This window comes from Rhizobium sp. 62_C5_N11_2, from assembly GCF_051811185.1.
In the GTDB taxonomy this organism is placed as follows: Bacteria; Pseudomonadota; Alphaproteobacteria; order Rhizobiales; family Rhizobiaceae; genus Rhizobium; species Rhizobium leguminosarum.
Genome location: NZ_JBPWPW010000001.1, coordinates 2513301 through 2567968 on the forward strand (window position 1 = coordinate 2513301; position 54668 = coordinate 2567968).

A 54668-nucleotide genomic window follows, 5' to 3' on the forward strand; every position below is an offset into this window, starting at 1 on the left:
TATCCATCAGAGCAAGCCTCGCATGAAATGCGGGGCTTTTTTGATGGCCGAAAGCCCGTTGCACGGCTTCCAATCGCCAGTGGGGCGTGTTTGTCTGCGCGAGTGGGGGCGCACACTTGGTTAGGCGACGCGAACCTAGGTGCTAGATGACGTCTGGAGAAACAGCAAAGTCCGCCGGCCGCGTCGTCCTGCTGCAGCCGGATCTGGAAAACCTGTCGGGTTTCGAAGCGGCGCTTGCCGCCGGCTGGTCTCCCGATCCGCGCCGCGCGGGCAATGAGGCCCATGTTCACGGCGAGCTTCAGCGGCTGCGCCAGAACAGATTAGGGTTTCTCCACGATCTCATTCCTGATGGTAGACAGCGGGCTGGATTCGGATCGCCGCCTCTCACCACCCGTCTGTTCTGGATCTGGGACGGAGAATTCTGCGGCAGCATCAGCCTCCGCTTTCAAGCGGGCACCGAGGAGCTGCCGCCCGAGGTGTCTGGCCATGTGGGATATTCCGTCGTACCGTGGAAACAGCGCAATGGCCACGCGACCACCGCGCTGAGCCTTCTGATGGCTGTGGCATCGAAGGAAGGCCTCGACCGCCTGGTCGTCCTCTGCAACGAGGACAACGACGCCTCGCGGCGGGTGATCGAGCGCAATGGCGGCGAATTGTTCATGCGCGGCCCGCATCCCTCCGACAGGCCCGATCAGATCAAACTGTATTTCTGGCTGAGGCCCGGAACCGCCAGCTGAAATGAAGCGCGACGGAATTCCAGACGGACGGAGCACAGGCCTTGCCCGCCTTTGCTCCGTCCGTCCCGTCAGCCTGGGGCGGGCTGAGTGCTGGTCGCGGGGGCAGTCGGCGCCGCCGCACATCGTCTCTCAATAGGTCGCGGCCGGTTTCGGCTTCTTCTCGGTCCATTGCGGCGGCGCGCCGTATTTGGCAGCCACAGCCCCCATCAGTCCGGGCGGTCGGCCGAAGGCGTCGCAGGCGGCGTATTTCGGTTTTCCGCCGAGCCACGATTTCATCCGCTGCCCCGATGGCAGCGAGATATCCAATCCCTTCGGCTCCTTGCCTTTGATCAGCATGCGGGAAAACTCGCTGCTGAATTTCGAAGCCAGGCTATAGGCGTCGCCGACTTCGGAAACGCGGGGGTTGTTCTGCAGCGAGTTTGCCCCGCGCGACCAGACGATGGCCGCCCGCTGCACGCCACCGCTGTCGACGGCTTCCGCCTCGACCGCCAGTCCGCCCAGGCCGGCCGGCAGCCGCGGCACGCCGACCGGCAGCACGAAACCGGTACCGACGGTCACGACGGTCGAAACACCGGCCATCGCCTTGTTGGTCGGCACGATGTCGGTGACGACCGAGCGGATTGTCAGGTCCGCCGGCTGGCCGGCTGAGACCAGCTGATATTTGTCGCTGAGCGAAATGCAGAGCGCCCGGTCCAGCGCGTTCGCCACCATCACGCGGTCGGCGTCCGATTTGACGCGGGTCGCGGCGTTGAAGGCGAAGGTCGTCGGCACGATACTCACCGTCTTTGCCGGGCTAAGGCGCGTCCCATCGACATAGACGCGCGATTTCGACAGCTTGCCCTTCGGCGCGCCGAGATTGCCATAGGAAGAAAGCGTGCCGGCCTCCTTCAGTGGCACCGAGCTGCAACCGGCCGCGGCCATGGCGAGCGCCAAGGGCAGTGCGAGACACAAGCCTCTCGACGCCAATGGGAAGGAAAATGGGAATGGATTGCTGCGCACGCTGTCTGGCCTCCGTCGCCGATAGCGCATAACCCCTAAAATCGAAATCGATTTTCGGAAGGGATCATGCGCAGTTTAAAGTGCTAGAGCGTCCTAGCGCGTCTTGTCGGACGCGCGGCGCTCTAGTGTCGGGCGAAAGTGGCGGTCGACAATTGCCGCAACATTACAGATCGCTTCCTAGAGCCTTTCCTGATCAGAACCAAGGTGGATTCTACTCAAGCAGGCCTGACCTATGCGAGTTCGATCGTCACCCGCGTTCCGGCAGCACTGCTCTCGATGCTGACCTCGCCGCCATGGTTTGCGGCGACCTGTTTGACGAGGCTGAGGCCGAGACCGGCGCCCCTGCTTTTCGGGGTGACGCGATAGAAGGGCTCGAACACCAGCTCTCGATGTTCGGCCGGAATACCCGGCCCTTCGTCGGCGACACTGATCCGGCCGCCGCCGGAAGGCGAGCGTGATACCGAAACCGTGATCATCCCCCTGTTGCCGCCGTGGTCGATGGCGTTGCGCACCAAGTTGCTCATCGCCCGCGGCAGGGCGGAAGGGCTGCCCCGGCGTTCAAGGCTCTCCGCCTCGCATAGAAATGAGATTTGATAGCCGTCGGCAATCGCCAGCGGCGCGAGATCGGCAACGACCGTTCGGGCGACTTCGACGAGATCGATCGTTTCGTGCAGATCGATCGCCTGATTGTTACGCTCGAAATCGAGCAGTTGTTCGGCAGTCTCGGCGAGGCGCGCGACGTCATCGAGCAATCGCCTGCGGTCCTGGCCCTCGGGTGTTCCGTCGATCCGCGTCTGCATGATCGCGATCGGCGTCCTGAGTTCATGCGCGGCATCGATAAGGAAGTGTTGCCGTTTGCGGAATTCATTTTCCAGCCGGTCAAGCGCCTCGTTGAAGGCAATCACCAGCGGGGCCACCTCCTTGGGGATGCCGTCCAGAGGCAGGCGTGCATCGTAGCGGCGAGGTTCGATCTCCGATGCCTTGCGGGCAACCTCGCTGACACTGGCCAGGGCACGCCTGACAATTCGCGGAACGGCAAGAAAAACCGCCGGCAAGGCGACGGTGAGCAGCGAGACATAGATCGGATAGACGGCGCCCATAAGGACAAGAACGGGCCAACCCTTGTCGGCGACGCCGCCAAACAGAACTCGGAGCTCGCCTATGGCAGTCTCCACGTTTTCAACGGACGCGATCTCGTTGGTGCCGACCGATCCCCTGATGTCTGCGCCCTGGAACAAATGGGTGAGATGCGCAAGTTCACTATAGGCTGCAGGAATGGCGCCATAGGATACCGAAGAACCGTTCGTCGTGGCGGCGACATACCAAAGCCCGTCATACTGCTCCTTGAGCGACGCCAGCTCTGGCGTATCTCGTATTTCAAGCTGGCCCTGCGCATCGAGCGCGACGGACCGGGCCAGTACCGCGGTGACATGATCCTCCAGCGCGACGTTGGGAGAAAGGATCGTCGCACCATAAACACAGAGACCGAAGATCACCGCCGCCACCACGGCGACGAATACAATGCTGAGTTGCCAGCTCAGCCGCCACCAAAGCGACGGATTGGTGTATTGCGCCTTGGTCATCATTCTTCCTTCATGAGGTAACCGACGCCGCGAATATTATGGATCGCGACGCCGGCGCCGGCATCGATCAGCCGCTTGCGCAGCCGCGATATATGCGCGTCGAGCGCGTTCGACTGGATTTCCTCTTCGTAGTTGTAGACAGCCGCTTCCAGCGTCGAGCGCAGCACGGTCTTCTCCTTGCGCCTTGCGAGGGCCGCCAGCACCAGAAGTTCGCGCCGGGGCAGGTCCAGCGGCACGGCATCGACGGTGACGCTCAGATGCAGCGGGTCGATCACCATCCGTCCGGCAGTGATCTTGAGTTCGGCCAGTTCAGGCGATCGCCGCAGCACGGCTCTCAACCGCGCCATCAGCTCCTCGACCAGGAACGGCTTGCCGAGATAGTCGTCGGCCCCGAGGTCGAGGCCTTCAATCCGCTCCTTCGGTTCGTTGCGCGCCGTCAGCACGATGATCGGCGTATCCTTGCCCGTCCGCCTGAGTTCCGGAATGAAGCTCAGCCCCTCCCCGTCAGGCAGGCGCCGGTCAAGCAGGATCGCATCGTAGAGGTTCTGCCGCGTCAACTCGACGGCGTCTGCCAGATGCATCGTGTGGTCGGTGACGATCCCATGTTTGCCGAGCGCGGCCGACAGCGCCTCGGCCAGTTCCCTCTCATCCTCTATCAGCAGTATCCGCATCGCCCGTCCATTGTCTCGCTCTCCCCCTCTGTCCGCCACAAGGGTTGCGGCAGCATTGCGGAGCTTGCAAGGCAGCCGGTCATGCTGCTGCAATTGTTGAGGTCCAGCACAAAGAATATTCGCGGCAGCTGGAGATCAAGATGATCCGACCTATCCTTCGTCTCCTGACGAGACACTTCCTCTCCGCCTTCATCCTCGCCGCACTGCTCGCAGCCCCACTCGTCATTCTGCACACGCTTCACGACAAATCGGCGTTCGAGAGCGGCCTTCTGATGGAGGTTCGATGATGGAGAGGCGAGCCTCAGGCAGTCTCGGCGTCTGCCCTGCAATAGGCCGAGAATGCGTGAAGATAGGCCTGCACCCTGGAACGGTTCTCCGCTGTCTCGATGCTTCGAAGCACCTCGGCTGGATCCAGTTTCATCAAAGGGAGCCGGAGGAAGATATCCTCCGCGAAACGGTCGGTGATGGTCGCAAGAACGGTGCGAAGACCTGCCAGCATGTCATCACCTCGATGCGAGGCGTGCAGCAAGGCGATCGGCTTATGAACGATCTCATCTCCCGATACGAGCCAGTCGATCGCATTCTTGAGGCCGCCGGGTATGGATCGCACATATTCCGGGCTGGCAATGATCACCCCGTCGCTCTTGGCGATCACATCTATGAAATCCCGCACCGCCTCCGGTAGAGATTCTCCCTCGAGGTCAGGCGAGAATACCGGCAACCGTCCGACGCCATCGAAGATCGAAACCTCGATATCACTGGGCGCTATGGCACGGATCGCCCGCAGCATAGCCGTATTGGTGGAATTGAGCCGGGCGCTGCCGGATATTGCGAGAATCCTCATGATCCTAACAGGAATCGATTGATCATGGCTGTCAACGCAAAAGGCCAGGTTCGATTGAGTAACGCCAAAAAAGCGACTTTTGCTTGAACTGGCCGAACCCCGCGTTAGCTTGGATGCTGCTGCCGAATCGGCTGGAATTACCCTCGAGGAAATACACATGACGGCTTTGATCGAGGCACGGGGCGTCAGCAAACGCTTCCGGCAGCACAAGCGATTTCCGGGCTTGCTGGGCGCGCTGAAAACGTTGGTGACCAACGAATATACGGAAGTCCTGGCCGTTTCCGACATCGGTTTCGACATCGCGGCGGGCGAAGCCGTTGGCTATCTCGGCCCCAATGGCGCTGGCAAATCCACGATGATCAAGATGATGACCGGCATCCTGGTCCCGAGCGCCGGCGCGCTCTCGGTGCTCGGCCGGACGCCACATCTCAGGCGGATGGACAATGCGCGCGAGATCGGCGTTGTCTTCGGCCAACGCAGCCAGCTGTGGTGGGACCTGCCGTTGGTCGACAGTTTTACCTTGCACCAGCGCATCTATGATATCCCCGTCGCGCGTTATGCGGATAATCTCCGGCGATTCAGCGAATTGCTGGATTTGACGCCCTTTCTCGACCGCGCGGTGCGCCAGCTCAGCCTCGGTCAGCGCATGCGCGCCGAGATCGTGATGTCACTGCTGCACGACCCCAAGATCCTCTTTCTGGACGAACCGACCATCGGTCTTGATGTGGTCGCCAAGGATGCGGTTCGGCGCTTTCTCGCCGAAATCAACCGCGAGCGCGGCGTCACCATCATTCTCACCACCCATGATCTGCAGGACATCGAGACCATCTGCCCGCGGCTGATCATGGTCGATCACAGCAGGCTCATCTTCGACGGCGAGTTGAAGAGCCTGCGCGCGGCATTGGGCTCTGCCCGGCGGCTGACACTCGAATTTGCCAGTGACCCTGGACCGCTCCCATTGCGCACAGCGGCCCTCGTCAGCGACGAGGGCTTGCGCAAGAACTATCTCATCGAGCGTGAAGACATCTCGCTGGTCGCAATCCTGTCGGAGGTCGGTAGCGGGCGCGACCTCAAGGACGTGGCGCTGCACGAGCCCGACATCGAAGAGGTCATCCGCACCTTCTACCAGCGCCGCAACGCCGACCAGCGTAGCAATGCCAAGGCCCGGGCATCATGAGCGCCTATTTCGCCTTCGCGCGCAGTTCCTTCCATTCGCAACTCGCCTACCGCAACGAAGTATGGGCCAATATCTTCGGCAAACTCGTGCAGGTCTTTGCGCGTGTCGCTATCTGGCAGGCGGCCTATGCCGGCGTCGGCGCAATCGTGGTCGACGGGGTCTCCCTGCAGCAGATGGTGACCTATGCCCTGCTCGGCGGCGCCGTGATGGGTGCAACCCGCCCCGAAAGGATCATTGGCGAGATCGGCCGGTCGCTCAAAACAGGCGATGTCGCGGTCTGGCTGCTCAAGCCCCTATCCTATCCGCTCTATCTCTTCGCCAACGAATGCGGCAGCTTTGGTTATCGCCTGATGACCCAGGTCATTCCGACCGTCGCCTTCACCGCGTTGTTTTACGGCATGCTGCCGCCGGCAAGCCTGTTCGATGGCCTGATGTTCATCGCCTTCTGGGCGCTATCCTTTACGCTGCTGTTCCTGATGTCGGCGCTCTTCGGCCTCGTCGCCTTCTGGCTGATGACGAGCTTCTCGCTGGACTGGATCCTGGGCGCCCTTCTACAATTGTTCTCGGGCCTGCTGATACCGTTCTGGTTCTTCCCCGAGCCGCTGGCTACGATTGCCCGCCACCTGCCCTTCGCCTGGGTGGTCTATTATCCCAATGCCGTCTATCTCGGCAGGCTTTCTACCGCCGATGTCTGGCTCCATCTCGGCCTGGGCCTTGCCTGGGCCGCATTGTTCCTTGCCGGCGTCCTCTGGCTGTGGCGCCGGGCCTCCGGCCGCATTACCGTGCAGGGAGGTTGATCGTGCTCATTCATCACCTGCGCGTCCTTCCGCTGCTGGTCCGGATGCATGTCCGCTCCCAGATGGAATATCGCGGCGCCTTCTGGCTCGACCGTCTTGCACAGATCCTTTCCTATGGCAGCGTCTTCGCCACCATAGGCATCCTGCTCGCCCGCTTCGACACGCTCGGCGGTTGGACCTGGCCGGAGCTTGCCCTGCTCTTTAGTTTCCAGCTGCTGGCTTATTCGCTCGGCGCCGCGATGAGTTTCGTGCAATTGCGCGATCTCGAAGAACTGGTGCGGCTCGGCACTTTCGACACGCTGTTGGTCAAGCCTTTCAGCCCCTGGGCCTATCTGGTCTTTTCCGGCCTCAATATCGGCTATACCGGCCACGTCATCCTCGCTGTGGTGCTGATGGGCTGGGCGGTCCTGTCCGTCGACTTCGCCTGGTCGGTCTGGTCCGTGTCGTTCCTCGTTGCTGTGCTCATCAGCGCAACGCTGCTGACCGCTGCCCTTATTACCATGATCGGCGCCACGGCGCTGATCTGGGTACGCTCCAACCACCTGTTCTCGATCTTCTTCGGCTTTTGGGAATTGACGCGCTACCCGCTCAACATTTTCCCCGGCGGCATACAAACCATCCTCATAACCGCGGTTCCGCTCGCCCTGACCAGTTCCGTCCCTGTCGGCGCCCTGCTCGGCAAGCCGATCCCGATCCTCGGGAATTGGGCTGGGCCTGCATCTCTTGTGGCCGGCCCGATCTGGGTGCTGATATCAATCGCTCATTGGCGCTACGCCACCGGCAAATACCAGGGTGCCGGAGGCTGATCGGGCTGACTGCTTTCCTGTATATTCAGGATGCCTGCGACAACGATCGCGCGCGAACCTCTAGGAATGCCGCCGTCAGCTTCGCCAGCACGGGCGAGGTGCATGTTCCGTTGGCGCCGCCGATCGGATCGACGATGTGGATCTGCCTGAGATCGTCCATGAACTCGTCCCAGAGCGGCGGCCCGCCTTCTTCGAGAAGCTGCGCGCGGATGCTCAGTTCCTCGCTCACAGGTAGATGGCGCCGCCCCCAAGCGCCGATCATGGCGAAGACGGGAACGAGCTGAATCGCCGGCTCCAGGAGGCTGTAGATCGCTTTCTGACTGTGGCTCGGATCGTCCCGCTTGCTGATGAACCCTAGCGAAAGCAGACGCTTCAGCCTGGCGGCGAGAATGTTGGAGGCGATCCCCTCCTCCGAATGAGTCAGAAGATCGCGGAAATGGCGGCGATTGCCAAACATGATGTCCCTGATGATGATGAGGCTCCACCGGTCGCCCAGCACTTCCATCGTCAGGTTGATCGGGCAACCCGACCGCAGTTCGATATCCACGATATTCTCCTATTACAAACTGGTTGCAATATAGGATCACTTATGCGACAACGCAACCAGTTTCAAATTGCAATCATATGGAGGAGAGCATGCCCAAGGTTCGTGTCGCAGCATTTTCCCTTTCCGTAGATGGTTTCGGCGCCGGGCCGGAGCAAAGCATGAGCGATCCGCTGGGCAAGCGGGGGACGGAGATGTTCGAATGGTTTTTCCGCACCCGCACCTTTCGCGCCATGATCGGAAAGGACGGCGGTTCCGAAGGCGTTGACGAGGATTATGCGGCTCGCGGCATGGCCAATTTCGGCGCCTTCATTCTCGGGCGCAACATGTTCGGCCCCATCCGCGGCGAGTGGCCGGATGACGCCTGGAAAGGCTGGTGGGGACCGAACCCGCCCTATCACGCGCCGACCTATATCCTGTCGCATTATCCCCGCGAACCGATCGTCATGGAGGGCGGCACGACGTTTCACTTCGTCACCGGCGGCATCGAGGAAGCGCTTGACAAGGCGGTTGCTGCGGCCGGCGACAAGGACGTGAAAATCGGTGGCGGCGTCAGCACCGTCCGCCAATATCTGCAGGCTGGCCTGATCGACGAATTGCATTTCGCCATCTCGCCGGTCGTCCTCGGCAAGGGCGAAGCGATGTTCACGGGCATCGACCTACCGGCCCTCGGCTTCCGTGTTGCCGAGCATGTCGCAACCGAACACGCCACGCATATCGTGCTCGCGAAATAAACGCGCCCCGGTCGGTATCCTAGGCGCGTCCAGATGGAATACCTCGGCCGCATCGAAGGCGTCCGCAACATCAAGACGAAAATCCCATTGCAGAAGATCAAACAATCCTGGCAGGTGACCCGCTCACGGCCGCCTGCCGGGATCGTTCGGCTGTCACCAAGCCGTGTCAAAATGGCCGTGGTATTGCCGCGGAATGAGCGTAGAGTAAACGCCATCGGAACATCGACACGACCGCTTGAGAGACCATAGGTGCTCTTGCCGCTTCATGGAGGGTACGAAGATGCTCCTGTCGCTCATCTCGCTCAATGATGATGAAATAACCATCGTCACCGATGCCGTTCGGCAATGGTGCTGCGAGAGGAAGCTCGACATCGACAGCATCGAAGGACGCCACGCCATCACCGTCGCCGTCGATCTCGTCCAGATGAACACCGACTGCGACAGGCTTTTTGCCGCGCTGTCGAAGCAACTGGACCACCAGTAGGACCTACTCCATCCATTGAGGCACCATAGCATTCTGCGATGACAGGCGCTGGAATGCAGCGCTTTCGCTTGCCATCCCCTCACACCGCCACCTCGCGCCAGCGCCCCGGAGTACCAGGGTGTTGGGAGCACCGGGCCCAATGGAGCGCAGCCGGAACATCATGCCCCGTCCCGGCCAGCCCCAAGCTGTTCGAGGTAGGCACAGAACATATCGGCCATGGCGTCGGCATAGGCGTCGATCTCGGCAGCGCTTCGGGGTGCCTCCGAGAACTGCTTGCCCACCGTGCCGAGCGTCGTGGTGATCAGGTCGCCGGCAAGGGTCCGGGTCGCCTCCGGCGCGTAGGGTAAAGCCTCCTGCATGAATAGCTCGACGATGCGGTCCCCCGATGCCCTCGCCGCCTGCGCCTCCGGCGCATCGCGATAAAGGGGTGCTGCGTCATGGAGCGCCACGCGCATCGCCGCCTCCTCGCACTCCGAGCGGAGGAAGGCATGGACGAGGCGGCGCAGCCGTTCGAGCGGCGGCCTTTGCGCATCGGCGAGGATGCCGCCGAGCATGTCCGTTGTCTGCCGCCATTCGTCGCTCTGCAGCCGGAAGAGGATCGCCGCCTTGTTGGGGAAATACTGGTAGAGCGATCCGATGCTGACGCCCGCCCTTTCGGCCACCCGCGCCGTGGTGAAGCGTTGCGCGCCTTCCCGCGCCAAAACCTGAGCAGCGGCATCCAGGATCGCCGCCACGAGTTCCGCCGAGCGGGCCTGCTTGGGCTGTTTTCGCGAGGAAATCCGGGCTCTTGGGCGATCGGTCATGGCAGCGCTCCGCAATGCGAATAGCAGATGCGACGAATTACTCGTATTTTTCACTCCACACAAGAACCTGTCACCAAGGAGATATGACATGACGACACTGACCACCGCCCCGCTGGCGCCCCTGCTCGATGGCCTATTCGAAGAGGCCGCCACGGCGACGAGCCCGGCAATGTCGGCCCTGTCAGGTGATGAGCGAATGCGCCTGATCGGCAGCAAGACCGAATATTTCGACCTTTACGGGCGCCTCAGGGATCTCTGGCTTCCCGTCTCCAGGGAGGCCGGCGCGCTGCTCTACATGCTGGCGCGAAGCAGCCGCGCACGTACGATCGTCGAATTCGGCACATCCTTCGGCATCTCGACCCTCCATCTCGCAGCCGCGCTGCGCGACAATGGCGGCGGCCGGCTGATCACCAGCGAGTTCGAGCCGTCGAAGCTGGTCCGCGCCCGCGCCAACCTGACGGCCGGCGGCCTCATCGACCTCGTCGAGATCCGCGAAGGCGATGCCCTTAAGACCCTGAGCACCGATCTCCCGGAGACGATCGACCTGCTCTTCCTCGATGGCGCCAAGGCGCTCTATCGCGATATCCTGGAACTGGTCGAAGACCGCCTGAGGCCAGGCGCCCTTATCGTCGCCGACAATGCCGACCTCTGCCCGGAATACCTCGCCCGCGTACGCTCGCCCGCAGCCGGCTACCTCTCGACGCCATTCGAAGAAGATATTGAGCTGTCGATGCGGACCTGATGATCCCAGGCTGTCGCCCGCCGCCCCAACGCATAGCGGCGGCGGGCGACAGCCCGTTTCATCGGCGCATCTTCATCTCGGAACCGCGCCGTAGCGCAGCCCATCGACCAGCAGGGAAACCATGCGCCGGGCATGTTCAGGCCCTTGGGCGTAGGCGTGCATGCTGAGGCTGGCGGCCGCATTCAGAAGATCCTCGGCAGCGATATCGGTGCGCACCTCGCCGGCGGCAGCGGCGGCGTCGAGAAGCGAGCGAAGGGCGGGATGCAGTCGCTGCTGGAAGTAGGCGGGCAAGGGATCGAAGGCCGGGTTGCCGGAGTGCAGGGCCGCCGCAAGCCCGCGCTTGGCCGCGATGAAATCCACGAACCGCTGCATCCATCTGGCCAGTGCCTCGCCCGGCGCATGTTCGGCTGCAAGGATCGGCGCGGCGTCGGCGCAGGCATCGATTTCGCGGCGGAAGACAGCGACGACAAGATCGGAACGCTCGGGGAAATGCCGGTAGACGGTGCCGATGCCGACGCCGGCCTTCTCCGCAATCTCGCGCACTGGGGCGTCGACGCCAGAGGTCGCAAATACCGCCATTGCCGCCTGAAGCAGTCCGTCGAGATTGCGTTTGGCGTCGGCGCGCACGGGCTTCTCCGCTCTTTCCCCAGCTCGCCGGCCGTCCTCCTGCTCTTTTCTCTCGTCGCTCATCATTCACTCACTTGCGAAACGGAACATTGTTCCGTATATAAACGGAATGCGGTTCCGCTTATGTAACATGGCGTGACGGTGTTGGCCACATCGACGCGCACGAAGTCCGCCTCCCCAATAAAAGGAACAGACCATGCAATACCGCACGCTTGGAAGAACCGGAATCAAGGTCAGCCCCTATTGCCTCGGCGCGATGATGTTCGGCGCCGCTGGCAATCCCGACCACGAGGATTCGATCCGGATCATCCACAAGGCGCTCGATGCCGGCATAAACTTCATCGACACCGCCGATATCTACAGCCGCGGCGAATCCGAGGAGATCGTCGGCAAGGCGCTCAAGGGACGGCGCGACGACGTCGTGCTCGCCACCAAGGCGCATCTGCCGATGGGCGACGACCCGAACCGGCAGGGCAATTCACGCCGCTGGCTGACTCGCGCGGTCGAGGATTCGCTCCGCCGCCTGCAGACCGACCATATCGATCTCTACCTGATCCACCGGCCAGCCCCCGATACCGACATCGAGGAGACGCTGTCTGCACTCACCGACCTCATGCGGGCGGGAAAGGTGCGGGCGCTGGGATCGTCGACCTTTCCCGTTTCGGAAATCGTCGAGGCGCAATGGGTTTCCGAGCGCCGCGGGCTGGCCCGCTTCCGCGTGGAGCAGCCGCCCTATTCGATCCTCAACCGCGGTATAGAACGCGAGGTTCTGCCCACCTGCGAGCGTTACGGAATGGGCGCGATGGTGCGGAGCCCGCTGGCGATGGGCATGCTCACCGGCAAATACCGCAAGGGCGCGCCGCAACCCGACAGCGCCCGCGCCAAACGCTTCCCCAGGCAGATGAACGACGAGCGCCGGCTGGACGCGGTCGAACGGCTCATCCCGCTCGCGCAGCAGGCAGGGCTTTCGCTGGCACACATGGCGATGGCCTTCGCTATCGCCCATCCCGCCGTCACCTCGGCAATCATCGGCCCGCGCACGATGGAGCACTTCGACGATCTGCTTGCGGGCGCCGGGGTGAGCCTGACGGACGAGATCCTCGACCGGATCGACGCGATCGTCCCACCCGGCACCGACACCGGCCCGTTGGAGGCAGCCTACAACCCGCCTGCGGTGGCACAGCCGAACCTGCGCCGCCGCCCGATAGCGGCGCGCTTCGCCGCCTGACCGGCAGGGTGAGGATCCAGTGAATCGATCGCAGGGCCGAACGCCCTGAGCCATGCGAAGGGGCAGCAGCGGCGCCTCCCTCCCTCTTTCCTGTGCTCGCCACAGGAAGGAGGGAGGAGAATGGGGAGCATCTGCGTCACCTTGACTGGTGTTCCGTTTCAAATTGCCGAAGGGCCAAAAACACGAACGTGCGCACGATCAACATTTGGGCAGCACAAAGCGACCTTCGCTTAAAGGCGTTTTTCAAAGAACGTGTCCGGGTATGGGTCATCATTGAAACGGTCGATCTCACTCCAGCCGGTTCCGCGATAAAGCCGTGTTGCCTCGGGCAGAGCGCTATTCGTATCCAGACGCAGGAGCTTGATGGACAGCTCGCGAGCGATGTTCTCGGCGGCCGTCATAAGGCGCGTTGCGAGCCCAAGGCCACGCGCGGACGGGGCGACCCAGAGCCTTTTGATCTCCGCGACTTCACCGCCATTGCCCTTCAGCCCGACACAGCCGATCGGCAGGCCATCCGACATGGCCACCAGGAACGCACCGTGCGGACGGATCATATCCTTGGCGTCGGGATCGCGAGAAAGCGCCACATCGAAACCCTTCTCGAAGCGGCGTGCAAGTTCGCCGTAGTATTCGTTAAGACAATAGCTGGCGTCCTCGTGCCGAGGGTCTTTCTCCTCGAGCACGATCTGCTCACGTCTCAGCGAGGAAGCGACGATATCCATGGCGCGCAGCAGTTCGTCCGGGCGACGATGGCGCGCCAGAAGCGATTTCGCCTGCGCATTAGAAAGCGCTTCATAAGCCAGAAACTCGGAACGGCCGGTTTCAGTCAGCCTGGCAACGCGGCGACGCGCGTCCTGCGGGTTCGACACCGTCTCGATGAGCCCCTCCTCTTCCAGACTGCGCAGCAGACGGCTCATCAAGCCAGAGTCGAGACCGAGATAATCGCGGATCACCGCAACATCCGATTGCCCCCGGCCGATCGAATTGAGGACGCGCGCAGCACCCAGCGGACGGCCGCGTCCGAGAAAAGACGTATCGAGAGCGCCGACTTCGGAGGTGACGGCACGGTTGAAGCGACGGACACGAGAGATAGGATCGCAAGTCATAGTGTCTGACTTTAGTCAGATAATTGATCCTGTCAATTCAAAGCACTCCAAGGGACGCGCAAATGAGCCGCGCACGCCGCCATCCGCCTTGCGCGCCACTATCCCCTCGCCTATGGGAATGGCAACGTTCTCAAGGCCGCCCCTTCCGTGTTCCGTTTTGCTTTCCACGCCGTGATCGTTCTCATTCTGACGTTGCTGACGCAGATCGGCGGCATCGCCTATCTCGTGGCGCTGGCCGCCTCACGCGCCTGCGGCCTACGGCGATTTCCGGCAAAGCTTACAATCTTCCTGCTTTGCTATGGCAGCGCCACGCTTGCCGCAAGCCTCGTCGCTCCGATCTTCGGACGGGTTCCCCTCTCCTGCGTCGCCAGCGCTGCAGACAGGCTCATGGTCCGCTCCCCGATCTATTGCCTGCTAAACCGGAACTACGTCACTCCAGACGTGCGCGATCTGGCAAACGCGCTTGCCGCCCACATGGATAAGGAATTTCCGGGAACCGTCACGGTCGCGCTGGATGCCAATTTCCCCTTCGTGAGAGGCTTTCCGCTGCTACCGCATCTGTCGCATGCCGACGGGAAAAAGCTCGACTTCGCCTATTATTACAAGGACGTGGACGGTACCTTCCTGAATGGCGCCACTCGCTCTCCGATCGGCTATTTCGCCTTCGAGCAACCCGCCTCCGGCGACGAACTGCCATGCCAAGGGCGCAACGACTGGCTCACCACCCGCTGGAACTTTGATGCGCTGCAGCCCCTGTTTCCGGCCTATCGGATCGAGGAGCAGCGCACATCGGCCGCGATCGGCTGGTTGACGAACGAAGGTGTGACGCGCTTCGGCTTGCAAAAGATCTTCATCGAGCCGCATCTGAAGAACGCGCTTGGGATCACCGACAGCCATGTCCGCTTTCAAGGCTGCCGCGCCGCCCGCCACGACGACCATATTCATATCCAGGTCGAGTGATTCTCTCGCCGGTTCCTCTGGCCCAGACCCTCAGGAGCGGCGGCGCGCAGTATAGATCGCCGTCGCGGCTCCTTTCCCGAGTTGTCAAACTGGGTGGGTTTCGTCATAGGCACGCTGTGCAGCAAATATGGCGTCCATATTCTTCTCCGCCCAGTGGGCAAGGGCGGAAACGGTATCCGTCAGCGTGCGCCCCAGCGGCGTCAGCGCATATTCTACGGTCACCGGCACGGTCGGGAAGATCGTGCGAGAGATCAGCCCGTTGCGCTCCAGCTTCCGCAGCGTCTGCGCAAGAACCTTCTGCGATATGCCCTTGATGTCGCGGCGGATATGATTGAAACGCACGGGGTCGCCTTCCAACCGGTCGAGGATAAGCAGCGCCCATTTATCCGCCAGCCGATCCAGCACCAGCCGCGTCGGGCAGCGGTCCTCATAGACATTGTAGGCCTGTTGCATCGCCGTCATCTGTTCTTTCCTTCCCGGTGCGGTTTCCCAGAGGAAACCATGTGACAAAAAAGTGCTCTCTTTTCTAATCCGAATTTCCCTGTATCTAACCCACAGAAAGATAGTTTCCAATAGATACCAAGGAGAGTGACATGAGCAGCAAGATTCTCGTTCTCGGCGCGACAGGCACCGTCGGCAAACATCTGGTGGATGGGCTTCTGGCGAAGGGCGAGGCCGTCAAGGCCGCTTCCCGCACGGGCAAGCCCGTGGCCGGCGCCGAGGGCGTCATCTTCGACCATGGCAAGCCGGAAACCCATGGCCCAGCCTTCGAAGGCGTCGACCGCGCCCATGTGCTTCTGCCTTCCGGTTATGTCGATGCCAAGGGCCTGCTGCTGCCCATTATCGAAGCGGCCGCCAGCCGCAAGGTAAAGGTCGTGTTCCAGAGCGTTTTCGGCGTCGACGCGGACGACTCCATTCCCTATCGCCAGGTCGAGATCGCCCTGGAAACATCAGGCACACCTTACGTCATCCTGCGCCCGAACTGGTTCGCCGACAATTTTCACACCTTCTGGAAGGCCGGTATCGACCATGGCCAGATCGCGCTTCCGGCCGCCGAGGGTAAGTCCGGCTTCATCGACGCCCGCGACATCGCGGCAAGCGCCGTGGTCGCCCTTACCTCCGCGGCCTTCGACGGCAAGGCGTTCAACCTGACCGGGCCGGAAGCCCTGTCCTATGCCGAGGCCGCCGCCATCCTTTCCGCGGTCATCGGCAAGCCGATCGCTTACAACGCCATCACGGACGACGCCTTCATCGGCATTCTCACCGGCGCTGGTGTACCGGCCGACTATGCGAGCTTCCTCGCTTCAATCTTCTATCCGGTTCGCCAAGGCTGGACGGCCGTCGTGACCGGCGATGTCGAGACGCTGACGGGCAAGGCACCGCGTTCGTTGAAGACTTACGCGGCAGATTATGCCGCAGCGCTGAAGGCGTAATTGCAAACAAAGTCGCAGGCGGCGGTGTCCGCCGTCTGCCCTCCATGCAATGATAAACGGAAGTCCGGCAATCGCCGCTGCAGCCGCCCCAGGCGACATCCCTCAGGGAGCCATGCCATGCGTTCAGCCCTCGCGATCCTCTTCCTGATCGAAATCTGTCTTTATGTCACTGCCTCGCTCACCCATGCCGGGTTCGTCCTCGAAGGCCACGAACATCGGCAGGCGATGATCGCCGAAGCGGTGATATCGGCCGTCCTTCTCCTCGGCCTGATCTCGCTCGGCCTTGACCGACCGTGGAGCCGAACGGCTGCGATCTCGGCCCAGTCCTTCGCCCTCCTCGGCACCCTCGTCGGCGCCTTCACCATCGCCGTCGGTGTCGGCCCGCAAACCACGCTCGATTACATCACCCATGCCGTGATGATCCTGCTCCTGGTCACCGGCCTCGCCTGGCTGGCAAGGAACCGGAACGCCTCTCCCCTAGGATAGGGATCGAGCCACGACGCCTATCCCAACGGCAGTTCGAAGCTTCGCTTCAGCGTTTCCATCGGCACGTCGGTCTTGACGCTGAGGACGCTTGGGATGCGCGTCAGGTGATCGGCCTGAAAACGCCAGTAGCTGTGCAGGTCGGCGGTGACAATCCGAAGCACGGCATCGCATTCCCCTGTCGTCAGGTAGCATTCCATCACCTCGGGAAACCGCCTGACGGCTTCGGCGAACCGGAGCGTCACCTCGGCGTCCTGGGTCTTGAACCACACGCGAGCAAACACCGTCAGCCCCGCCCCGACCTTTGCAGGGTCCAGCACGGCGACGTAGCGATCGATGATCCCGGCCTCTTCCAGCAGCCGCACACGACGCAGGCACGGCGATGGCGACAGGCCTACCTCCTTCGCCAGATCGACGTTCGAAATACGCCCGTCACGCTGAAGCACGCGCAGGATATGGCGATCGATTGGGTCCAACGTGATTGGCATTTCATAGCTCCAAGCATTCTTCAAATGGCAGAATATGCCAAATTTTGGTAATTTTGAAGAAGCTTTGCAAGCTCATTGCGCGGGACTTGGCCTATCGTTTCAGCATCATGATGGAGATGGGCTGATGACGAAGATAGAGAAAATTGTGCTTTCTTATTCGGGCGGGCTGGATACCTCGATCATTCTCAAATGGTTGCAGGAGACCTACGGATGCGAGGTGGTGACTTTCACCGCCGATCTCGGCCAGGGCGAGGAGCTCGAACCGGCGCGCGCCAAGGCGGCGATGTCAGGGGTCAAGGACATCCGCATCGTCGATCTGCGTGAGGAGTTCGTCCGCGATTTCGTCTTTCCGATGCTGCGGGCGAACGCGCTCTATGAGGGGCAGTATCTGCTGGGCAGTTCCATCGCACGGCCGCTGATCGCCAAGCATCTGGTCGGCATAGCCCGGGAGGTTGGCGCGCATGCCGTTGCCCACGGTGCGACAGGCAAGGGCAATGATCAGGTCCGGTTCGAGCTGGCCGTCAATGCACTCGACCCGTCGCTTAAGGTCATTGCTCCCTGGCGCCAATGGAACATCCGCTCCCGCATGCAGCTTCTGGAATATGCCGAGAAGCATCGGATCCCGGTGCCGAGCGACAAGCGCGGCGAGGCGCCGTTCTCGATCGACGCCAACCTGCTGCACACCTCGACCGAAGGCAAGATTCTCGAAAATCCGGCGGAAGTCGCGCCCGATCATGTCTATCAGCGCACGGTCGATCCCGTCGACGCTCCCGACACGCCTGAGATCATCACCATCGGTTTCGAGAGGGGCGATCCGGTTTCGGTGAACGGCAAGTCCATGACACCGGCCGCATTGCTGACTGAGCTCAATGGACTGGGCGGCCGGCATGGCATCGGGCGGCTCGATCTGGTCGAAAACCGCTTCATCGGCATGAAGTCGAGGGGAATATACGAAACGCCGGGAGGGACGATCCTGCTCGCGGCACACCGCGGCATTGAATCGATCACGCTCGATCGCGCCGCGGCGCATCTGAAGGACGAGATCATGCCCCGCTACGCCGAGCTGATCTATAACGGCTTCTGGTTCGCTCCCGAGCGGGAAATGCTGCAAGCGCTGATCGACCACAGCCAGGCTTTCGTCAGCGGCGAGGTGACGCTCAGGCTCTACAAGGGAAGCGCCTCGGTCATCTCCCGCGCCTCCCCCTTGTCACTCTACTCCGCCGACCTCGTCACCTTCGAGGAAAGCGCCATCGCCTACGATCATCATGATGCCGAAGGCTTCATCAGGCTCAACGGCTTGCGGCTCAGGAGCTGGGCGGCCCGCAACGGCAGATGACCGCTCGATCTTCAGCGCACTAACGCTCACGACTAATGCCCACATTGACGGCACCTTCCTTCGTGGCTGACCGGGGCAGTCAAGGCATCCAAGGAGAAGCGCGAATCCAATTTCAAACGATTTTAAAAAAGCAGCTCGGCAAGTTAATCGATTTTAATTTTATCGTTAAAATTTTCTTGTTGCGGCGCACAAGAATTTAGACATTAATTTTCTCGGATGCTCAGTTTATTCGTTGGAGAACTCGCATGACTGTGACATTTCCGCTAACCGAAAAGCGCGATGCGGAGACATTGCTGAAACACTTGACGTTGCACAATCTCAGCTTTCCGGGAAACTGCGTCGTGTCGCTCAAGGCGCACGTCGCCCAGGTCTCATCCTCTCATACAACAGCGCTCGGCACCGCCCGTACCGCCTGGTAGGGATTAATGTCGCCGCATCGCCGTCGACAATAGGATCGAAGCAATCCTGGCTGGATCGCCCACGCGGAGATGGATGAAGCCGAGCGCGTCGACAGCTTAGCTCGCGGCAGGCAGCCCCATGCCGGCGAGCTTCAGGATATCCTCGACCTTTGCGTCGGGATCGGCGCCGGGTTCGACCTGGCCGTCTATCATCAGCAAGGCAAGGCCATGCGTCAGAGACCAGAGAAAGAGCGCGGCGTTCGGCACGTCGCCGGGCGTCAGCCGCTTTTCGAGGTAGTCCTTCATCTGCCGGTAGACCTGCATCCGCCGGGCGCGTATCGCTTCGTTTCCCTTGGAATAGGCCTGAAAACCCTCCCCGAACATCAGCCGGTAGAGACCGGGATTCGCGCGGGCAAAGGCGACATAGGCGATGCCGCCGGCAAGCAGATTGCGCCGAGGACCGGCTAGGGCGGCATCGATGCTTTCGCTGAGTTCGACAAACCCTTGTTCGGCGAGTGCTGCCGCGATGGCATCCAGGCTGTTGAAATAGTGATACGCCGCCGGAGCCGAGACGCCGGAGCGGCGACCAATCTCCCGTATGCTCAGCCGTCGGTCTTTGCCTTGCTACGCTTCGTCGTCGGCCTGCCGAGCGCATCCATCGTCTTCGACTATGGCGAACCCCTCGAAAACTATTCGCCCGAACGCCGTGCCCGCGCCGCGGAAATGGGAGCGCGCACAGCCGCGGCCGGCGAGCCATGGCTGACGCACTTCGATCCCGAGGACCTTGCGAACCGATTGCTGAGCTTGGGCTTCACATCCCTGGAGGATATCGGTCCGACCGAAATGGCAAAACGCTTCTTCGGCCTCCCCAGGGATGCGCCGGATCGCGGCGCCGGTCCCCACGTCATATTCGCCGGGAAATAGGGAAATCCCCGAGATGTCGAGTTACGGCAATCGAGCTGGCCTCAGCCGTCGTAGACGACAGCAATCTTGTTTCCGGCGGGGTCACGCACGTAAGCGGAATACCAGTTTGGTCCGTAGTGCGGACGTAGACCAGGCGCGCCCTCGTCCGTTCCGCCGTTGGTCATGGCAGCGTCGTAAAAAGCGTCCACCTCGGCGCGGGACTTGGCCATGAAACCAACCATCGAGCCATTTCCGGCGCTCGCCGGTTCGCCGTCGAACGGCGTGCAAACCCATAGAACGAAACCTTCACCCTTCCCGCCTTCGGAATAGGCGCTCCACCCGGGAAACTCTCGATGTTTGCTCCATCCGATCGTTGCCAAGCTCGCATCATAGAAGCCATTCGATTTGACGGAATCGATTGCGCCGACGGTTGCGTAGACACTCATGGTCTTCCCTTTCGCTGCTCCAAGATCGGGAGAATTCATATCGCAAGCATGTGAACACAACAAGAACATATAGCTGCGTTTTCCGCAGAAGGTCAGCGACCAATCGCAAACGGACGGTTATTGCCGTGTCTGCAAAAATTCCTATTCTGGGCAACGCCGATGGCGACTAAAACCTGAGGCTTCACGGCTATTTGCGACAGGAAATTTGGATCACATCATGACGACTCTGAGCCGCCCCGATCTCAGCGATATCCACCGTGGCGACTGGGTGGATCGCCGGCTGCCCATCGCATGGCGGCCATATACGCGGTTGGCGCGGCTGGATCGCCCGGTCGGAATATGGCTGACGCTCTTCCCGTGCTGGGCCGCCCTTATCCAAGCATCCCACGGTCTCCCAGACCTCAGGCAATTGGCGATCTTCTCTCTCGGCGCTCTTCTGATGAGAAGCGCCGGTTCCACGGTCAACGACATCGCTGATCGGAAGTTTGACGGCCATGTCGAGCGGACCCGCTTTCGGCCCTTGGCAAGCGGAGAGATCGCCACGCTGCCGGCCTTTATCTTCCTGACCGTTGAACTCGCACTGGCGGCTTCGCTTCTGTTTTTCCTGACGCCTTACACCCGCCTCATCGCGATATATGTGCTGCCGCTCGTCTTTGTCTATCCGCTCTGCAAGCGCTTCACCCACTGGCCGCAGGCCGTCCTGGGCGCGGCGTTCAATTGGGGGATGCTGATGGCATGGGCCGAGGCTGCCGGACATATCCCGGTCGGCGCCGTGCTGATGTGGGCCGGGGCCATCGCCTGGCAGATCGGCTATGATACGATCTATGCCTATGTCGATCTAAAGGATGACACCCGTCTTGGCCTGAAATCGACGGCAATTCTGTTCGGCCGGCACGGCAAGACCTTTATCGGCCTATTCTATGCTCTGGCGGTCGGCGCGTGGTCGCTCGGGGGCTGGCTGTTGGAAATGTCGCCGCCTTATACTGTCGGAATGCTGGTGATCGCCGTCCATCTTGCCTGGCAGACCCGGCGGATCGATCTTGCCCGCCCGGACATGAATTATCGCCTGTTCCTGGCGAATATCCTGACCGGGGTGCTGCTCGCCTGCACGGCTTTGTCAGGCACATGGTGAGCAACTCGAGGACGTAGCACCAATGACCTGTCTCAAACATGGCGTGTTCGCCGCGGCCATCATGCTGGCAGCAACGATGACATCCCTGCATCAGGCGCATGCCCAACCATGCGAGCAGGAGAGCTTCGAAGAGGCGAAATACGTTGTCTGCACTCTGGAACCGGGCAATGCCGACCTGCGATTGTTCTGGAAGAACGCCGATGGCGCGCCATACCGCGCTTTTTCAAGCCTAGCCGAAGCCGTTCGCGCCGAAGGGCGAACGCTGACTTTCGCCGTCAACGCCGGGATGTATCGGGCCGATTTTTCGCCGATGGGACTTTATGTCGAGAACGGCAGGGAATTGAACCCCGCCAATACGACGGAGGCCGAAAGCTCAGCCGGTCAGGTGCCGAATTTTTATAAGAAGCCGAACGGCGTGTTCTTTCTGGGTCAAGCAGGCGCTGGAATACTCCCGACCGAGGAATTTCTGAAACGCCGGCCAAAGGTGCGGTTCGCCACCCAGTCCGGCCCGATGCTTGTCATCGCCAACAAGCTGAACCCGATCTTCATCGTCGGCTCGACAGACCGGACCCGCCGCAGCGGTGTCGGAACCTGCGAGCGCGGCTCGGTTCGTTTCGCGATCAGCGAAGACGGAGTGAATTTCCATGATTTTGCACGCCTCTTCCGCGATCATTTGAAATGCCCAGACGCGTTGTTTCTCGATGGCGGACGGGGTGTCGGACTTTACAATCCTGAAATGGGCCGCAACGACCGGTCTTGGCACGGCGGCTACGGCCCTATCTTCGGGCTTGTCGAGTAGCGCCAGTCTGCCGCGGCGGGCTGGATTCCTGTGACGAGCACTTGAGCGAGGGGGATATAGCGGCGCTCGTAGCAACACAGGGCATGTGGCACGGTCGCCCCGCCATTCGGGTGCAATGCGAGCACTTCGACCTGCAGGGCAGAGGTCGTCCGAGGAGAGGCCTCGCGTTGCCGTCATAGGCCACTCGGTTAGGTCGCAGGCGAGACCGGCAAGGGTTCGTCGATGTCTTCGGGAATGAAGCCGCCGGTCTGGCGTTTCCACAGGCGGGCAAACAAGCCGTCGCGCTCGACCAGTTCGTCCGGCCTGCCCTCCTCCACGATGCGCCCGTGATCGAGCACGACGATCCGGTCCATCCTGGCAATGGTCGACAGGCGGTGGGCGATGGCGATCACCGTCTTTCCCTCCATGACGAGGTTCAGCCTTTCCTGGATGGCGGCTTCGGATTCGCTGTCAAGGGCAGAGGTCGCCTCGTCCAGCACCAGGATCGGCGCGTCCTTCAGGAGAACGCGGGCGATCGCCACACGCTGGCGCTGGCCGCCTGAGAGTTTGATCCCGCGGTCGCCGACGAAGGCATCATAGCCGCTGCGGCCTTCGCCGTCGGAAAGATCGGCGATGAAGACATCGGCGCTGGCCATCTTCGCCACCGCTTCGATCTCGTCCGTCGTCGCCTCCGGCCGGCCGTAGCGGATATTGTCGCCGACCGAACGATGCAGCAGCGCGACGTCCTGCGCGATGACGCCGATGGCGCGGCGAAGGCTTGCCTGTGTGACCGCGCGGATGTCCTGCCCGTCGATCAGGATCGCGCCGTCCTCTATGTCGTAAAAACGCAGCAGCAGGCTGACCAGCGTCGTCTTGCCGGCACCTGAGAGGCCGACGAGCCCTACCTTTTCGCCGGGCCGAACCGTCAGCGACAGGTCATCGATGACAGGTTTGCCGGACTTGTAGGCGAAGCGGACGTTCTCGAAATGGATCTCCCCACGGCTGACCGTCAGTTCGGCCGCATCCGGCCGATCGGTGATGGTGGGCGGTGTTGTCATGACCGGCATGGCGTCCTTGATCGTGCCGAGCGCGCGGAAGATCTGCTGTCCCATTTGCAGGAAGGTGAAGGACCCTGCCGAGAGGCGTTGGAGGATGTAAACCGTTGCGGCGAAATCGCCCACGGTCAGGAATCGGTCAAACAGCCCCCAGAAACCAATGCCGAGCATGACGAGCCAGAGCACCATGTTGAGGCTGATGACGACGAGTTCGGTTGTCCGGTAGATGCGCTGTTCGTGGTGAAGCGTATCGACCCCCTTGGACATGATCTTTCTTAGCGCACCTGCCTCGCTGTCTTCAGCTGCAAACTGCTTGACCATCTGGATGTTGCCGTAGATGTCCGTCAGGGCACCGGAAATGAGGCTGTTCTGCTTTGCCGAGCGGCGGGCGCGCTCCGTAAAATCCGGAACGACCTTGATCGCAAAGAGCACGTTGAAGGCAACCCAGACGATGACTGGCAGCGCAAGCTGCCAGGAGAGCGCGAGCAGAAGAACAACGGAGCCGATGATCTGAAGCAGAAAGCGCGGTGCCGTCTGGAATGCGATCAGGATCTGTTGCTGAACGGCATTGGCGACCTGACCGAGCCGGGATGCGACCTGGCCGGCGAAAAGATCATGGAAGAAGGCGAGGTCCTGCCGCTCGACGGCCTTGTGCCCCTGCCATTGAATCGCAACGGGCAGGCTGATGCCGATCGTGTGCGAATTGAGAATATTGGTGATGTAGAAGAGAATGGGCATCACCGGAAAAAGCAGAAAGGCAAGGACTGCCAGCAGCCGGAAATTACTGTCGACGAAGAGTTCTACGCCTTGTGTCGTCACTCCGTCGACAATGACTGAAAGACCCCAGATGATCGTAAGGTTGATGGCTTCGATGGCCATCGAGGTCAGCGCCATGGTGATGATGACGCCCCGAAACATCGCGATGAAGTGTATGAGGACTGCCACGGGCCCCTTGGTGGGCATCGGCCGGTAGGGGATGTCGAGCGGCCGGATCAAGGTTTCGAAGGGACGATAGATCGCATCTGAAATCGACATGGGCCGCTCGGATCAAAAATCGGGAGGAGGCGTGGACTCAGCTACGCTGGGTCGCAGAAAACCATCTTCCGGCTGCCATCTCAATTAGAAATTTCAGAAAATCTGCCGCCAGGAGGTATCGGTCGCAAGCGCAGGAAGCAGGCGGCGGCGAAAAGCGCCAATTGCGGTCGTCAAGGGGTTGGGGCAGATTGCGATCGTTGTATGGTACAGGACGGAACCTACGCTCATGCTGACGGGCTCATGTCATTGCGGCAAGGCGGGCTGGACACTTGAGGGTGATCCCGGCTCGATCACCGCCTGCAACTGCACGCTCTGCAAACGATACGGCACACTGTGGGCTTATGACTACGAAGGAGAGCGCATCGCTCTCACCGGTGAGACCGCCTCCTACACCCGCACAGACAGGGACGAGCCGTCTCTCGAGATCTTGTTCTGCCCATCCTGCGCCTGTGTCTTGAGCTGGCGCGGCCTGCGGCTTCGAAAGGATGGCCGTCGGCGCATGGCCGTCAACATGCGGCTTGCGCCGCCGGATCTCGTTCACGATCTGCCAATCGATCATTTCGACGGCCTGGACACGTTTGAGGACCTGCCTTCCAAAGGGCGCTGCGTACGCGATCTGTGGTTCTGAGCAGACTGCGAAGATCGACACACCGCCGGATCGCGTCAGATGCGAACCCGATAAAAGATCGTTCTGCGCAAGACCACCTCAGCCATGCCGCGCCGCCTCGATCGCCGCAATGTCGATCTTCCTCATGGTCATCATCGCGTCAAAAGCGCGCTTTGCCTGGCCACCGCCTGCCGAGAGGGCTTCGGAGAGGACCCGCGGCGTAATCTGCCAGGACACGCCCCACTTGTCTTTGCACCAGCCACACCCGCTTTCCTGGCCGCCATTGCCGACGATGGCGTTCCAATAGCGATCGGTTTCTTCCTGATCGTCGGTTGCGATCTGAAATGAGAAGGCTTCGTTGTGTTTGAACACAGGACCGCCGTTCAGGCCGATGCAAGGAACGCCCGCAACGGTGAATTCCACGACCAGTACGTCTCCTTGCTTGCCGTCAGGATAATCTCCCGGTGCACGAATAACGGCACCCACGGCGCTATCGGGAAAAGTCGCGGCATAGAAGCGGGCAGCCGCCTCAGCCTCTTTGTCGTACCATACGCAGATCGTGTTCTTTGCCATTGCGCGGTCCTTTCGCTCTTCGTTTCGCATTTTTCAGTGACATAAGAGGCAAACCGTCTTTCTCCAGCCCAGTCCGCGCGATTTCACGCGGATGATTGCCGAGCGCTTAAATTGGTGGAGGCGCCGCCATACCTCCCCTTTCTTCATCCCCGTGCTCGTCAGAGGGATCCAGTGCGCCCAAGTCCTTGGGCGCACGAGATACTTTTGCAAGTGGAAGATTGCGGAACTGTGGATTACAGTTCCGCAAGTGCATTCAGCGTCATCTGCATTCACTTGGCGCGCATGCCGTGGACGCGACGCGATCTAAAACATATTCCGCGCATCGCTGCGCGGATCGCCCGCCACGCGATGCGGCTCGTAGAGGCCGCTCCGCGCCTTACGCCGCCACGGCCTGGCAATATCGCCGGGATTGTCGTCGATATCGGCGAGCGATATCGACGCCGTTCCATCCGCAGGGCATTGCGCCGCCCACTGGCCACCGGGCGCGACGATCCCGGAAGACACAGGATCAGCTAAACCCGGATGTGCGAGTATGGAAAAACTCACCCAGTACCTGTTGCTCGCCGCATACCCCTGCACCTCCGCGGCGAAGGAGGTATCGTTGGCCGGCGTCCCCCCAGTCGACGAAAACAGCACGCAGTGGACATCGAGCCGCTCGTATTCAGTGAAAATTTCGGGAAAGTTGCACTCCATACCGAGCGAGCAACCAAAGCGGATGCCGTCGACCTCGAAGGTCACGGGGATCGAACCCGGCGTGTACATGAAGGAGATCTTGGTGTTCGACAGTAGGCGCTCGTCGTAGCGCGTCACCAGTTCGCCGCGGTCGGAGACGACATAGAGGCTGTTGTGCGGCCGGTGCGGCGCCGTCAGCGGATGCACCGAGCCGATGACCGCCCAGAGCCCCAACTCGTGCGCCAGCCTGCGCGTTGAATCCAACTCCTCGCGAAGCACGGCCCATTCGAACCGCCGCCAATCGGAGGGCCCGATCTCCCGCGGCCCGATTTCCGACATGATGCGTTTGTTGGGCGATGATGTCGCCCCTTCGGGAAAATGGACGAGCCGCGCGCCTGCCTCCCGCGCCTGCCGCATCAGCAGGCGCATCTCCTGTCCGCTTTGGCGAAGCTTGTCGATATCGCGGGGATCGTCCGCATAGGTAGTCTGCGCCACGGCCAGACGCAGGCGTCTTGCCTCAGGCGCTGCGTCGTTCGCCGACTTGGGGAGAACATGCATGCGGGCGGTGGTGTAGGATTCACCCGTCTTGGCGGCGCGCGCGCGCACCCGCCGTTTGAAATTTCCATTCTCAGTCATATCAGGGCCTCTCACGTTCCGGACATCGTTCCCCAGCAACAGCCCAAAACATCAGGACCAAGATCACGACCCGAGACGAAAGTCCCTTTGCCTCCGGTTGAAGACCCTGCTGGGGAAGGTCTGGAGAGGTTCGGCGTTAGGCCACGCCGAAGCAAAGATGCCGAGGCGGCCGCGATTCGTCAATTCGGGGACGGCCGAGCACCTACCTCAAGCGGGCCGACCTTGATCCACCCGCCACGGCGGATCGAGGCGGTTCGAACCGGCGGAATAGAGAATGATGCGGTTGCCGCCGGGGTCGAACAGCTCCGCTTCACGCCAGAGCCAACTCTTGTCCTCCGGCCCGCTCACGAAACGAAGACCGGCTTCGCTGAGACTGCCGACCGTCTCGTCCAGGTTCTCGCACTCGAAATACACCATGGTTCCGCCACCACCACTTACGCCCTGATCCAAAGAGAAGGTGCTGTCTCCGTCCGGGCAGACAAAGCGCGCATACCGGGGACGGGCGTCGACAACGGGTCTGAGACCGAGAATGCAGTAGAAGTTCCAGCCCGCATCAAGGTCAGGCATCGTAACGGTTACTTGATTCAAGCGCATGACCTATCCCCCCTCAACTGACTTCGCCCGAAACTGTCTGGCGGCCGGGCACCACGACATTCATAAAAACAAAGACCTGAAGCCATCGCATGAATCAAATTCTAAGTGAGCAGTTTTAGTGTCATCGACACAAAACTCGTGTCAGACTGTGCAAACTGCGCACCCCGCCGCATCGATCGAGAGGGCCGAAGCCATGCACAAGTTCACAGTATCAATCACCCGAGAGATCGAGGCCGATACCGCCGAGGAGGCCGCCTTGCTCATGTATCAGGAACTATCAACGGGACCGATCCCTGACCGCTACTCCGTCACCGACGAGACGAAGGCGACAACGGAGGTGAAGCTGGACCGGCACAAGGCCGACGAATTCGCCAGCATCGATCACACAGCCGATCCCGGCAACTGGTAAGCGCCGGACGACCAAACGGACCACAGGAGATACGGTTTTGCGCCGGGAGCGGAATGCAATAGTTGCAGGTCGCCTTCTCCGGCACGAATGCTGGATGTAAATAGCCGCTCAGCCGAAAACATCGCGAGCCAAGGAAAGACCGTGACCTCACCAATCAAAATAGCCGTCTCCGGCGCGAACGGCCGCATGGGGCGCGCCATCCTGCCGCTGCTGGCGGCCGATCCGGATTTTGCGTTCGTCGGCGGCATCGGCCGTGAGGGCGCCATCGGCGCCGGGCTGATCGACCGGTCGGCCGCGATCGGAGCGGCCGACGTGATCCTGGATTTCACGACGGGAAACGCTGCCGCCGAACTTGCCGGCTTGTGCGCTTTGGCCGGTGGACCGGCCCTGGTGATCGGGGCGACGGGTTTCGAGCCGGATGAACTCGAACGGATCGCAGAGGCTGCTCGCACGATTCCGATCCTGCGCTCCGGCAATTTCTCCATCGGCGTCAACATGCTGGTCGGCCTCGTCGCCCAGGCGGCCCGCGCCCTTCCCGCGCATGCCTGGGATATCGAAATCCTCGAAGCCCATCACAACAGGAAGATCGACGCGCCGTCCGGTACGGCGCTGATGCTCGGCGAAGCCGCCGCCGAGGGCCGCGGGGTTTCCCTCGCATCCGTCGAGCGGCGCGGGCGTGACGGCATCACCGGTGAGCGCCCGACCGGCGAAATCGGCTTCGCCGTCTTGCGCGCCGGCGGGATCGTCGGAGAACACAGCGTCCTGTTTGCCGCCGCCGAGGAAGTCGTGACGCTCTCCCATTCGGCTCTCGATCGCGGCATGTTCGCCCGCGGCGCACTTGCCGCCGCCCGCTGGGTCGCAGGGCGCGCACCCGGCGAATACACAATGGGAGATGTTCTCGAGCTGGCCTGAGAAACTGGCCTATAAGCTATCAAGGATTGCCGAGGCGACGACGACTTCGGTTCCGGCCAGCCCGACGGAGCAAAACAGGGTCGTATCCTCCGGCGATCCCCGACCGGCCGCTTTCCCGGCAATGATATCGGCAAGATCGGCCATGCGATGCTCATTCCCGGAGCCGACGAGGAAAAAGGGCGAAGCATAGGCGCGCGTCTGTTCGGGAGAGTCCGTCGCGATCACGGCTGCGACATCGGCGATATCCAGGCCCAGTTCGTATCCCTGATGTGTTTTCGGGCCAACGGTGTTGACGTGCATCCCGGGCTTCAAATCCCGCGCATGGATGACCGGTGTTTGGCTCGTCGTCGCGCAGATGACGATGTCGGCGTCATCAACGGCTTCAGAGGCGCTGCCGGCAGGCTCCACCTCAATGCCCAAGGCGTGCTGCATCTCAGCTGCGAAGGCGGTGCGATTTTTCTCGTCGCGGCTATAGACGCGTGCGCGGTCCAGTTTCCGAACGGTGGCAGCCGCGGCAAGCTGGGTTTGCGCTTGGGCTCCGCTGCCGAGGATCCCGACGGTCTTGGCATCCGGCGCGCTGAGGTGGCGGATGGCGAGACCTCCGATCGCACCGGTTCTGAGGCTACCGAGGCGCTCTCCGAGAACGATGCCTTTGAGCCTGGCGTCGTCGGCCGACCACACAGCGACGATCTGCGAATGCTCCACCCCGTCGAATGTTTCATAGACCCGAAAGCCCGCGAGCGGTTTCTCGCCAAGGATGCCACCGACGGTGAAGACGAGATCGCCCCGATCGGGAAACGAGATATGATGCCGGGGCGGAGAGATCAGCCGATTGCCGGCTCTGGCGAGAAAAGCGGTCTCGAGCGCATCGATCGCGACCGCCATCAACCCGCTACCGACAAGATCCTCGTCTTTCAGGATTTTCGTCACAGCCAACCCTCCAGCCCATACCGGCATCCTGCAACCCCAACCCCGCTTGAGGTCAATAGCTCAGGCAAACCGATATGCGCCGAAACATCGCGTGAGAGCTAACCGACCAGACGGAGAGCCATCATGACGTCGTCGATCTCCCTGCCCTCCTCCAGAACCCCGCCGGGAATTCTGCCGATCTCGGAAAAGCCTTCCCGCTGATAGAACCGTATTGCCGCCGGGTTCTCCGCACTGACGAAGAGTTCCAGCTGCAGGATACCGATATCACGCGCGTGATCGGCCACCGCGCTGAGCAGCTTCGCGGCAAGGCCCGTTCCACGCAGGCTCCGTCTGACGTAGACCATGATGATCGTCGCGCGATGAGCCATCTTGCTCGACCGCTGCCGGAGCAGGCCTGTTATGCCGACGGGTTCACCATCCTGAAAGGCGATGAAAACCGGCTCGTTCAAGCGATTGCGCCACTCCTCGAGAGAAAGAGCCGCCCAGTCTTCGTAGCGGCTTGCAAAGAGAGACGGTTCGGTGCGAAGCGCTTCCAGACGGATGCGCCGGAAAGCCTCCACTTCGTCTGCCTGGATATGCCTGATCGTCGTGCCGCTTCCATCCATCGGGACCTCCTGCAAGATGAGAGCTACTCTCAATACAGATGGCTCCAGCCGTCAACCGGTGTCAGCAAGCTTCGTACTTCAGCCTAGGCTCGGAGTTACGAGATCGAACGGAAATCAATCATCTCAAGCGCCGATCACTGCGCCGGGCTCCCCAGCCGACCGCCCTTCCGGACGGCCGGTTCACCGCTCGGACCGCCCCTCAATTGATCGGTCGGCCCCGTAGCCGGTTCACCGGTTGGCCCGACCACCGGTTCACGGGCTGGCCCGTCGACCGGCTGGCCGGTAGACCGGACGACCAAGGGATCGGCTGGCTGGACGGCGGATTGATCGGTTGTTGGCCCGGGCACCGACTCTCCGGTTGCCGCGGGCGCCGGCTCGCCGGTTGCCGCGTTCAACGGCTCACCGGTTGGTCCGGCCGCTGATTGCTCGGTTGGCTTGTCGATCGCGAATGGCACAACTTCACGGATAATGAAGAGAAGAACTATCCCGACCAACGTGCACGTCAGCGCGTAGAGAAGGAAATATTTCAGTGCACATCCCTCGCTAATTGGCAGCACCAACTTGACAATGGTGCAAATGATATTTCCTCATTATTGAACGATACTTAAAAAAAGGCAATCATTTTCAACAAGAGCCACGAAATTTCAAAAATGGACAGAACGGGATAAGGTAGTTATTGTAGATATTTAGGAAGCGCATCCCCGATGCTCAATTTATCTTGAGGTCTGGGCAAGCCCAAGGAAGGCCCCGGAGCCCATATCCGGGATCGCCCACGGCAAAGACAGCCCCGGCGATATCGGCTAGATTGCGTGTGCCGGCAGCCTGCTTTCGAGGGTGTGCCCCTCCAGGATCGATGGCGGCAGGGGGATCCGCATGACGGCAATTGCATCTCTGTTTCAGGAAGCCGCCCGCCTTGCGGCGGGATTCCGGCAGGCAACGCCCGCCCGCCACGTGCCCACCCACGACTACGCAGCCTCGCTTGCCTGTTTCGACGAACCGCTGCCGGCGGCCGGTTCCGATATGCTTGATGTCATCAGGCGTCTCTCGGACGGCGCCGAACCCGGGCTGCACGCAACCACAGGGCCGCGCTTTTTCGGCTGGGTCATCGGCGGCTCCCATCCGGTCGGCGTCGCGGCTGATTTCCTCACCAGCGCCTGGGGCCAAAATGCCGGAAACCATGCCGTTGCCCCGGCCGCGTCCGCCGTCGAGACCGTCGCGGCGAGATGGCTTCTCGATCTCTTGCAGCTGCCGGCCGAAAGCTCGGTCGGTTTCGTCACGGGTGCGACGGTGGCGAACTTCACCTGCCTTGCCGCCGCGCGCGGCGAGGTGCTGCGCCAGGTGGGCTGGGATGCCGATGCCAACGGCCTGTTCGGCGCCCCCGAGATTACCGTGCTGATTGGCGACGATGCCCACACGACGGTATTCTCCGCGCTGCAATTCCTAGGCCTCGGCCACGATCGCGTGCTGCGCGTGCGCACCGATCCGGTAGGCCGGATAGACCCGGCCGCGCTGGCGGGCGCGCTCGATACGGTCTCCGGTCCCGCCATCGCCATTCTCCAGGCGGGGCAGATCAATACTGGCGCCTTCGACGATTTCGCCGCCATCATCCCGCTGTTGAAGGCAAAAGGCGCCTGGGTGCATGTCGATGGTGCCTTTGGCCTCTGGGCGCAGGCATCGATGAAGACCAGCCACCTCAGCCGCGGCATCGAAGCGGCCGACAGCTGGGCGACCGACGGCCACAAATGGCTGCAGACGCCCTATGATTGCGGCTATGCCATCGTCCGCGACGAACTCGCTCATCGCCGCGCCATGACGATTGCCGCGAGCTATCTGCCGCTCGCCGGCCAAGGCGAACGCGATCCCTCCCATTACGTGCCCGAGCTTTCGAGAAGAGCACGCGGCTTTGCCACCTGGGCGATGCTGAAACATCTCGGCCGCGACGGCATCACCACCCTCATCGATCAGTGCTGCACCTCAGCGCGGCTGATCGCAGATCTCCTGTCGCTGCAACCGGGCATCGGCATATTGAACGACGTCGTGCTGAACCAGCTCGTCATCCGCTTCGGAACGGACCTGCCCTCCGAAGAAGGCGACGCGCTGACGCGAAAGACGATCGAAAAGATCCAGGCGGACGGCATGATCTTCGCCGGCGGCGCCAAATGGCGCGGCCGCGACGTCCTGCGCCTCTCCGTCACCAATTTCCAGACGACGTCAGATGAGGCGCAACTCGCCGCACAAAGCATCATCGCTGCGTTCAAGAGTGTCAGCCGAGGGTGATGCATCAACTCCCTTGGTTCGCCCGGACACGGAATTGTGCTATCGCCGGCCCTATTCACTTGAAGAGAGATAGAAACGTGAAAAACGTGCTGTTCGTCTGCAGTCAGAACAAGCTTCGCAGCCCGACGGCCGAACAGGTCTTCGCGAACTGGCCTGAAATCGAAGTCTCCTCGGCAGGTACGAACAAGGATGCCGAAAATCCGTTATCGAACGAGCTGGTCGAATGGGCCGATATCGTCTTTGTCATGGAGAAGGCTCACCGTGCGAAAGTCCAGGGCAAGTACCGGTCAGCTCTCAAGGACAAGCGGTTGATCTGCCTTCATATTCCTGATGATTACGATTTCATGGACCCCGCGCTCGTGCAACTGCTGAAGGCAAAGGTGCCCCGGCATCTCTAAGCCTGTTCATGCGACCGTAAAATCGCCGCCAGCACAAGGCGGGCAATTCTTCCGTCCGTCCCGCTTTGCGCTAGTGGTGGCACTTGCGGCCAAGCTGCGGGGGCCGCGGGATAATTGTCATCGTCTGATCGAGGCCGACCAGCTCGCGGATGATCACTTCGTCGGACACAGCAGCCCCCTATCCTCTCGATCGAATGATAGTGCACGCGAACTTGGTCATGATCCATAGGCGTGAACCGCTTACAGTGGACCGCCCGTCTTCCCATTGCCACACGCTCCGCTTATAGCTCCCCGCCCGTTCCGATCGCACAAGGAGGAGAGCCATGAACGCCAATGATGTCGCCGCCCATTGGGAGAGCAATGCCGAGACCTGGACGATCTACAGCCGCGCCGGCTACGACAAATACCGCGACGCGCTGAACACGCCGGCCTTTCTGGAGATGCTGCCGCCGGTCACCGGCTTAGCGGGGCTCGACCTAGGCTGCGGCGAAGGCTCCAATACTCGCGCCGTCGCCCGCCTCGGCGCCCGCATGACCGGGCTCGACATAGCCCCGACCTTCATTCGCTATGCCCGCGAGAGCGAGGCAGAAGCGCCGCTCGGCATCGACTATGTGCTCGGCGACGGCCAGAGCATCGATTTCCCGGAGGCGAGCTTCGATTTCGTCACCGCCTTCATGTCGATGATGGACATGGCCGACCAGCGCGAGGTGCTGAAGGGCATCCACCGGGTCCTGAAGCCGGGCGGCTTCCTGCAGTTTTCGATCCTGCACCCCTGTTTCGTGCCGCCGACACGCCGAAATATCCGCAATCAGGCCGGCGAGCCCGTCGCGGTTGAGATCGCCGATTATTTCGACGAGAGCGACGGCCGGATCGATCGCTGGATCTTCTCCTCTATCCCCGAGGCCGAACGGGCGACGCTGACGCCGTTTGCCGTCCCGCGCTTTCACCGGACGCTGTCGACCTGGGTGTCGATGATCGTCGAAGCGGGACTGACGATCGATGCTTTCGGCGAGCCCATGGCGTCAGTCGAGGTGGCTCTCGCCGAGCCAATGGTCGCCGATACCCGCATCGCACCGATCTTCCTCCACGTCAGGGCGCGCAAGGCGTAAGGCCTGTTTTCCCGCCGCCATCTAGGTTTGGAAGGAAGGTGAGTTCTCACCCAACATCATCGTCGCACGGCGACCACCGAGCTGGCGCGATAGCGCGACAGCTGCACCCGGTTGGATTGATTGCCGCCAAACAGGTAGACGTACTGGCGGCGCTGGTCGATGTGATCGAACAGGCTGACATGAAAGCGTCGACCGGTGCGGATCACCACGACATCCCCTCGCCTGGCGGCGCGGAAGAACACCGGCTTGCCGAACTTTCTCCAAGACGCCGCCATATTGGGGTTGGGCGGCGGTTCCCGCGAAGATCGCTTGGCGACAAAGGCCAGGAACGCCCCGCACCACGATACTCTGCGCGGATTGATGCTGAGGAAGGAGATGGAGCGTTCATGCATGCTCTTGTACTTGGACGCCGTGCCGAGCATGTCCGCCTCACAGGGCACGGCAAGCACCGTGAGGACGATGACGAGAATAACCTTCATAGTTACCCACCATTGTTTGTATAATGTTGAAATTCCGAAATGTGGCGAAGAATAAAACAGGCGCGGCAACGTAGATGTGAATTATGGCGTGATTTAGAAACAACTAATACTGGCATTTTGGCGGCGGAAATTTGTCCGAAGCGAGGCGCAGAACTCTGTCGGCGAGCCTCCCTTTGGGGCCGGACACGGCCATCACAAACCCCGCAAAACATATGTTTTTCGGGGCGGAAAGGCTGGAGTTTCGCCATCCCAATCAGGTCCATTCAGACGAGATGGACTGTGTTCGCAATGCTTGAGCAGCAAAACCATTCGCCAAGAGTTGACGACAGCACGCGGAATTAGCTCCTCACCTATACGAGCTATATTTCCGATGGCCACTTATAATACTTGGGCGCGATGGGAAATACATTGCGCTCGCCCGATTCACCAGCGAAAGCCGGAGGTTGCCCCTCCGGTGCGGACGTGAAGGAGCTTAGGAGAGCGGAGGCCGGCGTGGCGTGTCAACCGCGTGGTTGCGCCGGTTCGGGTTGGCCTGTGACCGGGGCCGGATCAGCGGCAAGTGCCCTGGTGACCAGCAATGCTGCGGCGAGAACAGGGACGACCGCCCAGTACGAAAAGCGGATGCCGAAGTGTTCGGCAACGAAACCGAGCAGTGGCGGCCCGGCGAAAAACACAAGGAACGTCGTCTGCCCAAGCGCTGCAACGTTGACGGGTGCGGGTCGATCCGTGCGTCGGGCCGCAGCCGAGATGGCAAGCGGATAAACTGAAGAGCAGCCGATACCTGTCAGGCCAAAGCCTGCGAGCGCGACAACAGGGTGTGTCGCCGTCGCAACCATGACAACACCGATGGCCGCGATCCCAAGCAGAGTGATTGCGACAGGGCGCGGATTGAAGCGGTCGATGACAGGGTCCATGCCGAGCCGCCCGATGGCGATGAACGAGGAGAAAATGGTCACGCTGAGCCCGCCGACGAAGGGTTCGACCGCGAACACGTCCCGCATATAGATAGCCGACCAATCGACGCTTGCGCCTTCGGCAAGAAGCGGAGCTGCGGCGACAAGGCAAAGGGGGAGCAGTCCGATCGTGGGAAAAGCGATGATCGGCGTATCTCCGGAGTGAGCGTCCTGCCGCCGGGGCGCATTCTCGATCCCGGCGAAGACGATCGACCCGGCAATCAAGACCGTCACGAGGACGATGAAGGTATGCAGTTCGATGGAGACGGCAGCCTGCCGCATGCCGGCGGCAACAAGGGCGGTGATGCAGAAGCCGAGGCTCCACATACCGTGAGCCCGGCTCATGATGCGGTACCCAAGCAGCGCCTCATGGCGATCGGTTTCGATATTGGCGTTGATCTCGAATGCTCCGGTGAAAACGCCGGCAATGAAGAACAATGGCACCGCCAGAAGAGCTGAAGGCATCCAGGGGATCAGCGCGAAAAACAACGACGCACCGAAGACGGTGACGAAAGCGGTGGTGCGCGCACCGAGCCTCTCGATGAACCTCACCGAGAACGTCAACCCGCAGAGAACCCCGGAGGACATGACGGCGAGCAGCAGGCCAAGCTCCCCTTCCGTAAGGCTGAACTTAAGCTGAAGGTCGGGCAGCCGCGAAACAAACGCCCCCAGGGAAAGGGCCACGGCAAACTGAATGAAGAAAATACGCTGGTGCGGCTTCATCTCGGGGACTCTGCTCCGATTGGGGCGGGATTGAAGCCCAGGCATCCGACGGCATAGCCCGACATTCCGACGAAATGGCGACTGGCTCGGACACCCGCGGTCTCAGGATTATCGACCACCATTGCTGACAGCCAGTGTCAGCATGATGCAGCCGCCGGTAATTTCACAGCAGCCGCTCACGACTGGTGTCCGCTTATTGGCGCCATCAGCGATCACCATTCGGCGGTGCCGAGCAGCAATTCTCGCTCCCTGCATCAACGAGAGGCTGCACTGCATAAGATCGCGGATCACGTCTGCGGAATGGGAACGAAGCGCTTGATTTGACGGGCCACGCACTCAATTCATCGAGTGGAACGTCTCAAAAATCAGCGCCCTCAGCCAGCGATGCACGGGATCTGCGTCCATGCGGGGGTGCCACGCCTGCACGATGTTGAAACCCGGCACGGCCACGGGCAGGTCAAAGGTTTTGATATGGCTTATCGCGGCGGATTTGCAATATGACTTCGGAATCGAGCCGATCAAATCGGATGCCGCCGCAACTGCTATCACCGCCGGAAAGCTTGGCACGATCAGCCTGACATCACGGACATGGCCCAATTCGGCGAGCGCCCTGTCGATCGGACCGGCGAAATCCTCGTGCATCGAGAAGAGCACGTGACCCCAGGCGGCATAGCGCTCGGCCGTTAGCCGATCAGCATCGAATATCGGGTGCCCTACCCTTGCGAGACCGACATAGCGATCCTCGAAAAGAGTTTGGCAACGCAGCTCCCCGCTGTCTCGCGGGAGGACACCGATGTCCAAATCTATCGCCGCGTCCCTCAAAGCCTGAACGTCCTTGTCCGATCTCGGCGCAAAGCGAAGCCTTATCCCCGGCGCAGCGTTCGTCACAGCGGCGCTCAGACCCGCGGCGCAGAGAAGCACGAATGCTTCATTGGCACGGATCGTGAAGTGGCGCCGCACCTCCCGAATCTCCACGGTCGATGGCGGACTAAGGACGGCTTGCACGGCTTCTTTCAACAAATGTACCTCGGCACCAATCGCAAGGGCATGAGGCGTCGCAACCATGCCGCGCCCGGCCGGCACAAGAATCGGATCACCTAGCGCGGTCCTCAACCGTGACAGCGTCCGGCTCATGGCGGACGTGCTGAGGCCAAGCCGACGGGCGGCGGCCGACACGCTCTGCTCGCGCAGCAACGCATCCAGTGCCACCAAGAGGTTAAGATCGAGATCAGACATGGCTCAATTCTATTCAAGCATGGCGCATTACGCAACGGTCGATTGATTTTGTTGCGTCTGGCGCGGGCAATCAGCAAAGCCTAAGTAGTCGACCGTCCAACAAACATCGAGGAGTTCTCATGTCCCTCACCTACACCGCACCAATTTCTCAAGACGGCCTGGCGTCGCCTCGACGGTACCTGGCTATTGCCATGTTGCTCCTTACGCTTGTTCTTGTCGTTTTGGACGGAGCCATTGCCAATGTCGCCTTACCCTCGATCGCGGTCTCACTGCACGCGGAGGCGGGTAACACCGTATGGGTCGTCTCGGCCTATCAGCTGGCCGTGCTTGTTGCCATTCTTCCATGTGGTGCGCTGGGTGAAATCTACGGCGCGCGGCGGGTCTTCCTGATCGGCGTCGCGCTGTTCACCGCGGCTTCCGCAGCCTGCGCCTTCGCGGGCGACCTTCCCTTACTGATCCTTGCTCGTTTCGCGCAGGGCTTGGGAGGTGGCGCGATCATGGCGCTTGCCATGATGAACCTGCGCTCGGCCGTCCCGCAGCACATGCTGGGTCCGATCATAGGCATCAACGCCATGGTCATCGCCATTTCTTCCGCTGCCGGCCCCGGCATTGCCGGCGCCATCCTTTCCGTCACGACCTGGCCTTGGCTGTTTGCAGTCAATATACCACTCGGCGCCATCGTTCTGCTCGGCGGCGGTCTGCTCGGGCAAATTCAGGGCGCAAAGCGAAAGCTGAACGCAAAAGTGATGCTGGCCAACACGCTGATGTTCATCCTTTTCTTCTGCGGCGCCGAACGGATAGCGATCGCGCCGATAAGCGGTGCCGTCCTCATCGCCGCCTCGCTGGCCTGCCTTTTCGTCCTGCTGCGCCTTGAACGGAACAGTGACGCACCAATCGTTCCCACGGACCTGCTGGCGGAACCAGCATTCCGCGTGGCGATCATCGCCTCGATATCGTGCTTCTGCGGCCAGATGCTGAGCTACATCGCGCTACCCTTTTACCTTCAACACACGTTGCACATGACGCCGGTTTTGGCCGGTCTATACATGATGCCCTGGCCTGCCGCGACCGCGATCATCGCGCCCATTTCGGGACGTTTGGCAAACCGCGTCAAGACGGCATGGCTTTGCGCCATCGGCGGCGCGCTGCTCGCCCTGGGCCTACTGATGGTCGGATTCACCCCGCCCGACCCGAGAGGTATCGCGTTTCTCGTCGGTACTGTGATCGCCGGCCTCGGTTTCGGACTGTTCCAGACGCCGAACAACCGAATTCTCCTTCTGTCGGCACCGAAAGCCAGAAGCGGCGCCGCCGGCGCCATGCAGGGCACCGCGCGGCTTCTCGGCCAAACCCTGGGTGGGATCTGCATGTCGATCATCTTCGCAACATTGCCGTTGTCGAACGCGCTCGAATTTGCGGTCGTCACCGCGGGCGGCTGCGCAGCAATAGCGAGCCTGGTCAGCCTGAGCCGGGCTCGCTACGAAGTGGTGAAACAGCCTGGAGCGGTTTGAACAGACGGTTCGTGGTCGTCCGGGTGAAGAGGGCGTTCTCCGAAATAATGAACGCCCCACGTCTCAGGTGTCCTGCTGCTGGACATTTCTTTCTCGTTGCATGAAGACCGCTTGCCACATCAAGCTTGTAACAATGGGGAGCGCGACGAAGTGGTCGACTTGGCCCGCTCCCCGAGTTGAAGACACCACACTAAACCGACTGAAGGAGGACGTGTCGCTTCTTGCCAATTGATAGCCGGATCACGCCGTCCTGGATGTCGGAGTCGCAAAGCCGCATTGCCTCGTCGTTTACACCGCCACCGTTCACCCGAACCCCGCCGCCGACGATCAACCGCCGTGCTTCGCTTTTCGACTTGGCGAGCCCGGCAACAACCATGGCTTCGACAAGCGGAAAATTGCCGCGAAGGCTATCCGGCAGCCTAACCGTCGGGAGACCGGCTGGCACCTCGCCCGCCTCGAAGGCGCGCCGGGAGGTTTCGGAAGCTTGCGCTGCCGCATCTGCCCCGTGGCAGAGGCTGGTGATTTGGTCGGCAAGGATCTTTTTCGCTTCGTTGATCTCGGAATCCCGAAGCACATCGAGGCGTGCAATTTCACCTAAGGGTAACTCGGTGAACAGCCTGAGAAAACGACCCACATCCGCATCCCCGGTGTTTCTCCAGAATTGCCAGAACTCATAGGGCGACAACCGGTCTGCGTTTAGCCAAACCGCCCCCGAAACGCTCTTGCCCATCTTCGCGCCCGACGACGTCGTCAGCAGCGGGGCAGTCAATCCAAACAGGGCGCGTCCGCCAATCCGCCGTCCAAATTCGACGCCGCTGACGATATTGCCCCACTGGTCGGAGCCACCAAGTTGAAGCAGGCAGCCGCGGCTTTCTGCGAGGACATGAAAGTCGTAGGCCTGCATGACCATGTAGTTGAATTCCAGTAATGTCAGCGATTGCTCCCGTTCCAACCGTTGGCGCACACTCTCCGATGTAAGCATCCGGTTGACTGAAAAATGCGGCCCGATATCGCGCAGGAAATCGAGATAGTTGAGCCCGCCCAACCAGTCGGCATTGTTGACCATGACAGCATCTGTCGGACCGTCCCCGAAAGCGAGGAACCGCTCGAAGACACGCCGGATGCCGATCAGGTTTTTCGTGATCTGCTCTTCGCTGAGAAAGGGACGCGACGTGTCGCGGAAGCTCGGATCGCCCAGGCGGCTTGTCGCACCGCCGAGCAACGCAATGGGTTTGTTGCCGGTCTTCTGGAACCACCGCAGCATCATGATCGGAATGAGATGCCCGACATGAAGGCTGTCGGCGGTGAGATCGAAGCCGTTATAGGCTGTGCCGGCTCCTGAACAAAGCCAGCTGTCGAGTGCTTCCAAGTCGGTGCATTGATGCAGGAAGCCGCGCTCGCTCAAAGTGCGAAGAAAGTCGGATCTAGGTCCGGCGGGCCGAGAGGATAGTATCACGAGGGTCTCCATTTGGGCCGATCAGGCCGGAGACCTACTGTTGACACACGTGCCGCCGACCGTGCGGCGTCTCGAGTGTCAGGAATATGACCTTGCGCCGCTCTATGGGAGCAGCGTGTAATAGAAGCTCGAAAGATTCAGGGCGCAGGTCATGCATCCTTTTTACCATGCGACAGCGCGATCGCAAGGGGATGCGAACTGACGACATTGAACGGATCGCAACGCTCCCATCCCCCCATCCGCCCCCCACAAAAATACTCGCACCCGCATCAATTTGCTTGCCGTTCTGCAATGCGGCATATGTTTGTTCTCATAGGCAAGTGGCATGAGCGGGGAACGATGACGTCGACGCATATGGATAAGACGGGGGATGGCGTCGGCCGGAAGGGCTTTGTCGGACTGGTCATCGGCGCGGTCGGCGTCGTCTATGGCGATATCGGCACTAGCCCGCTCTATGCCTTTCGCGAGGCGTTGAGGCCCTTTGCCGCCGATGGCGTGCATGAGACCGAGGTCATCGGTCTGATTTCGCTGATGGTCTGGACGCTGACGATCATCGTGACCTTCAAATATGTGCTCTTCCTTCTCAGGGCGGACAATGACGGCGAAGGCGGCGCGCTTTCGCTCCTTGCCCTCCTGATGAAGAAGATGGGACGAAACGTGCCGGTGCTCTTCTTCGCCGGCCTGATCGGCGCTGCCCTCTTCATCGGCGATGCGATGATCACGCCTGCTTTGTCGGTCATGTCGGCGCTCGAGGGCCTGAAATTGATCACACCCGCCTTTGCCGAATACGTCCCGCTTGCGTCGGCAGCGATCATGGTCGTCCTCTTTGCCGTCCAGTCGAGGGGAACAGCCGCCGTCTCCAGGCTTTTCGGGCCGATCACGGTGTTGTGGTTTCTGGCCATGGCGGCCGGCGGCCTCATCCATATCGGCGACGACTGGAGGATTCTGGCCGCGCTCAATCCGGCCAATGCATTCCTGTTCCTCACCCATGCCGGCAGCGTCGGCCTCATCGTGCTCGGCGCCGTTTTTCTGACGGTGACGGGTGCCGAGGCGCTCTATGCCGATCTCGGGCATTTCGGACGCCGCCCGATCCAGATGGCATGGTTCGTACTCGTCTTTCCCGCATTGTTGCTGAACTACCTCGGGCAAGGTGCGCTGGTTCTCGCCCATCCCGAAACGGCCGGCAACCCGTTCTTTCTGATGTATCCCGACTGGGCCTTGCCGCCGATGGTTCTTCTGGCGACGATGGCGACGATCATCGCCAGCCAGGCGGTGATAACAGGCGCATTTTCGCTGTCCCGCTCGGCGGTTCACCTCGGCTTCCTGCCGAGGCTCAGGATCAAGTTCACGTCGGAGACCAACACCGGCCAGATCTACGTGCCGGCCGTCAATCTTCTCCTGCTGGTCGGCGTGCTGATGCTGATCTTTTCCTTCGGCGACTCCGAGTCGCTGGCGACCGCCTATGGCATCTCCGTGACTGGAACCATGGTCATCTCGACCATGCTGGTCTTCCAGTTCCTTCGGGTCGTCTGGGGCTACTCCCTCGTGCTCGCCGCCGCCTGGCTGCTGCCGCTCTTCACCATCGAAGTCATGTTCCTGGCGGCCAATCTGCTGAAGATCTACGATGGCGGCTGGGTTCCGGTCGCCCTTGCGCTGGCAATCATGATCCTGATGTGGACATGGACCCGAGGCCAGGCCTATCTGAAGAGGCTGCGAGCCAACAACGAGATCCCGCTCGATTCCTTCATCAGGTCGATCGAGCGAAAGTCGGACCATTCGCCGGTCACCGTTCCGGGAACGGCAGTGTTCCTGACCAGCGTTCCGGACCGGACGCCGAACGTGCTGCTCCACAATCTCAAGCACAACCACGTGCTTCACGAACAGAACGTCATCCTGACCGTGTGGACCGAGGACGAACCTTATGTCCCCGACAGCCGCCGCATCAAGATCAGCCAGCTTTCGCCGCGTTTCGTCCGCCTCGACATCACCTTCGGCTTCATGGACGACCCTGATGTCACCAGGGCGCTGGCTCTCTGCCGCGAGGGCGGCTTCAAGTTCGAGATCATGAGGACCTCCTTCTATCTCGGCCGCCGAAATCTCGTCAGGACGCCGAACACCGGGCTGCCCGCCTGGCAGGAGCGCATATTCATGGCGCTGGAAGGCTTGGCGATTGATCCTTCCGACTATTTCAACTTGCCGTCCAACCGCGTCGTCGAACTCGGCGAACAGATCGCCATTTAGGTCAGGACGCCGCTCGGCGACATCAGGATCGCGCCGGTATCAGCCCCGGTATCGCAATGCGTTGACGAAGATGTCGAAAGCGCGAGGCGCTGAACATCAGGCTTTGGCCGAGATCGCGCTCAATTCCTCGAGATCGAGATCCCGTTCCAGCTCGCGCAACGTCTCATCATCGATCTCGCCGGCGCGGTGGAGGCGGATGAGTTCCCGGCGTCCCGTGGCAACTGCTTCGAGAACTACGTCGAAGTGCGCATGCAGCATCGGTACGTAGTGCTCGGTTCTCTCGGCATAGTCGACGATCGACGTGGCCCGGCGCTGGTAGCGCTCCAGCAATTGCGGATGGATGAGTTTCCCCTCCGCATCATATGCCAGGCTCTGGACGATCCCGAACTGCGCCTGCGCCATGGCGGCTTCGGCCTGGCTCATCGTCAGGCGCGCTCTTTCCGACTCCGGCTCCACCAGCCGCGCCCAGGCAATCACCCGCCCCAATGTCGTGCCCTGTATGAGCACGGTTCCGAGAATGACGGCGAAGGCCGTCACGAGGATGAAGTCCCGGCCCGGAAATCCCTCCGGCAAGCTCAGCGCCAAAGCAAGCGTCACCACGCCGCGCACGCCCGCCCAGCTGAGAACGGTGGCGCCGCCGACGCCGAGCGGCGCGGCGCGTGTGAACCCCAGGGCAGTGCATAACCTGATGACGAAATCGGCGGCGAAGACCCAGGCAAAACGAGCGAGCACGAGCGCCACGAGGATCGCCAGCATCGGCAATCCCATGGTCGCGATCACGGTGGCAAAGCCGCCGCCGCGTTCGACGACATCCCGGAGCGACAGCCCGATCAGGATGAACACCGCCGCTTCCATCAGGAAGATCATCACCGTCCAGAACGAGATGCCGCGCATGCGCATTGCGGCTGAAAGCACGGTGTGCTGGTGCCAGCTCATGATCAGGCCGGCGGTAACCGTGGCGATGACGCCGGAAACATGCAGCTGCTCGCCGAGCAGATAGGCAATCCAGCCGAGCAGCACCGAGGCTGCGATGATGAGATATTCGTCGCCGAGACGCCGGACGAGTTTGTACCATGCCGTTCCCACAACGATGCCGACGACGGCGCCGCCGAGCGCCAGCACGAGGAAGCTGCCGGCCGCCTCCCCCGCGCTGAAGGCGCCCGTTGCGGCAGCGGCAACGGCAAAGCGGAAGAGAACCAGTCCGCTCGCATCGTTGAGCAAGCTCTCGCCTTCCAGCAGAATCTGAAGCCGCCGCGGCAGCCTGACCCGCTGCAGCACAGCGCGCGCCGCAACCGCATCAGGCGGCGCAACGATCGCGCCAAGGGCAGCGCACGCCGCCCAGGGAAGCGACGGAAAGATGAGGTGGGCCACAACGGCGACGACCGCGCAGGTGAAGAACACCGCGCCGACGGCAAGCGAGGCGATGCCGATCACATGCCGCCGCAACCGCCCGGCGGCAATGGACCAGGCGCCATCCATCAACAGCGGCGGCAGGAAGATGACCAGCACCAGCCCGGGATCAATTGATATCGCCGGCAGCCCCGGCACAAACGCCAGCGAAGCACCACCCGTCAGCAACGCGACGGACGGCGGCAATCCGAGCCTGTGGGCCGCATAGTGCAGCGCGATGATCGCAAGAAACATCGCGATGACGAGCTCGAATAAGTGGGTTGGTTCCATATGCCTCTGCCCCGGCTCGCAAACGAATCTTGGATGCCTGCTGCATTCTTCCTTAAATCGAAATCGATCTAGGGAAGAATGCAGCAATTCAAAGTGTTACAGCGTCCTTGCACATCTGAATAGACGCTTGGCGCTGCAAACACCGCCGGCCTGGCAACGGCTGCTCCAGAGGCAGCCGGAGACAATTTTCGCTTTGTGTTATCAACGCTGGGTCTGCACCTAGCGATTTCCTTGAGGGCTAGCCGTATTGAGCTTGCTTGGAACCGCCCTCACCTCAATGACCCGCCCGGCGCATGTCACGTGGCGACGCTGAATCTCCGCGCCCTCGCCATTTGAGTTGCGCCTGATCGCATTAAGGAGGATTCTGCCCGGCACCGCGATGCCAGGTTCGGTCTCGGATGACCTCCGCCATGGCGACGACATACGGCGACTTCGACTTGTCCAGCCTCAAACGTCTTTCGCGGCTCATTCCGACTTGCGTGATCTAGATCTGAGACATCTGGCCCGAAGGGGCGTCAACAGGGAGGTTCGTCATGAAAATCGTTCTTATCGGCGGCACCGGGCTCATCGGGTCCAAGACCGCGGCGCGTCTGCGCGCTAAAGGCCACGAGGTGCTGGCCGTCTCGCCAAGCACCGGCGTCAACACCATCACCGGCGAGGGCCTGGCGCAAGCGCTGGCCGGCGCCGATGTCGTCGTCGACCTTGCAAACTCTCCATCGTGGGAGGACAAGGCGGTTCTCGAATTTTTCGAAACCTCGAGCCGCAATCTGCTCGCCGCGGAAGCCACGGCCGGCGTCAAGCACCATATTGCGCTCTCCATCGTCGGAACGGAGCGCCTGCCTGAGAACGGCTACTTCCGTGCCAAACTCGCCCAGGAGAAACTCATCAAGTCATCGCCGATCCCCTACACGATCGTCCATTCGACGCAGTTCCTCGAATTCCTGAAGGGCATCGCTGATGAAGCGACCGTCGGCACCGTCGCTCGTCTTTCTCCCGCAGCTTTCCAGCCCATCGCATCGGATGACGTTGCCGATGCGATGGCGGATGTCGCGCTTTCAAAGCCGCTTAACGGCACGATCGAGATTGCCGGTCCCGAGCGCGGTCACATGCACGAGATCGTTGCCCGGTATCTGAAGGCCATCAACGATCCGAGGAGAGTCCAGGCAGACGCTCATGCGCGCTACTTCGGGTCTGAACTGGACGATCGCTCGCTTGTGCCCGGCGAGGGCGCGAGGCTCGGCAAGATCGACTTTGCGGATTGGTTTCGACAGTCCCAACGGCCGACGTAAGTCCAGGCAAATCCACATCGGCATTCAACAAGCAGAGGGATTACGACAATGAATTCAGCTTTGTTATCGCTATGCGTGTCGGCCACGGTTTGCCTTTTTGGCACTTTGGCGGTTGCCGCCGAAGACGGCGCTGCCGTCACACCGCTCATGAAAAAGGACCTTCCGAATTATCCCGGCAAGGAAGGGCTGATGATATCGGTCGAGTATGGGCCGGGAGGTTCCTCGCCTATTCACAAACATGAGGCGAATGCATTCGTCTACGTTCTGGAGGGCTCGATCGTGATGCAGGTCAAGGGCGAAAAGGAAGTCACCTTGTCGCCGGGAGAGACCTTTTACGAAGGTCCTTCCGACATTCACCTGGTCAGCCGCAATGCGAGCAAGTCCAAACCGGCGAAGTTCATCGTCGTGCTGCTGAAGAAGAAGGACGCTCCGGTTGTCATGCCGGTGAAGTGACATTCCGTAGAACAGCGGCGAACCCGTGCGTCCCTGAGGCGACCAACTCCTCTTTCGTCATGCTCGGGCTGGTCCCGAGCATCTGCAGACCGCGCAGCAAAATGTCAGGCGCAAGGCCGAGGATGACGTAATACCGCCACCAGAACCGGTGGCTACTGGTATCACCGCGAACGGCACAGGCCCGCCGCCGACGTTCTGGACCCGGCCTTCCAGGACCAGCTCATGGACAAACTCGCTGAGCTGACAGGCATAAAGCTTTTCTGCTCAGGTTTAATTGGAATTTCTGGTCTACCCTCCTTAAATCCTGCGTCTTGAGGCAAAGGAAGACAGATGAAAAGGCGAACCCTTGTGCTTGGAGGTGCGGCTATCGTGGCATCATCCGTGGCTGCGGCGGCAATCTGGCCACGGCGGCATATCACTGTTGCCGCCAGGACATTCGATTGGAAGGGAACGGATTTTCTAAGCGGCGGCACAAAGTCGATCGCCGTGGAAAAGCTGCCCGCGCCGCTCTTCCGCAGCAGTCCGAATTGCGTCGTGACCGTCGCCCAGACCCTCGGCCCCTGCCATGTCAACAATATTCCGACCCGTCAGGACGTCTCGGAAGGAAAGACCGGGCTACCCTTGCGGCTGGCCGTTCGGATCGTCCACGCCGCCGATTGCCGGCCGGTCGAAAATGCCGATATCGAAATCTGGCATACCGATCACCGTGGCATCTATTCCGGCCGCGAGGCTGCGCAGATGTGTACACTTGGCGATGCCGAGGCGATCAGCGGGCTTGCCTTTCGCGGCCGCCAGCTGACGGATGAAAACGGGCAGGCAAGCTTCCTGACGGCCTATCCCGGATGGTATCAGGGCCGCACGCCGCATGTTCACTGCCGCATCCTTGTCGAGGGCAAGGAGCTTCTCGTCAGCCAGATCTATTTCGACGATACGCTGAGCGATATCATCTATGGCGAGCATCCCGACTATCTCGGGCGCCCTGCCCGCGATACGCGCAACGACGAGGACGGCATCATCCCGGAGGATGCTGCCGATCACATCTTCGATTTCGAGAAGCTCGACGGCGGCGTGCTATCCGCCACCATCACGATCGGCCTTTCTGTCTGAGCTCCGCACCCTCGACCACGACTACCTCCCCGGCCGTGGAATCCGGCACGGGGAAGAGGTCAAAGTCGGCATGTCGGTCGGAGCACGCCGCCTATATGCCCGCATACCATTCATAACCGCGATCCTCCCAGAAGCCGCCATTGCCGCCGTAAAGCTGGCCGAGATCGGCGACAGCTTCGATGCCGGTCAGGTATTTTGCCTGCTTGTAGCCGAGTTGGCGTTCGACCCGGAGTCGGAGCGGCGCACCATGGGCGACTTCGAGATCGCGGCCGTTCATGGTGTGGGCAAGGATCGTCTGGGGGTGGAACGCATCGACGAGATCAATGCTTTCGTAGTACCAGCCACTGCCATCCAGCGTCTTTTCGTATTCGTCGGCGCAGTGGAAGACGATGTAGCGGGCCTCAGGTTTCAGACCCGCCGACTGCAGCAGCGCGCCGAGCGGCACGCCGGTCCATTTGCCGATCGCGCTCCAGCCTTCGACGCAGTCATGCCTGGTGATCTGCGTGCGCGCCGGCAGGGCTTTCAGCTCCGCCAGCGACAGCTGCATCGGCTTGTCGACCAGCCCGCCGACCTCGAGCTTCCAGCTTGAAAACCGCTGGTTCATCCAGTCGATATACCGGGTATTATCAGGCATGCTCGTGCCATTGGCGCGGAAGGTCGGCGAGATATCGGCTTCCGTGAATTCGCGGGCGAGTGCGTCGTCACCGAGCAGGAAGCGCTGCGTCTTCATGCTGAAGCCTTCGGCGATCTTGAGCACCGATTTCGTCCGATCGCTTTCGACGAGGGCGTCGCAGCCGGCAAGCCCCAGCGCCGATGCCGTCATGCTCGCGCCGATCAGGAAGCGACGTCTGGTGATGATGCGGCTCATGACTTTCTTCCCTGCCCGATGTCGTAATAACCGGTGATCATCGAGCGCAGATTATTGAACACGCCCGAAACCATCACCATCGCCACATGCACCGCGACGAAGGCAACGAGCGAGAAGGCGGTCAGGAAATGCAGCGTGCGGGCCGATTGCCGGCCGCCGAACAGATCGAGCAGCCAGGGCGCAACCGCATTGAAGCCTGGCGACATGGTAAGCCCGGTCCCGATCATCAACGGCAGCAGCACGAAGATCACGGCGACATAGGCGAGTTTCTGCAGCGTATTGTAGTGGCGTGCCTCGGCCCCCTTGGGAAAGCGCAGCCGGGCGTGACTGACGATCTCACGGCCGAGATGCGAAGGCTTCAGTTCTTCGGCCGCCGGCAGCAGATCGCGGCGGAAATGCCGGCTGACAAAACCGTAAGCGAGATAGATGAAGCCGTTGATGACGAACAGCCAAGCAAAGAAGAAATGCCAGCGCCGGCCCGATGCTAGATCCTGGTAACTTGGCAAAGTCAGCCAGTTCGGAAAACCGCGCACAGTAGCGTCGCCGTCGACGTTCGAAACTCCGAGAACGCCGGTCGTTGTAAAAGCGAATGCGCCGACGCGCGTCACTCCCTTCAGCGCATCGCCCTCTTGCTTCGCCTCCATGGAAATGAAGGACGGATCGTCATCAGCGCCATACTGGCCCCAATAAAGGGCCGGATGGGCGTTGAAGATCTGCAGGCCGCTGAACAGCAGCACCGTCATGCACAACACATTCACCCAGTGCGACAGGCGCACCAGCAGGCCATGGCGGTAGAAGAGCGTGCGTCCGCTCGCCATGCCGGCATCGGTCGTGGCCATCGTAATTCCTCCGGATCGGCGTAAAAGGTCTTCGCGAGAAAAGACGCGGCCGCCGGCCAAATAGTTTCAGCGGCCGCGGCCAAAGCTTACTTCATCGTGTCGCAGGCCTTCATCATCGTGTCCTTCTTCATGGTGTCCTTCTCCATGCCGGCATTGTGCATGCAGTCGGCCTTGGTGCTGCCGGTCGCCATCGTGTCCTTCTTCATCGCATCCTTCGACATCGCATCCTTCGACATCGTGTCGGTCTTCATGCTGTCTTTCTTCATGGCATCGCTGCTTTGGGCGTTGGCGACGCCGGCGAGCGACAGGCCGATGACGAAGGTGCAGGCGGCAAGGCTGGAAAGGATCTTGGTCATGAGGGTCTCCTCGGATCGATTGACATATCCGCCAGCACCCGCCGACGGCTCACAGTCCTGAATTCGATCCCCTTGCGAAGGCGGTTACAGCCCTCACGCTTATGTGATAGCGCTACAGGGCCGCGCGTCTTTTAGAGACGCGCAAAGGACGCTGTACACTTTGAATTGCCGCCGGAAGATTTTTGAATCGACCTGTAACCAAAGCGTCATCCACGCGAATGACATTGCAGACGACATGACGAGCGCCCATTCGGAACAAGCACTGAAGATGCTGATGCTTCTTTCCCTTGACGGGGACGAGGCGGCCTATCGACGTCTGCTCGTGACGTTGCGGGCCCTGCTCGTCGGTTATTACGGCGGACGTATCGGCACTGCCGCGAAATCCGACACGGAAGATCTCGTGCAGGAGACGTTGCTGGCGCTGCATTCGCGCCGGGCGACCTATGACAGGGAGCGGCCGTTCACCGCGTGGTTCTTCTCGATTGCCCGTTACAAGCTGATCGACCACCACCGAAAGCATGGCGGCCGGTACAAGGCGGAAATGGAGCTGGACGAGGAGATCGAAGACGATTTCAGGGAGGATGCGATTGCAGCGCGCATGGATGTCGAACGGCTGTTGAGCGGCCTGCCGCAGCACCAGCAGGATCTGATCCGTCAGGTCAAGCTCGAGGGGCAGTCGGTGGCCGATACGGCAAGCCGCACCGGACAGTCGGAATCGGCGGTCAAGGTCGGCGTTCACAGAGGCATCAAGGCGCTGGCGGCAAGATTGCGAGGTGGAATGTGAGAGAGACTGAGGACGTGATCGACAGCCTTGTCCGGGATCTGAAGCCGGTGCCGAGGCATGCACTCGAACGCCGCTTCGCGCTCGCCATCCTGCCTGCTCTGGCAATCTCGCTGCTGCTTATGCTGGTCGTCGTCGGCCTTCGCACCGACATGGCGCAGGCGCTGATGCTGCCGGTCTTCTGGATCAAGTCCGCCTACAACGCCCTGCTCGCAATCGCCGCCTTCGCAGCCGTTTATCGCCTATACCGGCCGGATGGCTCGGAAGGCCGCTTTTTCGGGGTTGCCGCGGCTATCGTACTCGCCCTCGCCGTCATGGCGGTCATCCAGCTCGCTTTGTCGCCGGCCGCAAGCTACCCCGTGCTGGTGCTCGGCTCCTCGGCCCTGCATTGCCCGCTGCTGATCTTTGCCTTTGCCATGCCGATCCTGATCGCAAATACCTGGGTGCTGCGTGGCGGCGCGCCGAACAACCTCGGGGTGACAGGCTTCATCGCCGGCATTGCCGCCGGCGCATCCGGCGCCTGGGTCTATTCCTGGTTCTGCACGGAAAACGGCCTGCCCTTCGTCACCCTCTGGTATTCGCTCGGCATCCTCCTGACCGGTGCGATCGGCGCGCTGCTCGGCCCCCGCCTCCTGCGCTGGTAGCACCGGCTGCTTGCGGCGCAGCGTCGACAATCCTTCATCCGGCATGAAACCAGATGCAACATTCCTGCGTACTACTCCGGGGACGAGTACTGCGTACCCCCTGGATACGAAAACACAGGCAGCGAGGAATGATGGCATGGTCAGGAAAGAAAGCGTAGCCCATATCACCCGGCAAACCGCGGAACAGGGGCTGGCCAGGCTGATGATGAGGCTGCCTGCGACGCGGGGAACGATCAGAGTGGCCGCGGCGAGCCAGCCCCATTTTTACGAATTATGCGGCACCTATGGCGAAGCCTGTGCCGTCCTCGATCGCATGCGCCGGGATAGATCGGCCGATCCCGCAATCATCACCGAATACGAGATCATCTGCGCGGAAATCGAAGCCGACGTCATCAGGATCCTGCTCGGCGATCAATGAGACTTCGCAGGTGCTGGGCGGACTGCCGCCGCGATGATGCAACGCCATTTGCTGCCAGCATCCCTATCAGCTCAGCCAGTCATTCACATGGATGGAGACGCTCAAAGTATCCGTGTCAAAATGCAACGAAGTCCCATCGGAGATCTTGTAGTGGAAGGTGTCGCTCACGTCTCCGCTGAGCCCGGCGAGCTTCGCCGCATCGACCGTATAGGTGTAATCGCCGTCACTGTCGACATGGATAGTGCCGTATTTGCCGGTCAGCGTCACACCGTCCTTGTCGACGAATTCGCCATCGAAGCGGCGAAGCAGCAGGGTTCCGTTGGCCGAGCTGTCGTTTTCGAGGAGATTGCCGTAATGGGCGGCGTCCAGATCGGACGAGATTTTCAGGCTGTCATGGGTTGCGACAAGCGCAGGCGCCGTGTCCGTGTGCGTCACATCGCCGACCGCGAGACTATCGCTGCTCGCAAGCATCGTCGCCTGGGCCTCGTCGAGCGTCGTGTTGTTGCTGACGGGAAAGGTGTTCGCGGCGATGATGGTGGGGGAGATGCTGTAGGGCGTGACATCGCTGGCGATGACATTGTCGTGAAACGAGCCGGTTGCCGGCCTGTCGACCTTCAGCGCCGCCTGTGACAGGTCGTCGAAGACGTTGTTGTGAATATCGATATCTTCGCGAACGTAAGTGGGGGTGCCGACAGCGCTGATCGCCACGCCCCATACGCCATCATGGATATAGTTGCCTGATATATCGTAGTCCCGCGTGTCGCCCGTGTCGCCAAGGCCGATGGCGTAGGACCAGCTGTAACCGCCATATCCGGAGATATCGTTGTCGTGGATGGCGATGTTCGTGCCCGCCTGCGCGCTGACCCCGAAGCCGCCGCCGACCAGCATATTATCCTCGACCACGGCATTCACCGCCCGGATGAGCGTGATGTCGCCTTTTGGACTGGCAGCACCCGTCTGGTCGATATAATTCCCGCTGATCAGGATATTGCTGCTGTCGTTCATCTGGACGGCATCTGCCGTGGTGCCATGGCTGTTCGTGACGGTGTTGTTGAGAAAATTGACGCCGTTGATCTTCTCGATCCAGACGCCGTCGCCGTTCACGTCGTTGATCGTGCTGTTTTCGATGGTGATGTTCGAGCCGGTCCGGAAGGTGATCGAACCGGCCTTGCCTGCCAAGCCGGTATGATCGACCTCAACATTGCGCACGGTCCAGTTCGAAACATATCCGCCATAGATGGCTGCCCCGCCGGTGTCCGAGATCTTGATATTCTCGATGACGATGTTCGATGCATAAAGGCTGTGAATACCATCGCCAGGGCTATGGATGACTGGCGCATCGCCGACCCCGTAGCTGCCGATGGTGATCGGGGCACTCACTGTGCCGGAATATTTCAGATCGAGCTGGTCGTTGAACACGCTTCCGGCGGCGAGCAGCACGCTGTCGCCCGGCTGCAGCTTCAAGTTTTCCACCGCCCAGAACGACGAAAACGGCGTGTCCTCGCTCGTTCCGCTGTTGCCGTTGGAGCCTATCGCCGGATTCACATAATAGATTGTCATATCGCCTTGTTCTCGAATTGCCGCGCAGCCGTCTGCATCGGCTGCAACGCGTGGATCGGATGCGGTCGGGGTTAAAGGCCATCAAGAGGGCCTTCGGTATTGCCTTCACGGCGGTTGGCAGACCCTGTGGGCCTGCCTTGGTCCCGAGAAACGCCTGGCGGTGGCGGTATATTAGAGGCTACAACTTATAAGAAAATAATCTACAGAACAACGACCGAAAGGTGAATGAGCCGTATCGCAGCCCGCGACCAATGGTCACCGGAGCTGACAGTGAACACGCTTTTGCAGGCTTTCCGGTGCATTTTAATGCAGCTGCGGTTCATTATGAGACACCGCAACGTTCCGCGGGCAAGGACGAGGTGCGCATCCAGGAAGGCGTTGCTCCGCCAATGCACGACCGGGTTGCAGCTGCGGCGAAGGTTGTGCTCGTTCGGTCGTTGCCTGAATCCGATCCCGCGGCAACGAAGCGGCCGGCGAAAACTTGCGGTTGAGCTTGAAAAAACGCGTCCGCGCTCCGCACGGGGGCTGACGGCTGCTCATGAAATCCCGGAAACTTTCCGGGATTTCTCCTTGTGTCATTGCAGCCTCGCACCCTCAGCCCAGCAAGTTATCCATATGGATGTAGACGGTCAGCGTATCGCCGTCGGTGTGGTGCGAGTTTCCGTCGTTGATCCCGTAGCTGAAGGACTCGCTCACATGGCCGTCATGGTCGGGAAGCTTCGTTTCATCGAGCGTGTAGGCATAGTTGCCTTCCCGGTCCACGTGGATGACGCCGTAGTCGCCGGTCAGCGTCAGGCCGTGCTTGCCGACGCTTTCGTCGCCGAACCGGCGCAGAACCAAGGTGTCGTTGTCAGAGCTGTCGTTTTCGAGAAGATTGCCGCGATGGGCCTCGCCCGTATCGGTAAAGATCTTCAAATTGTCATGGACGGCGACAACAGCCGGATCCGCGGACGCCTCCGTGACTGCGGCAGCCTTGGCAACCGGGCTCGCCAGCACCGTTTCGACATTGGCGACCGTATGGTTGTTACTAACGGTGAAGGTGTGTGCGTCGACGATGGACGGCGATATAGCGGTGGCCGTGGTGCCGGTCTCGATCGTATTGTGGGTGAAGGAGCCGGAGGCCGGCCTATCGACCTTCAACGCCGCCTGCGAGAGGTCGTCGAAGACATTGTCGTGCACCTTGATATTCGTGCGGGTATAGCTGGTGCCGCTCGCGCCGCTGACGGCAACGCCCCATGCGCCGTCATGAATGTGGTTGCCTGAAATATCATAGTCCCGCGCATTGCCTTGATCGCCAAGGCCGACGCCGAAGGACCAGTCGTAGCCGTGAAATCCGGATATGTCGTTGTCGCGGATGGCGACATTCTTGCCGGCCGGCGCGCTGATACCGAAGCCGCCGCCGGTGAGAACATTGTCCTCGATCACGGCATCGGTGGCCCGCACCAGCGCGATCACGCCCTTGGGGCTATCGGCGTTCGTCTGGTCGAGATGGTTGCCCTTGATCAGAATATTGCTGCTGTCGTTCACCTGCACGGCATCGGCGGTCGAGCCGTTCGCGCTGGTCACGGTGTTGTCGAGAAGCTTGACGCCGGCGACCTTTTCGATCCAGAAGCCGTCGCCCTTGACGCCCGTTATCTTGCTGTCTTCGACCGTGACGTTCGTGCTGTTGCGGAAGGTGACGGCGCCGGCATTTTCCGACATTCCCGTCTTGGCGATCTCGACATTACGGACCGTCCAGTTCGTGACGCTGCCGCCATAAATACCGGCGGTCCCGGTATTCGATATTTTGAGGTTCTCGATGATGATGTTCGAGGCATAGAGACTGTGAATGCCGTCGCCGCCGCTGTGGATGACGGGCGCTGTCCCCGTCCCGTAACTGCCGATCTTGATCGGCGCGCTTTCGGTGCCGGAATATTTGATATCGAACTGCTCGTTGAACACGCTCCCCTTGGCAAGAAGCACACTGTCGCCCGGTTTCAGTTTCAAGGATTCCACTTTGGACAAAGTCGCAAAAGCCGAGTTCTGG

Annotated in this window: 58 protein-coding genes and 2 pseudogenes (1 of these 60 only partly in view); 31 read left to right on the plus strand and 29 right to left on the minus strand. The window is 61.1% G+C overall.

Annotated elements, in window-relative coordinates:
- The first annotated feature begins 146 nt into the window (after nucleotides 1-146).
- Nucleotides 147-737, plus strand: coding sequence for a GNAT family N-acetyltransferase (locus tag AB8B31_RS12680; RefSeq protein WP_018447181.1), 591 nt, complete (start codon nucleotides 147-149; stop codon nucleotides 735-737).
- Between the two features lie 129 nt (nucleotides 738-866).
- Here the strand turns inward: AB8B31_RS12680 and AB8B31_RS12685 are convergent, their stop codons facing one another.
- The 3 genes from AB8B31_RS12685 to AB8B31_RS12695 form a co-directional block, all read right to left on the minus strand.
- Nucleotides 867-1766, minus strand: a complete 900-nt coding sequence (locus AB8B31_RS12685) for a DUF3313 domain-containing protein (protein ID WP_130652628.1) — start codon at nucleotides 1764-1766, stop codon at nucleotides 867-869.
- A 200-nt stretch (nucleotides 1767-1966) separates the two neighbouring features.
- Nucleotides 1967-3322, minus strand: a complete 1356-nt coding sequence (locus AB8B31_RS12690; protein WP_130652629.1) for a sensor histidine kinase — start codon at nucleotides 3320-3322, stop codon at nucleotides 1967-1969.
- Nucleotides 3319-3990: a response regulator transcription factor gene (locus tag AB8B31_RS12695; protein WP_018242549.1), complete on the minus strand. Its 672-nt coding sequence runs from the start codon at nucleotides 3988-3990 to the stop codon at nucleotides 3319-3321. The genes AB8B31_RS12690 and AB8B31_RS12695 overlap by 4 nt, the downstream gene beginning before the upstream one ends.
- A gap of 140 nt (nucleotides 3991-4130) precedes the next feature.
- Here AB8B31_RS12695 and AB8B31_RS12700 point away from each other — a divergent pair, with 140 nt between their 5' ends.
- Nucleotides 4131-4277, plus strand: coding sequence for a hypothetical protein (locus AB8B31_RS12700; RefSeq protein WP_018242550.1), 147 nt, complete (start codon nucleotides 4131-4133; stop codon nucleotides 4275-4277).
- 14 nt (nucleotides 4278-4291) lie between these two features.
- Here AB8B31_RS12700 and AB8B31_RS12705 read toward each other — a convergent pair whose 3' ends face one another.
- A complete protein-coding gene (locus tag AB8B31_RS12705; RefSeq protein ID WP_018447178.1) occupies nucleotides 4292-4834 on the minus strand; it encodes an NADPH-dependent FMN reductase in 543 nt (180 codons plus the stop codon).
- Nucleotides 4835-4991: 157 nt separating this feature from the next.
- Here AB8B31_RS12705 and AB8B31_RS12710 point away from each other — a divergent pair, with 157 nt between their 5' ends.
- From AB8B31_RS12710 to AB8B31_RS12720, 3 genes are read left to right on the plus strand one after another with little or no spacing between them, the layout of a single operon-like run.
- Entirely contained in the window at nucleotides 4992-6011 is a 1020-nt protein-coding gene (locus AB8B31_RS12710; protein ID WP_130652630.1) for an ABC transporter ATP-binding protein, read from the plus strand.
- Nucleotides 6008-6808 (plus strand): ABC transporter permease, encoded by an 801-nt coding sequence (locus tag AB8B31_RS12715; RefSeq protein ID WP_130652631.1) that lies wholly within the window; start codon nucleotides 6008-6010, stop codon nucleotides 6806-6808. Before AB8B31_RS12710 ends, AB8B31_RS12715 begins: the two co-directional genes overlap by 4 nt.
- Before the next feature lie 2 nt (nucleotides 6809-6810).
- Nucleotides 6811-7614 (plus strand): ABC transporter permease, encoded by an 804-nt coding sequence (locus AB8B31_RS12720; protein ID WP_130652632.1) that lies wholly within the window; start codon nucleotides 6811-6813, stop codon nucleotides 7612-7614.
- 25 nt (nucleotides 7615-7639) lie between these two features.
- Here AB8B31_RS12720 and AB8B31_RS12725 read toward each other — a convergent pair whose 3' ends face one another.
- Complete coding sequence (locus AB8B31_RS12725; RefSeq protein ID WP_027684032.1) at nucleotides 7640-8161, minus strand: winged helix-turn-helix transcriptional regulator; 522 nt, start codon at nucleotides 8159-8161, stop codon at nucleotides 7640-7642.
- Between the two features lie 89 nt (nucleotides 8162-8250).
- Between AB8B31_RS12725 and AB8B31_RS12730 the strand changes: the two genes are divergently transcribed.
- Together AB8B31_RS12730 and AB8B31_RS12735 are read left to right on the plus strand one after the other, a co-directional pair.
- Nucleotides 8251-8892: a dihydrofolate reductase family protein gene (locus tag AB8B31_RS12730; RefSeq protein WP_047621088.1), complete on the plus strand. Its 642-nt coding sequence runs from the start codon at nucleotides 8251-8253 to the stop codon at nucleotides 8890-8892.
- A 280-nt stretch (nucleotides 8893-9172) separates the two neighbouring features.
- Nucleotides 9173-9376, plus strand: coding sequence for a hypothetical protein (locus AB8B31_RS12735; protein ID WP_047621227.1), 204 nt, complete (start codon nucleotides 9173-9175; stop codon nucleotides 9374-9376).
- Between the two features lie 158 nt (nucleotides 9377-9534).
- On the opposite strand, the gene AB8B31_RS12740 is transcribed toward AB8B31_RS12735, so the two are convergent.
- Nucleotides 9535-10179, minus strand: coding sequence for a TetR family transcriptional regulator (locus AB8B31_RS12740; protein WP_018242558.1), 645 nt, complete (start codon nucleotides 10177-10179; stop codon nucleotides 9535-9537).
- An 88-nt stretch (nucleotides 10180-10267) separates the two neighbouring features.
- Here AB8B31_RS12740 and AB8B31_RS12745 point away from each other — a divergent pair, with 88 nt between their 5' ends.
- On the plus strand, nucleotides 10268-10921 hold the full coding sequence (locus AB8B31_RS12745; protein ID WP_113543601.1) for an O-methyltransferase: 654 nt from the start codon (nucleotides 10268-10270) through the stop codon (nucleotides 10919-10921).
- A 72-nt stretch (nucleotides 10922-10993) separates the two neighbouring features.
- On the opposite strand, the gene AB8B31_RS12750 is transcribed toward AB8B31_RS12745, so the two are convergent.
- Complete coding sequence (locus AB8B31_RS12750; protein ID WP_113543600.1) at nucleotides 10994-11614, minus strand: TetR/AcrR family transcriptional regulator; 621 nt, start codon at nucleotides 11612-11614, stop codon at nucleotides 10994-10996.
- Between the two features lie 130 nt (nucleotides 11615-11744).
- On the opposite strand from AB8B31_RS12750, the gene AB8B31_RS12755 reads away from it, so the two are divergent.
- Nucleotides 11745-12776 carry an aldo/keto reductase gene (locus AB8B31_RS12755; protein WP_130652634.1) on the plus strand — a complete coding sequence of 344 codons (1032 nt, stop codon included), beginning with the start codon at nucleotides 11745-11747 and terminating at the stop codon, nucleotides 12774-12776.
- Nucleotides 12777-13006: 230 nt separating this feature from the next.
- Here the strand turns inward: AB8B31_RS12755 and AB8B31_RS12760 are convergent, their stop codons facing one another.
- The gene (locus AB8B31_RS12760) at nucleotides 13007-13882 is read right to left on the minus strand and encodes a bifunctional helix-turn-helix transcriptional regulator/GNAT family N-acetyltransferase (protein WP_130652635.1); all 876 of its coding nucleotides are present in this window, start codon (nucleotides 13880-13882) and stop codon (nucleotides 13007-13009) included.
- A 147-nt stretch (nucleotides 13883-14029) separates the two neighbouring features.
- On the opposite strand from AB8B31_RS12760, the gene AB8B31_RS12765 reads away from it, so the two are divergent.
- On the plus strand, nucleotides 14030-14842 hold the full coding sequence (locus AB8B31_RS12765) for a hypothetical protein (RefSeq protein ID WP_047621094.1): 813 nt from the start codon (nucleotides 14030-14032) through the stop codon (nucleotides 14840-14842).
- Nucleotides 14843-14926: 84 nt separating this feature from the next.
- Here AB8B31_RS12765 and AB8B31_RS12770 read toward each other — a convergent pair whose 3' ends face one another.
- Entirely contained in the window at nucleotides 14927-15304 is a 378-nt protein-coding gene (locus tag AB8B31_RS12770; RefSeq protein ID WP_183619136.1) for a winged helix-turn-helix transcriptional regulator, read from the minus strand.
- 131 nt (nucleotides 15305-15435) lie between these two features.
- On the opposite strand from AB8B31_RS12770, the gene AB8B31_RS12775 reads away from it, so the two are divergent.
- Nucleotides 15436-16275, plus strand: coding sequence for an SDR family oxidoreductase (locus tag AB8B31_RS12775; RefSeq protein WP_113543598.1), 840 nt, complete (start codon nucleotides 15436-15438; stop codon nucleotides 16273-16275).
- Nucleotides 16276-16392: 117 nt separating this feature from the next.
- Nucleotides 16393-16761 (plus strand): hypothetical protein, encoded by a 369-nt coding sequence (locus AB8B31_RS12780; RefSeq protein ID WP_113543597.1) that lies wholly within the window; start codon nucleotides 16393-16395, stop codon nucleotides 16759-16761.
- Between the two features lie 17 nt (nucleotides 16762-16778).
- Here the strand turns inward: AB8B31_RS12780 and AB8B31_RS12785 are convergent, their stop codons facing one another.
- Entirely contained in the window at nucleotides 16779-17246 is a 468-nt protein-coding gene (locus AB8B31_RS12785) for an Lrp/AsnC family transcriptional regulator (RefSeq protein ID WP_113543596.1), read from the minus strand.
- Between the two features lie 124 nt (nucleotides 17247-17370).
- Here AB8B31_RS12785 and AB8B31_RS12790 point away from each other — a divergent pair, with 124 nt between their 5' ends.
- Together AB8B31_RS12790 and AB8B31_RS12795 are read left to right on the plus strand one after the other, a co-directional pair.
- Nucleotides 17371-18582, plus strand: a complete 1212-nt coding sequence (locus tag AB8B31_RS12790; RefSeq protein WP_113543595.1) for an argininosuccinate synthase — start codon at nucleotides 17371-17373, stop codon at nucleotides 18580-18582.
- 245 nt (nucleotides 18583-18827) lie between these two features.
- Nucleotides 18828-19001, plus strand: a complete 174-nt coding sequence (locus AB8B31_RS12795; RefSeq protein WP_018242568.1) for a hypothetical protein — start codon at nucleotides 18828-18830, stop codon at nucleotides 18999-19001.
- Between the two features lie 96 nt (nucleotides 19002-19097).
- Here AB8B31_RS12795 and AB8B31_RS12800 read toward each other — a convergent pair.
- Nucleotides 19098-19592: pseudogene (locus AB8B31_RS12800) on the minus strand (WHG domain-containing protein); the annotation flags it as partial.
- Here AB8B31_RS12800 and AB8B31_RS12805 point away from each other — a divergent pair.
- Nucleotides 19581-19904, plus strand: a pseudogene (locus AB8B31_RS12805) (SAM-dependent methyltransferase); the annotation flags it as partial. The pseudogenes AB8B31_RS12800 and AB8B31_RS12805 overlap by 12 nt on opposite strands.
- Nucleotides 19905-19945: 41 nt before the next feature.
- Here AB8B31_RS12805 and AB8B31_RS12810 read toward each other — a convergent pair.
- On the minus strand, nucleotides 19946-20329 hold the full coding sequence (locus AB8B31_RS12810; protein ID WP_047621102.1) for a VOC family protein: 384 nt from the start codon (nucleotides 20327-20329) through the stop codon (nucleotides 19946-19948).
- A 217-nt stretch (nucleotides 20330-20546) separates the two neighbouring features.
- Between AB8B31_RS12810 and ubiA the strand changes: the two genes are divergently transcribed.
- Together ubiA and AB8B31_RS12820 are read left to right on the plus strand one after the other, a co-directional pair.
- On the plus strand, nucleotides 20547-21461 hold the full coding sequence (gene ubiA / locus AB8B31_RS12815) for a 4-hydroxybenzoate octaprenyltransferase (protein WP_113543594.1): 915 nt from the start codon (nucleotides 20547-20549) through the stop codon (nucleotides 21459-21461).
- A 22-nt stretch (nucleotides 21462-21483) separates the two neighbouring features.
- Nucleotides 21484-22260 carry a phosphodiester glycosidase family protein gene (locus tag AB8B31_RS12820; protein ID WP_028733206.1) on the plus strand — a complete coding sequence of 259 codons (777 nt, stop codon included), beginning with the start codon at nucleotides 21484-21486 and terminating at the stop codon, nucleotides 22258-22260.
- A 188-nt stretch (nucleotides 22261-22448) separates the two neighbouring features.
- Here AB8B31_RS12820 and AB8B31_RS12825 read toward each other — a convergent pair whose 3' ends face one another.
- Nucleotides 22449-24329, minus strand: a complete 1881-nt coding sequence (locus AB8B31_RS12825; protein ID WP_113543593.1) for an ABC transporter ATP-binding protein — start codon at nucleotides 24327-24329, stop codon at nucleotides 22449-22451.
- A 226-nt stretch (nucleotides 24330-24555) separates the two neighbouring features.
- Here AB8B31_RS12825 and AB8B31_RS12830 point away from each other — a divergent pair, with 226 nt between their 5' ends.
- The gene (locus tag AB8B31_RS12830; RefSeq protein WP_130652636.1) at nucleotides 24556-24957 is read left to right on the plus strand and encodes a GFA family protein; all 402 of its coding nucleotides are present in this window, start codon (nucleotides 24556-24558) and stop codon (nucleotides 24955-24957) included.
- Nucleotides 24958-25035: 78 nt separating this feature from the next.
- On the opposite strand, the gene AB8B31_RS12835 is transcribed toward AB8B31_RS12830, so the two are convergent.
- From AB8B31_RS12835 to AB8B31_RS12845, 3 genes are all read right to left on the minus strand, one after another.
- Nucleotides 25036-25509 (minus strand): VOC family protein, encoded by a 474-nt coding sequence (locus AB8B31_RS12835; RefSeq protein ID WP_130652637.1) that lies wholly within the window; start codon nucleotides 25507-25509, stop codon nucleotides 25036-25038.
- Between the two features lie 303 nt (nucleotides 25510-25812).
- Nucleotides 25813-26817: a carbon-nitrogen hydrolase family protein gene (locus AB8B31_RS12840; protein WP_130652638.1), complete on the minus strand. Its 1005-nt coding sequence runs from the start codon at nucleotides 26815-26817 to the stop codon at nucleotides 25813-25815.
- Between the two features lie 207 nt (nucleotides 26818-27024).
- A complete protein-coding gene (locus AB8B31_RS12845) occupies nucleotides 27025-27411 on the minus strand; it encodes a VOC family protein (protein WP_130652639.1) in 387 nt (128 codons plus the stop codon).
- 193 nt (nucleotides 27412-27604) lie between these two features.
- Between AB8B31_RS12845 and AB8B31_RS12850 the strand changes: the two genes are divergently transcribed.
- Together AB8B31_RS12850 and dapB are read left to right on the plus strand one after the other, a co-directional pair.
- Nucleotides 27605-27820 (plus strand): hypothetical protein, encoded by a 216-nt coding sequence (locus AB8B31_RS12850; RefSeq protein ID WP_028733211.1) that lies wholly within the window; start codon nucleotides 27605-27607, stop codon nucleotides 27818-27820.
- A gap of 87 nt (nucleotides 27821-27907) precedes the next feature.
- Nucleotides 27908-28732 carry a 4-hydroxy-tetrahydrodipicolinate reductase gene (gene dapB / locus AB8B31_RS12855; RefSeq protein WP_018242582.1) on the plus strand — a complete coding sequence of 275 codons (825 nt, stop codon included), beginning with the start codon at nucleotides 27908-27910 and terminating at the stop codon, nucleotides 28730-28732.
- Between the two features lie 9 nt (nucleotides 28733-28741).
- Here dapB and AB8B31_RS12860 read toward each other — a convergent pair whose 3' ends face one another.
- The 3 genes from AB8B31_RS12860 to AB8B31_RS12870 all read right to left on the minus strand — a co-directional run bounded on the left by AB8B31_RS12860 (nucleotide 28742) and on the right by AB8B31_RS12870 (nucleotide 30827).
- Complete coding sequence (locus AB8B31_RS12860; protein WP_130652640.1) at nucleotides 28742-29662, minus strand: ornithine cyclodeaminase family protein; 921 nt, start codon at nucleotides 29660-29662, stop codon at nucleotides 28742-28744.
- 98 nt (nucleotides 29663-29760) lie between these two features.
- Entirely contained in the window at nucleotides 29761-30267 is a 507-nt protein-coding gene (locus AB8B31_RS12865; protein WP_018242584.1) for a GNAT family N-acetyltransferase, read from the minus strand.
- 134 nt (nucleotides 30268-30401) lie between these two features.
- Entirely contained in the window at nucleotides 30402-30827 is a 426-nt protein-coding gene (locus AB8B31_RS12870) for a hypothetical protein (protein ID WP_018242585.1), read from the minus strand.
- A gap of 313 nt (nucleotides 30828-31140) precedes the next feature.
- Here AB8B31_RS12870 and AB8B31_RS12875 point away from each other — a divergent pair, with 313 nt between their 5' ends.
- The 3 genes from AB8B31_RS12875 to AB8B31_RS12885 all read left to right on the plus strand — a co-directional run bounded on the left by AB8B31_RS12875 (nucleotide 31141) and on the right by AB8B31_RS12885 (nucleotide 34051).
- Nucleotides 31141-32544, plus strand: coding sequence for a pyridoxal phosphate-dependent decarboxylase family protein (locus AB8B31_RS12875; protein WP_130652641.1), 1404 nt, complete (start codon nucleotides 31141-31143; stop codon nucleotides 32542-32544).
- A 77-nt stretch (nucleotides 32545-32621) separates the two neighbouring features.
- Nucleotides 32622-32942 (plus strand): low molecular weight protein tyrosine phosphatase family protein, encoded by a 321-nt coding sequence (locus tag AB8B31_RS12880; protein WP_026188445.1) that lies wholly within the window; start codon nucleotides 32622-32624, stop codon nucleotides 32940-32942.
- Nucleotides 32943-33265: 323 nt separating this feature from the next.
- Nucleotides 33266-34051, plus strand: a complete 786-nt coding sequence (locus AB8B31_RS12885) for a class I SAM-dependent methyltransferase (RefSeq protein ID WP_065277437.1) — start codon at nucleotides 33266-33268, stop codon at nucleotides 34049-34051.
- 56 nt (nucleotides 34052-34107) lie between these two features.
- On the opposite strand, the gene AB8B31_RS12890 is transcribed toward AB8B31_RS12885, so the two are convergent.
- The 3 genes from AB8B31_RS12890 to AB8B31_RS12900 form a co-directional block, all read right to left on the minus strand.
- The gene (locus AB8B31_RS12890; RefSeq protein ID WP_018242589.1) at nucleotides 34108-34530 is read right to left on the minus strand and encodes a TIGR02594 family protein; all 423 of its coding nucleotides are present in this window, start codon (nucleotides 34528-34530) and stop codon (nucleotides 34108-34110) included.
- A gap of 500 nt (nucleotides 34531-35030) precedes the next feature.
- Nucleotides 35031-36206, minus strand: a complete 1176-nt coding sequence (locus tag AB8B31_RS12895) for an MFS transporter (RefSeq protein ID WP_065277438.1) — start codon at nucleotides 36204-36206, stop codon at nucleotides 35031-35033.
- A gap of 336 nt (nucleotides 36207-36542) precedes the next feature.
- On the minus strand, nucleotides 36543-37442 hold the full coding sequence (locus AB8B31_RS12900) for a LysR family transcriptional regulator (RefSeq protein WP_130652642.1): 900 nt from the start codon (nucleotides 37440-37442) through the stop codon (nucleotides 36543-36545).
- Nucleotides 37443-37633: 191 nt separating this feature from the next.
- Here AB8B31_RS12900 and AB8B31_RS12905 point away from each other — a divergent pair, with 191 nt between their 5' ends.
- Nucleotides 37634-38950, plus strand: coding sequence for an MFS transporter (locus AB8B31_RS12905; RefSeq protein WP_065277439.1), 1317 nt, complete (start codon nucleotides 37634-37636; stop codon nucleotides 38948-38950).
- Nucleotides 38951-39140: 190 nt separating this feature from the next.
- Here AB8B31_RS12905 and tyrS read toward each other — a convergent pair whose 3' ends face one another.
- A complete protein-coding gene (tyrS, locus tag AB8B31_RS12910) occupies nucleotides 39141-40406 on the minus strand; it encodes a tyrosine--tRNA ligase (RefSeq protein WP_183619138.1) in 1266 nt (421 codons plus the stop codon).
- A gap of 339 nt (nucleotides 40407-40745) precedes the next feature.
- On the opposite strand from tyrS, the gene AB8B31_RS12915 reads away from it, so the two are divergent.
- Nucleotides 40746-42647, plus strand: a complete 1902-nt coding sequence (locus tag AB8B31_RS12915; RefSeq protein WP_130652644.1) for a potassium transporter Kup — start codon at nucleotides 40746-40748, stop codon at nucleotides 42645-42647.
- 96 nt (nucleotides 42648-42743) lie between these two features.
- Here the strand turns inward: AB8B31_RS12915 and AB8B31_RS12920 are convergent, their stop codons facing one another.
- Nucleotides 42744-44327: a Na+/H+ antiporter gene (locus AB8B31_RS12920; RefSeq protein WP_113543578.1), complete on the minus strand. Its 1584-nt coding sequence runs from the start codon at nucleotides 44325-44327 to the stop codon at nucleotides 42744-42746.
- Between the two features lie 533 nt (nucleotides 44328-44860).
- Here AB8B31_RS12920 and AB8B31_RS12925 point away from each other — a divergent pair.
- The 3 genes from AB8B31_RS12925 (at nucleotide 44861) to AB8B31_RS12935 (ending at nucleotide 47176) form a co-directional block, all read left to right on the plus strand.
- Nucleotides 44861-45616, plus strand: a complete 756-nt coding sequence (locus AB8B31_RS12925) for an SDR family oxidoreductase (RefSeq protein WP_130652645.1) — start codon at nucleotides 44861-44863, stop codon at nucleotides 45614-45616.
- A gap of 48 nt (nucleotides 45617-45664) precedes the next feature.
- Nucleotides 45665-46069 carry a cupin domain-containing protein gene (locus tag AB8B31_RS12930; RefSeq protein WP_157213656.1) on the plus strand — a complete coding sequence of 135 codons (405 nt, stop codon included), beginning with the start codon at nucleotides 45665-45667 and terminating at the stop codon, nucleotides 46067-46069.
- A 330-nt stretch (nucleotides 46070-46399) separates the two neighbouring features.
- A complete protein-coding gene (locus tag AB8B31_RS12935) occupies nucleotides 46400-47176 on the plus strand; it encodes a dioxygenase family protein (RefSeq protein ID WP_018242598.1) in 777 nt (258 codons plus the stop codon).
- Between the two features lie 91 nt (nucleotides 47177-47267).
- Here AB8B31_RS12935 and AB8B31_RS12940 read toward each other — a convergent pair whose 3' ends face one another.
- From AB8B31_RS12940 to AB8B31_RS12950, 3 genes are all read right to left on the minus strand, one after another.
- A complete protein-coding gene (locus tag AB8B31_RS12940) occupies nucleotides 47268-48044 on the minus strand; it encodes a molybdopterin-binding protein (protein WP_018242599.1) in 777 nt (258 codons plus the stop codon).
- Nucleotides 48041-48883 carry a cytochrome b/b6 domain-containing protein gene (locus tag AB8B31_RS12945; protein WP_130652646.1) on the minus strand — a complete coding sequence of 281 codons (843 nt, stop codon included), beginning with the start codon at nucleotides 48881-48883 and terminating at the stop codon, nucleotides 48041-48043. The genes AB8B31_RS12940 and AB8B31_RS12945 overlap by 4 nt, the downstream gene beginning before the upstream one ends.
- A gap of 86 nt (nucleotides 48884-48969) precedes the next feature.
- Entirely contained in the window at nucleotides 48970-49239 is a 270-nt protein-coding gene (locus AB8B31_RS12950) for a pentapeptide MXKDX repeat protein (RefSeq protein WP_027683989.1), read from the minus strand.
- A gap of 235 nt (nucleotides 49240-49474) precedes the next feature.
- On the opposite strand from AB8B31_RS12950, the gene AB8B31_RS12955 reads away from it, so the two are divergent.
- The 3 genes from AB8B31_RS12955 to AB8B31_RS12965 all read left to right on the plus strand — a co-directional run bounded on the left by AB8B31_RS12955 (nucleotide 49475) and on the right by AB8B31_RS12965 (nucleotide 51082).
- On the plus strand, nucleotides 49475-50023 hold the full coding sequence (locus AB8B31_RS12955) for a sigma-70 family RNA polymerase sigma factor (protein ID WP_113543616.1): 549 nt from the start codon (nucleotides 49475-49477) through the stop codon (nucleotides 50021-50023).
- The gene (locus tag AB8B31_RS12960; protein ID WP_130652648.1) at nucleotides 50020-50664 is read left to right on the plus strand and encodes an NrsF family protein; all 645 of its coding nucleotides are present in this window, start codon (nucleotides 50020-50022) and stop codon (nucleotides 50662-50664) included. Before AB8B31_RS12955 ends, AB8B31_RS12960 begins: the two co-directional genes overlap by 4 nt.
- Before the next feature lie 136 nt (nucleotides 50665-50800).
- The gene (locus AB8B31_RS12965) at nucleotides 50801-51082 is read left to right on the plus strand and encodes a nodulation protein (protein ID WP_130652649.1); all 282 of its coding nucleotides are present in this window, start codon (nucleotides 50801-50803) and stop codon (nucleotides 51080-51082) included.
- A gap of 66 nt (nucleotides 51083-51148) precedes the next feature.
- Here AB8B31_RS12965 and AB8B31_RS12970 read toward each other — a convergent pair whose 3' ends face one another.
- Both AB8B31_RS12970 and AB8B31_RS12975 read right to left on the minus strand, forming a co-directional pair.
- The gene (locus AB8B31_RS12970) at nucleotides 51149-52642 is read right to left on the minus strand and encodes a right-handed parallel beta-helix repeat-containing protein (RefSeq protein WP_130748004.1); all 1494 of its coding nucleotides are present in this window, start codon (nucleotides 52640-52642) and stop codon (nucleotides 51149-51151) included.
- Between the two features lie 594 nt (nucleotides 52643-53236).
- Nucleotides 53237-54668: the 3' portion of a right-handed parallel beta-helix repeat-containing protein gene (locus tag AB8B31_RS12975; RefSeq protein ID WP_130652651.1), read on the minus strand. 56 nt of this gene lie beyond the right edge of the window; 1432 of the gene's 1488 nt are visible here — the last part of the coding sequence; its start codon lies off the right edge, out of view; the stop codon is at nucleotides 53237-53239.

Coding starts and splice junctions, on each gene's coding strand:
- AB8B31_RS12680 (WP_018447181.1), top strand. CDS start 147: ATGACGTCTGGAGAAACAGCAAAGTCCGCCGGCCGCGTCGTCCTGCTG.
- AB8B31_RS12685 (WP_130652628.1), bottom strand. CDS start 1,766: ATGCGCTATCGGCGACGGAGGCCAGACAGCGTGCGCAGCAATCCATTC.
- AB8B31_RS12690 (WP_130652629.1), bottom strand. CDS start 3,322: ATGATGACCAAGGCGCAATACACCAATCCGTCGCTTTGGTGGCGGCTG.
- AB8B31_RS12695 (WP_018242549.1), bottom strand. CDS start 3,990: ATGCGGATACTGCTGATAGAGGATGAGAGGGAACTGGCCGAGGCGCTG.
- AB8B31_RS12700 (WP_018242550.1), top strand. CDS start 4,131: ATGATCCGACCTATCCTTCGTCTCCTGACGAGACACTTCCTCTCCGCC.
- AB8B31_RS12705 (WP_018447178.1), bottom strand. CDS start 4,834: ATGAGGATTCTCGCAATATCCGGCAGCGCCCGGCTCAATTCCACCAAT.
- AB8B31_RS12710 (WP_130652630.1), top strand. CDS start 4,992: ATGACGGCTTTGATCGAGGCACGGGGCGTCAGCAAACGCTTCCGGCAG.
- AB8B31_RS12715 (WP_130652631.1), top strand. CDS start 6,008: ATGAGCGCCTATTTCGCCTTCGCGCGCAGTTCCTTCCATTCGCAACTC.
- AB8B31_RS12730 (WP_047621088.1), top strand. CDS start 8,251: ATGCCCAAGGTTCGTGTCGCAGCATTTTCCCTTTCCGTAGATGGTTTC.
- AB8B31_RS12735 (WP_047621227.1), top strand. CDS start 9,173: ATGCTCCTGTCGCTCATCTCGCTCAATGATGATGAAATAACCATCGTC.
- AB8B31_RS12740 (WP_018242558.1), bottom strand. CDS start 10,179: ATGACCGATCGCCCAAGAGCCCGGATTTCCTCGCGAAAACAGCCCAAG.
- AB8B31_RS12745 (WP_113543601.1), top strand. CDS start 10,268: ATGACGACACTGACCACCGCCCCGCTGGCGCCCCTGCTCGATGGCCTA.
- AB8B31_RS12750 (WP_113543600.1), bottom strand. CDS start 11,614: ATGATGAGCGACGAGAGAAAAGAGCAGGAGGACGGCCGGCGAGCTGGG.
- AB8B31_RS12755 (WP_130652634.1), top strand. CDS start 11,745: ATGCAATACCGCACGCTTGGAAGAACCGGAATCAAGGTCAGCCCCTAT.
- AB8B31_RS12760 (WP_130652635.1), bottom strand. CDS start 13,882: ATGACTTGCGATCCTATCTCTCGTGTCCGTCGCTTCAACCGTGCCGTC.
- AB8B31_RS12770 (WP_183619136.1), bottom strand. CDS start 15,304: ATGACGGCGATGCAACAGGCCTACAATGTCTATGAGGACCGCTGCCCG.
- AB8B31_RS12775 (WP_113543598.1), top strand. CDS start 15,436: ATGAGCAGCAAGATTCTCGTTCTCGGCGCGACAGGCACCGTCGGCAAA.
- AB8B31_RS12780 (WP_113543597.1), top strand. CDS start 16,393: ATGCGTTCAGCCCTCGCGATCCTCTTCCTGATCGAAATCTGTCTTTAT.
- AB8B31_RS12785 (WP_113543596.1), bottom strand. CDS start 17,246: ATGCCAATCACGTTGGACCCAATCGATCGCCATATCCTGCGCGTGCTT.
- AB8B31_RS12790 (WP_113543595.1), top strand. CDS start 17,371: ATGACGAAGATAGAGAAAATTGTGCTTTCTTATTCGGGCGGGCTGGAT.
- AB8B31_RS12795 (WP_018242568.1), top strand. CDS start 18,828: ATGACTGTGACATTTCCGCTAACCGAAAAGCGCGATGCGGAGACATTG.
- AB8B31_RS12810 (WP_047621102.1), bottom strand. CDS start 20,329: ATGAGTGTCTACGCAACCGTCGGCGCAATCGATTCCGTCAAATCGAAT.
- ubiA (WP_113543594.1), top strand. CDS start 20,547: ATGACGACTCTGAGCCGCCCCGATCTCAGCGATATCCACCGTGGCGAC.
- AB8B31_RS12820 (WP_028733206.1), top strand. CDS start 21,484: ATGACCTGTCTCAAACATGGCGTGTTCGCCGCGGCCATCATGCTGGCA.
- AB8B31_RS12825 (WP_113543593.1), bottom strand. CDS start 24,329: ATGTCGATTTCAGATGCGATCTATCGTCCCTTCGAAACCTTGATCCGG.
- AB8B31_RS12830 (WP_130652636.1), top strand. CDS start 24,556: ATGCTGACGGGCTCATGTCATTGCGGCAAGGCGGGCTGGACACTTGAG.
- AB8B31_RS12835 (WP_130652637.1), bottom strand. CDS start 25,509: ATGGCAAAGAACACGATCTGCGTATGGTACGACAAAGAGGCTGAGGCG.
- AB8B31_RS12840 (WP_130652638.1), bottom strand. CDS start 26,817: ATGACTGAGAATGGAAATTTCAAACGGCGGGTGCGCGCGCGCGCCGCC.
- AB8B31_RS12845 (WP_130652639.1), bottom strand. CDS start 27,411: ATGCGCTTGAATCAAGTAACCGTTACGATGCCTGACCTTGATGCGGGC.
- AB8B31_RS12850 (WP_028733211.1), top strand. CDS start 27,605: ATGCACAAGTTCACAGTATCAATCACCCGAGAGATCGAGGCCGATACC.
- dapB (WP_018242582.1), top strand. CDS start 27,908: ATGCTGGATGTAAATAGCCGCTCAGCCGAAAACATCGCGAGCCAAGGA.
- AB8B31_RS12865 (WP_018242584.1), bottom strand. CDS start 30,267: ATGGATGGAAGCGGCACGACGATCAGGCATATCCAGGCAGACGAAGTG.
- AB8B31_RS12875 (WP_130652641.1), top strand. CDS start 31,141: ATGACGGCAATTGCATCTCTGTTTCAGGAAGCCGCCCGCCTTGCGGCG.
- AB8B31_RS12885 (WP_065277437.1), top strand. CDS start 33,266: ATGAACGCCAATGATGTCGCCGCCCATTGGGAGAGCAATGCCGAGACC.
- AB8B31_RS12890 (WP_018242589.1), bottom strand. CDS start 34,530: ATGAAGGTTATTCTCGTCATCGTCCTCACGGTGCTTGCCGTGCCCTGT.
- AB8B31_RS12895 (WP_065277438.1), bottom strand. CDS start 36,206: ATGAAGCCGCACCAGCGTATTTTCTTCATTCAGTTTGCCGTGGCCCTT.
- AB8B31_RS12900 (WP_130652642.1), bottom strand. CDS start 37,442: ATGTCTGATCTCGATCTTAACCTCTTGGTGGCACTGGATGCGTTGCTG.
- AB8B31_RS12905 (WP_065277439.1), top strand. CDS start 37,634: ATGTTGCTCCTTACGCTTGTTCTTGTCGTTTTGGACGGAGCCATTGCC.
- AB8B31_RS12915 (WP_130652644.1), top strand. CDS start 40,746: ATGACGTCGACGCATATGGATAAGACGGGGGATGGCGTCGGCCGGAAG.
- AB8B31_RS12920 (WP_113543578.1), bottom strand. CDS start 44,327: ATGGAACCAACCCACTTATTCGAGCTCGTCATCGCGATGTTTCTTGCG.
- AB8B31_RS12925 (WP_130652645.1), top strand. CDS start 44,861: ATGAAAATCGTTCTTATCGGCGGCACCGGGCTCATCGGGTCCAAGACC.
- AB8B31_RS12930 (WP_157213656.1), top strand. CDS start 45,665: ATGAATTCAGCTTTGTTATCGCTATGCGTGTCGGCCACGGTTTGCCTT.
- AB8B31_RS12935 (WP_018242598.1), top strand. CDS start 46,400: ATGAAAAGGCGAACCCTTGTGCTTGGAGGTGCGGCTATCGTGGCATCA.
- AB8B31_RS12940 (WP_018242599.1), bottom strand. CDS start 48,044: ATGAGCCGCATCATCACCAGACGTCGCTTCCTGATCGGCGCGAGCATG.
- AB8B31_RS12945 (WP_130652646.1), bottom strand. CDS start 48,883: ATGGCCACGACCGATGCCGGCATGGCGAGCGGACGCACGCTCTTCTAC.
- AB8B31_RS12950 (WP_027683989.1), bottom strand. CDS start 49,239: ATGACCAAGATCCTTTCCAGCCTTGCCGCCTGCACCTTCGTCATCGGC.
- AB8B31_RS12955 (WP_113543616.1), top strand. CDS start 49,475: ATGACGAGCGCCCATTCGGAACAAGCACTGAAGATGCTGATGCTTCTT.
- AB8B31_RS12965 (WP_130652649.1), top strand. CDS start 50,801: ATGGTCAGGAAAGAAAGCGTAGCCCATATCACCCGGCAAACCGCGGAA.
- AB8B31_RS12970 (WP_130748004.1), bottom strand. CDS start 52,642: ATGACAATCTATTATGTGAATCCGGCGATAGGCTCCAACGGCAACAGC.